General features: G+C 60.6%; 42 protein-coding genes and 6 pseudogenes (1 of these 48 running past the window's edge). 21 read left to right on the top strand and 27 right to left on the bottom strand.

From position 1 onward, the window contains the following. Positions 1-1,337: 1,337 nt before the first annotated feature. Together ABIB95_RS24390 and ABIB95_RS24385 are read right to left on the bottom strand one after the other, a co-directional pair. The gene (locus tag ABIB95_RS24390) at positions 1,338-2,501 is read right to left on the bottom strand and encodes a beta-propeller fold lactonase family protein (RefSeq protein WP_247310181.1); all 1,164 of its coding nucleotides are present in this window, start codon (positions 2,499-2,501) and stop codon (positions 1,338-1,340) included. Positions 2,502-2,796: 295 nt separating this feature from the next. After that, the gene (locus ABIB95_RS24385; RefSeq protein WP_247344725.1) at positions 2,797-2,979 is read right to left on the bottom strand and encodes a hypothetical protein; all 183 of its coding nucleotides are present in this window, start codon (positions 2,977-2,979) and stop codon (positions 2,797-2,799) included. Between the two features lie 477 nt (positions 2,980-3,456). Here ABIB95_RS24385 and ABIB95_RS24380 point away from each other — a divergent pair, with 477 nt between their 5' ends. Beyond that, positions 3,457-5,040: a tetratricopeptide repeat protein gene (locus ABIB95_RS24380; protein ID WP_247310186.1), complete on the top strand. Its 1,584-nt coding sequence runs from the start codon at positions 3,457-3,459 to the stop codon at positions 5,038-5,040. 31 nt (positions 5,041-5,071) lie between these two features. Next, the gene (locus tag ABIB95_RS24375; protein WP_247310188.1) at positions 5,072-5,452 is read left to right on the top strand and encodes a hypothetical protein; all 381 of its coding nucleotides are present in this window, start codon (positions 5,072-5,074) and stop codon (positions 5,450-5,452) included. A gap of 369 nt (positions 5,453-5,821) precedes the next feature. Here ABIB95_RS24375 and ABIB95_RS24370 read toward each other — a convergent pair whose 3' ends face one another. From ABIB95_RS24370 to ABIB95_RS24340, 7 genes and pseudogenes are all read right to left on the bottom strand, one after another. Then, the gene (locus ABIB95_RS24370) at positions 5,822-6,838 is read right to left on the bottom strand and encodes an integrase core domain-containing protein (protein WP_354116317.1); all 1,017 of its coding nucleotides are present in this window, start codon (positions 6,836-6,838) and stop codon (positions 5,822-5,824) included. A gap of 106 nt (positions 6,839-6,944) precedes the next feature. Next, a pseudogene (locus ABIB95_RS24365) lies at positions 6,945-7,889 on the bottom strand (transcriptional regulator GcvA). A gap of 428 nt (positions 7,890-8,317) precedes the next feature. Further along, positions 8,318-8,878, bottom strand: coding sequence for an efflux RND transporter permease subunit (locus ABIB95_RS24360; RefSeq protein ID WP_354242696.1), 561 nt, complete (start codon positions 8,876-8,878; stop codon positions 8,318-8,320). A gap of 297 nt (positions 8,879-9,175) precedes the next feature. Further along, positions 9,176-9,399: pseudogene (locus ABIB95_RS24355) on the bottom strand (MFS transporter); the annotation flags it as partial. A 13-nt stretch (positions 9,400-9,412) separates the two neighbouring features. Continuing rightward, on the bottom strand, positions 9,413-12,652 hold the full coding sequence (locus tag ABIB95_RS24350; RefSeq protein ID WP_354242693.1) for an efflux RND transporter permease subunit: 3,240 nt from the start codon (positions 12,650-12,652) through the stop codon (positions 9,413-9,415). Positions 12,653-12,655: 3 nt separating this feature from the next. Then, positions 12,656-13,876, bottom strand: coding sequence for an efflux RND transporter periplasmic adaptor subunit (locus ABIB95_RS24345; protein WP_354242690.1), 1,221 nt, complete (start codon positions 13,874-13,876; stop codon positions 12,656-12,658). A gap of 38 nt (positions 13,877-13,914) precedes the next feature. Continuing rightward, positions 13,915-14,193, bottom strand: coding sequence for a metal-sensing transcriptional repressor (locus tag ABIB95_RS24340; RefSeq protein WP_247310197.1), 279 nt, complete (start codon positions 14,191-14,193; stop codon positions 13,915-13,917). Positions 14,194-14,977: 784 nt separating this feature from the next. On the opposite strand from ABIB95_RS24340, the gene ABIB95_RS24335 reads away from it, so the two are divergent. Then, the gene (locus ABIB95_RS24335; RefSeq protein WP_354242687.1) at positions 14,978-16,387 is read left to right on the top strand and encodes a tyrosine-type recombinase/integrase; all 1,410 of its coding nucleotides are present in this window, start codon (positions 14,978-14,980) and stop codon (positions 16,385-16,387) included. A gap of 900 nt (positions 16,388-17,287) precedes the next feature. Here ABIB95_RS24335 and ABIB95_RS24330 read toward each other — a convergent pair. From ABIB95_RS24330 to ABIB95_RS24290, 9 genes are all read right to left on the bottom strand, one after another. Further along, positions 17,288-18,616, bottom strand: coding sequence for a TAXI family TRAP transporter solute-binding subunit (locus ABIB95_RS24330; protein ID WP_354242684.1), 1,329 nt, complete (start codon positions 18,614-18,616; stop codon positions 17,288-17,290). Positions 18,617-19,260: 644 nt separating this feature from the next. Further along, the gene (locus tag ABIB95_RS24325) at positions 19,261-20,091 is read right to left on the bottom strand and encodes a SphA family protein (RefSeq protein ID WP_502917864.1); all 831 of its coding nucleotides are present in this window, start codon (positions 20,089-20,091) and stop codon (positions 19,261-19,263) included. A gap of 488 nt (positions 20,092-20,579) precedes the next feature. Then, positions 20,580-21,002, bottom strand: coding sequence for a helix-turn-helix domain-containing protein (locus tag ABIB95_RS24320; protein WP_276576723.1), 423 nt, complete (start codon positions 21,000-21,002; stop codon positions 20,580-20,582). 35 nt (positions 21,003-21,037) lie between these two features. Next, positions 21,038-22,078, bottom strand: a complete 1,041-nt coding sequence (locus tag ABIB95_RS24315) for an HlyD family secretion protein (RefSeq protein ID WP_354242681.1) — start codon at positions 22,076-22,078, stop codon at positions 21,038-21,040. Then, complete coding sequence (locus ABIB95_RS24310; protein ID WP_354242678.1) at positions 22,045-22,170, bottom strand: hypothetical protein; 126 nt, start codon at positions 22,168-22,170, stop codon at positions 22,045-22,047. The genes ABIB95_RS24315 and ABIB95_RS24310 overlap by 34 nt, the downstream gene beginning before the upstream one ends. 108 nt (positions 22,171-22,278) lie before the next feature. Beyond that, a complete protein-coding gene (locus ABIB95_RS24305) occupies positions 22,279-23,739 on the bottom strand; it encodes a DUF1254 domain-containing protein (protein WP_247310207.1) in 1,461 nt (486 codons plus the stop codon). A gap of 42 nt (positions 23,740-23,781) precedes the next feature. Then, positions 23,782-23,961, bottom strand: coding sequence for a hypothetical protein (locus ABIB95_RS24300; protein ID WP_247310208.1), 180 nt, complete (start codon positions 23,959-23,961; stop codon positions 23,782-23,784). Between the two features lie 177 nt (positions 23,962-24,138). Continuing rightward, the gene (locus ABIB95_RS24295) at positions 24,139-24,801 is read right to left on the bottom strand and encodes a hypothetical protein (RefSeq protein WP_247310251.1); all 663 of its coding nucleotides are present in this window, start codon (positions 24,799-24,801) and stop codon (positions 24,139-24,141) included. A 100-nt stretch (positions 24,802-24,901) separates the two neighbouring features. Continuing rightward, a complete protein-coding gene (locus tag ABIB95_RS24290) occupies positions 24,902-25,252 on the bottom strand; it encodes a helix-turn-helix domain-containing protein (RefSeq protein ID WP_247310210.1) in 351 nt (116 codons plus the stop codon). Positions 25,253-25,590: 338 nt separating this feature from the next. Between ABIB95_RS24290 and ABIB95_RS24285 the strand changes: the two genes are divergently transcribed. The 5 genes and pseudogenes from ABIB95_RS24285 (at position 25,591) to ABIB95_RS24265 (ending at position 34,522) form a co-directional block, all read left to right on the top strand. Further along, positions 25,591-26,619: an AraC family transcriptional regulator gene (locus tag ABIB95_RS24285; RefSeq protein WP_354242674.1), complete on the top strand. Its 1,029-nt coding sequence runs from the start codon at positions 25,591-25,593 to the stop codon at positions 26,617-26,619. A gap of 881 nt (positions 26,620-27,500) precedes the next feature. After that, positions 27,501-28,930 (top strand): annotated as a pseudogene (locus ABIB95_RS24280) (DUF1254 domain-containing protein). 57 nt (positions 28,931-28,987) lie between these two features. After that, entirely contained in the window at positions 28,988-31,630 is a 2,643-nt protein-coding gene (locus tag ABIB95_RS24275; protein ID WP_354242671.1) for an arylsulfatase, read from the top strand. Positions 31,631-31,728: 98 nt separating this feature from the next. Beyond that, positions 31,729-32,007, top strand: coding sequence for a hypothetical protein (locus ABIB95_RS24270; protein WP_247310216.1), 279 nt, complete (start codon positions 31,729-31,731; stop codon positions 32,005-32,007). A gap of 106 nt (positions 32,008-32,113) precedes the next feature. Then, complete coding sequence (locus ABIB95_RS24265) at positions 32,114-34,522, top strand: cytochrome c3 family protein (RefSeq protein WP_502917863.1); 2,409 nt, start codon at positions 32,114-32,116, stop codon at positions 34,520-34,522. 418 nt (positions 34,523-34,940) lie between these two features. Here ABIB95_RS24265 and ABIB95_RS47400 read toward each other — a convergent pair. From ABIB95_RS47400 to ABIB95_RS24240, 4 genes and pseudogenes are all read right to left on the bottom strand, one after another. Beyond that, positions 34,941-37,411: pseudogene (locus tag ABIB95_RS47400) on the bottom strand (bifunctional diguanylate cyclase/phosphodiesterase). A 557-nt stretch (positions 37,412-37,968) separates the two neighbouring features. Then, positions 37,969-38,130: a hypothetical protein gene (locus ABIB95_RS24250; protein WP_502917862.1), complete on the bottom strand. Its 162-nt coding sequence runs from the start codon at positions 38,128-38,130 to the stop codon at positions 37,969-37,971. Positions 38,131-38,226: 96 nt separating this feature from the next. Then, positions 38,227-39,933 carry a PAS domain-containing hybrid sensor histidine kinase/response regulator gene (locus ABIB95_RS24245; protein WP_247310218.1) on the bottom strand — a complete coding sequence of 569 codons (1,707 nt, stop codon included), beginning with the start codon at positions 39,931-39,933 and terminating at the stop codon, positions 38,227-38,229. Further along, positions 39,926-40,717, bottom strand: a complete 792-nt coding sequence (locus ABIB95_RS24240; protein WP_354242662.1) for an alpha/beta fold hydrolase — start codon at positions 40,715-40,717, stop codon at positions 39,926-39,928. The genes ABIB95_RS24245 and ABIB95_RS24240 overlap by 8 nt, the downstream gene beginning before the upstream one ends. Before the next feature lie 240 nt (positions 40,718-40,957). Here ABIB95_RS24240 and ABIB95_RS24235 point away from each other — a divergent pair, with 240 nt between their 5' ends. The 4 genes from ABIB95_RS24235 to ABIB95_RS24220 all read left to right on the top strand — a co-directional run bounded on the left by ABIB95_RS24235 (position 40,958) and on the right by ABIB95_RS24220 (position 45,871). Then, positions 40,958-43,495 (top strand): PAS domain S-box protein, encoded by a 2,538-nt coding sequence (locus tag ABIB95_RS24235; RefSeq protein ID WP_247343385.1) that lies wholly within the window; start codon positions 40,958-40,960, stop codon positions 43,493-43,495. 40 nt (positions 43,496-43,535) lie between these two features. Further along, positions 43,536-43,928: a response regulator gene (locus tag ABIB95_RS24230; protein WP_247310225.1), complete on the top strand. Its 393-nt coding sequence runs from the start codon at positions 43,536-43,538 to the stop codon at positions 43,926-43,928. 1,038 nt (positions 43,929-44,966) lie between these two features. Next, the gene (locus tag ABIB95_RS24225) at positions 44,967-45,284 is read left to right on the top strand and encodes a hypothetical protein (protein ID WP_502917861.1); all 318 of its coding nucleotides are present in this window, start codon (positions 44,967-44,969) and stop codon (positions 45,282-45,284) included. 377 nt (positions 45,285-45,661) lie between these two features. Then, positions 45,662-45,871 (top strand): hypothetical protein, encoded by a 210-nt coding sequence (locus tag ABIB95_RS24220; protein WP_247310229.1) that lies wholly within the window; start codon positions 45,662-45,664, stop codon positions 45,869-45,871. An 85-nt stretch (positions 45,872-45,956) separates the two neighbouring features. Here the strand turns inward: ABIB95_RS24220 and ABIB95_RS24215 are convergent, their stop codons facing one another. Together ABIB95_RS24215 and ABIB95_RS24210 are read right to left on the bottom strand one after the other, a co-directional pair. Beyond that, a complete protein-coding gene (locus ABIB95_RS24215) occupies positions 45,957-46,136 on the bottom strand; it encodes a hypothetical protein (RefSeq protein ID WP_247310231.1) in 180 nt (59 codons plus the stop codon). Next, positions 46,133-46,357 (bottom strand): hypothetical protein, encoded by a 225-nt coding sequence (locus ABIB95_RS24210; protein WP_247310233.1) that lies wholly within the window; start codon positions 46,355-46,357, stop codon positions 46,133-46,135. Before ABIB95_RS24210 ends, ABIB95_RS24215 begins: the two co-directional genes overlap by 4 nt. 353 nt (positions 46,358-46,710) lie before the next feature. Here ABIB95_RS24210 and ABIB95_RS24205 point away from each other — a divergent pair. The 5 genes and pseudogenes from ABIB95_RS24205 to ABIB95_RS24185 form a co-directional block, all read left to right on the top strand. After that, a pseudogene (locus ABIB95_RS24205) lies at positions 46,711-47,129 on the top strand (Hsp20 family protein). A gap of 83 nt (positions 47,130-47,212) precedes the next feature. Then, the gene (locus tag ABIB95_RS24200) at positions 47,213-47,701 is read left to right on the top strand and encodes an Hsp20/alpha crystallin family protein (protein ID WP_247310235.1); all 489 of its coding nucleotides are present in this window, start codon (positions 47,213-47,215) and stop codon (positions 47,699-47,701) included. Between the two features lie 72 nt (positions 47,702-47,773). Next, positions 47,774-48,094, top strand: coding sequence for a hypothetical protein (locus tag ABIB95_RS24195; RefSeq protein WP_247310237.1), 321 nt, complete (start codon positions 47,774-47,776; stop codon positions 48,092-48,094). A gap of 204 nt (positions 48,095-48,298) precedes the next feature. Further along, positions 48,299-48,622 carry a hypothetical protein gene (locus ABIB95_RS24190; protein ID WP_247310239.1) on the top strand — a complete coding sequence of 108 codons (324 nt, stop codon included), beginning with the start codon at positions 48,299-48,301 and terminating at the stop codon, positions 48,620-48,622. Positions 48,623-48,826: 204 nt separating this feature from the next. After that, a pseudogene (locus ABIB95_RS24185) lies at positions 48,827-49,272 on the top strand (YciE/YciF ferroxidase family protein); the annotation flags it as partial. A 963-nt stretch (positions 49,273-50,235) separates the two neighbouring features. On the opposite strand, the gene ABIB95_RS24180 reads toward ABIB95_RS24185, so the two are convergent. Continuing rightward, positions 50,236-50,721, bottom strand: coding sequence for a MarR family winged helix-turn-helix transcriptional regulator (locus ABIB95_RS24180; RefSeq protein ID WP_247310241.1), 486 nt, complete (start codon positions 50,719-50,721; stop codon positions 50,236-50,238). Positions 50,722-50,832: 111 nt separating this feature from the next. Next, positions 50,833-51,360: a hypothetical protein gene (locus ABIB95_RS24175; protein ID WP_247310244.1), complete on the bottom strand. Its 528-nt coding sequence runs from the start codon at positions 51,358-51,360 to the stop codon at positions 50,833-50,835. Positions 51,361-51,698: 338 nt separating this feature from the next. Here ABIB95_RS24175 and ABIB95_RS24170 point away from each other — a divergent pair, with 338 nt between their 5' ends. The 4 genes from ABIB95_RS24170 (at position 51,699) to ABIB95_RS24155 (ending at position 56,556) form a co-directional block, all read left to right on the top strand. Next, positions 51,699-53,033 carry a substrate-binding protein gene (locus ABIB95_RS24170; RefSeq protein ID WP_247457807.1) on the top strand — a complete coding sequence of 445 codons (1,335 nt, stop codon included), beginning with the start codon at positions 51,699-51,701 and terminating at the stop codon, positions 53,031-53,033. Between the two features lie 99 nt (positions 53,034-53,132). Continuing rightward, on the top strand, positions 53,133-54,008 hold the full coding sequence (locus ABIB95_RS24165; RefSeq protein ID WP_071908498.1) for a branched-chain amino acid ABC transporter permease: 876 nt from the start codon (positions 53,133-53,135) through the stop codon (positions 54,006-54,008). Positions 54,009-54,019: 11 nt separating this feature from the next. After that, the gene (locus ABIB95_RS24160; RefSeq protein WP_354242654.1) at positions 54,020-55,861 is read left to right on the top strand and encodes a branched-chain amino acid ABC transporter ATP-binding protein/permease; all 1,842 of its coding nucleotides are present in this window, start codon (positions 54,020-54,022) and stop codon (positions 55,859-55,861) included. Beyond that, complete coding sequence (locus tag ABIB95_RS24155; protein WP_247314674.1) at positions 55,858-56,556, top strand: ABC transporter ATP-binding protein; 699 nt, start codon at positions 55,858-55,860, stop codon at positions 56,554-56,556. Before ABIB95_RS24160 ends, ABIB95_RS24155 begins: the two co-directional genes overlap by 4 nt. Positions 56,557-57,117: 561 nt before the next feature. Here ABIB95_RS24155 and nhaA read toward each other — a convergent pair. Continuing rightward, positions 57,118-57,671 carry the 3' end of a Na+/H+ antiporter NhaA gene (gene nhaA / locus ABIB95_RS24150; RefSeq protein ID WP_502917860.1) on the bottom strand. It continues 820 nt past the right edge of the window, so the window shows 554 of its 1,374 coding nt (coding positions 821-1,374); its start codon lies off the right edge, out of view; the stop codon is at positions 57,118-57,120.

The following is a 57,671-nucleotide window of genomic DNA, read 5'->3' as shown; positions in this document are numbered from 1 at the left end:
GCTCGCGGTGCGTTCGACAACATCGTCGACGCCAAACGCGTGATGTCGGTCCTGGGTAAGTTTCTCGCACGGTATGGACTCACCCTCCACCCCGATGAGACGCGCCTCGTCGACTTCCGCCCAAAGAGATCACAGAGCGCGCGCCACCCGGAGACGGATGGGACCACCTTCGACTTCCTTGGCCTGACCCATGTCTGGGGACGGTCTCGGAACGGTAAGGACACGGTTCGGCAAGTAAGGGCCAAAAGCCGGTTTGCCCGCGCAGTGGCCGCAGTTAGTGGCTGGTGTCGGAAAAACCGCCACTGGTCCCTTCGCGACCAGCATCGCCATCTGTCCTCTATGATGCGGGGCCACTTCGCCTACTACGGCATCGGCGGCAACAGTCGACGCTTGCGCTGGTTCGCCAATCAAGTGGTGCGTATCTGGCGCAAGTGGTTGTCACGGCGTGATCGTCAAGGCGTGGTCCGATGGGCCCGCTTCAACGAACTCCTGGCACGGCATCCATTGCCTTCAGTCAAGATCCTCCATGGCTACGCCCGCGAGCGAATCTCTCGAACCGGATGCGGGAAATCTGCACGTCCGGGTCTGTGAGGGATGGGGACGGCAACGTCCCCATCTACTCGGCACTCAAATCATACGCCGCCCTGCGGACAGTGCGCGAAGCCATCACGACGGAGCCGATGAACTGGGTACTCGATGCCGACGACGGCCAAAGCTGTCGTGGGAGCGACCCGTCAGAGGGGCCGGAAATTCCCCATGCAAAATCGGCATCCCTTTTTGCGGCGCGTTAAAAACCCCGCCATCCACCGAAATGAATGACGGGGCTTTCGAGCTTTCTCTTTTTCGGGGATTTCTCCTTTCCAAAGATACTTGCTCTGGCAGGATAACGGCTTCGAGCCTGATGAGTTCCGAATATTTTCTGATCCGCCAGATTTTTATTCGGTGTGGTCGGCTCAAGGTCCAATCCGGGGCTGCCAGGAAATATGCCGGCACATCGCGAAATGAGGCGTACGTCCTGACCTATCACCCCGTGCTCGGGGAACTTGAATGCCTACATAGCATAATTTTGTGCCGATGTCTGGCTAGGCCCATGTCCGTTCAGGGTCGTGTGTCACGAGCGCCGTCTGAGTACGACGGTGCGCAACTGTACGAGAGATGAAGGAGGGCCCTTCGAGGTCGGCAATCAGGTGTTGATCTCAAGCTGCCGCGAGCTGCTGTCGTCAAAATCACGCAAAAGCACGCTCGCGGCGCTCCTTTAAGAGTACATTGGAACCGGAAGGCGTGAGGGCGGAAGTCCCTTTCCGCGGACCAAGTCCGCGAAAAGGGGACGCAAGACGCTACCGCGCTGGCGCGCGCATGGACGCCGGCTGGCCTGGCAGCTTCAGCCTGGGTCCTACCTCGGTCAGCTTGCCGTCGGCGAGGTCAAACACCTGCAGGTCCTGGTCGATATAGTTGGCCACATACAGGTAGTCGCTGTTCGGACTGTAAGCGACACCCTCCGGCAGGCCGCCGAGCGGCGCACGCGCGGTCACCGTCAGCTTACCGTCGGTGCCGATCGACATCAAAACGAGTTCGCCGGCTCTGGTCTTGAACCAGTCGCTGTCCTTGGCCGAGCTGCCAAGCAGCAGCGGGGTGGCTGCGGTCTTCCCATTGGGCGCGATAGCGAAGCCTTCCGGTCCGGTACCGGGAGTCATCACGTCGACCACGTGGGGATGTGGACCAGTCGCTTCGATAATCACCGCGGCATCGGCGTTGTTCTTCTGTGCGCCGGTGTTCGATGCGATGACGTATTTGCCGTCTGGCGTGATGTCGATGTTGTAGGGATTGAATGCCGATGGAATGTCCATCGACTTGTCGTAGGTCACGCTTTGTCCATCGATCGCCAACACGCCGATTTTGTGCACGAGGTTCAGGCAGACAAAGGCGCGCTTGCCGTCGGGTGCGATGACAACGGCCGCAGCCTGCTGCTCCACCGGTACCTCGCCGACGGCCTTGACTGTTGAACCCTGTATCGAGACAACAGAGACACTCTTGCCGTCTCGGTTGGCGATCAACGCGAGGTCGCCTTTCTTGGAGATCGAGAGACCGGATGGCTGCCGCCCGACGGCAACCGTGTCGATCAACTTCGGCGGATCCGCAGTGAGGTCAATCACGTACAGTTTGTCATCCGGGACTGTTTTCCAGGAGCTCCCCTCCTGGACGTGAACCACGGAATTGGCGACCAGGCCCAGCTTGCCGTTTGGTGTGATCTGCAGGTTCGTGGGCGGGCCCAGCAGAGAGTTCGCCAGCGGCAGGCTTGCGCGAACCTTGGGTTTGGCGGGGTTGGAAATGTCCACAACCAGCACGGCATCGCTACCCGGGGCACCATTCGTCTGGCCTTCGGGACCATAGGTGATCTTGCTGTCAAGGCCGATCAGGATGTCGTTGGTTCCGGCCATCGCCGAGCTGCTGCCGACGAGGCCAAACAGGCACGTGGCGCAAAGAGCAGTGCTTAAATTCATGATGCGTTTTCTCCCGTCCCGCTTCATTTCTAGATGAGCCTGTTCCGCCACCGTACTTCGCAGCCTTCAGGGCTGGCAACCATTTACCGCGCTGACGGGCGTGGGGACGTTCGCCAGCGCCACGCGGGCGGACCATTGACCTTCGAGCAGCGCGCCGCGCAGCCGCGTGACGACCGCTTCGGGTCAAAATGCGAAGAACTCAACGTGAGCAGATTCAGTCCGCTATGCCCCATTGAACGGACCTCAATGAGGCGCGCCGCCAATTCGCTGATGGGCCAGGAGCGGTCATACGAGGTCATTGCATGCGTATTGGATGATCGCGTCTAGAACTCGCGCCTTCGGCATTATCGTCATCCTTGCGCAGAGCGAATTCACTCTCGTTGGCAGCCCTCTGTACGGCGTCGCCCTCAAACGCCATCGCCGTCCCTAGCTCGAGCGCGCCTTGCTTGAATCGTTTATCCGTCATCACGAGCTGCATTTTGTCATCGGCATTGTTCCTCGTCATGGCTCGGAGGCCCTTTGCCGCGATGTCATGCGAACCGTCCGCGCTAAACGCGCGCGAGCCGCCGGGATTCCCCGGCGGCTCGCGCGTTGCGTAGCGATGTGGTGCGACGCGCAGCGTCCCGTGGTGGAACGTTGCGATGCGCCGAGGCGCGTCGCGTTGCCTACCATGATGTCGATAAGTCCTACGCGTCTCATCGACTAAGCTAACATGGCTGATCGCGAGGCGACTTCAAGACAGCGCTGCTGCCGTAGTCGCCATCTCTTTCGATCGCGCCGAAAAGCCGCGACTACTGGAACGGGATGTAACAAGACCTGTAACGGTCAATGCCGAAGGGAAAATGCATAGCCTGTCTCAAGAAAGAAGGGGAAATGCATAGGCGGTCTCAAGAAATCGGGTCTAAGCTGCGCAACGCTCGGGGGAAATTCGATCCAGACCCGGAGCTATATCATCATGAAAACGCCATTCGCAATTGCTGCTGCGGCCGCGGCGGGACTTTCGTTCGTACAACCGGCGCTGGGACAATCGGAAGGCAATAAGCTTGGCACTGTGCATTTCGAAACATCATGCAAACCGGAGGCTCAGAAACTCTTCGACAACGCGATGCTGTACCAGCACTCGTTCTGGTATCGCGCGTCGCAACAGGTGTTTGGGGATGTGCTGAAGGCCGATCCGGAGTGCGGCATCGCCTACTGGGGCATCGCCCTAAGTTTGCTGTTGAATCCGCACGTCGCGACACCCGCAAAGAACCTCGCCGAAGGCGCTGCCGCGATCGCGAAGGGAAAGAGCGTCGGTGCCAAGTCTCAACGCGAGCTCGATTATCTAGACGGGCTCGCGGTCATGTACGCCGACTACGAGAAGGTCGATCATCGCACCCGCATACAAGCCTATGCGAAGGCCATGGAACAACTGGCCCAGCGCTATCCAAACGACGATGAGGCGCAGATCCACTATGCGCTCGCGCTGAATACTTCGGCGTCGCCGGCCGATAAGACCTACGCCAGCCAGCTCAAGGGCGCTGCCATCCTGGAGCCGATCGCAATACGCCAGCCGCAGCATCCCGGCGTGTCCCATTACCTCATCCACCTCTACGACTATCCGCCGCTTGCCGAGAAAGGCCTCGATGCCGCGCGGCGCTACGCCAAGATCGCTCCAGCAGCAGCGCATGCCCAGCACATGCCGTCGCACATTTTCACGCGAGTCGGCTATTGGACTGAATCGATCGCGTCGAACGTCGAAGCAGCGCGTGTCGCAAAGGAATCCAAGGATCTCCACGACCGGTTGCATGCAATGGACTACCTCGTTTATGCCGATCTGCAACTCGGACAGGACGAGAAAGCCAAGGCCGTGATCGACGAGATGATGACGATCACCGGCTTCACCGAGACGTTCTTGCCCGGGCCGTATGCACTGGCTGTTTCGCCGGCCCGCTACGCCGTGGAACGCGGCGACTGGAAGGCTGCCGCGGAGCTTCAGGTTCGCCCCAGCCCGCTGGCCCAAGTGCAGGCGATAACTTATTTTGCTCGTGCCCTCGGCGCAGCCCGCTCCGGCAATCCGGAAGCCGCCAAGGCCGACATCGCCAAGCTCGCTGAGCTGCGGGATAAGCTGCGAGACGCCAAGGACGCCTATTGGTCGGAGCAAGTCGATATTCAGCAGCAAGTCGCAGCCGCCTGGCTGCTCTATGCCGAAGGCAAGCGCGATGACGCACTAAGCGCCATGAGTGCAGCCGCCGATGCCGAGGACAAGACCGAGAAGCATCCGGTGACGCCAGGCGTGCCCAAGCCGGCCCGCGAACTCTATGGCGTCATGCTGCTTGAGAACGGCAATGCCAAGGAGGCGCTCACCGCCTTTGAAGCGACGCTAAAGAAGGAACCAAACCGGCTCGGCGCCTATGCGGGCGCAGCAATGGCCGCCGAAAAGTCCGACGATGCCACCAAGGCCCGGGAATATTACGGCAAGGTCGTCGCGATCGCCGATGGCGCCGACAAGACCCGGACCGAGGTTGCAGACGCGCGCGCGTTCCTGCAGAAGCACTGAGGCGCGCGCGGCGAGAGCACGGGAGCAAGTCGTGAGAGCATTCTTCCTGCCGATTGCGCTGGGTATCCTTGCGACCCCGGCCGGCGCCCAGTCGCTTCAGGTCATCGGGTATTCCGGGTATCTTGGCGAGTGGGAGTTGACCGCCACCGTGACGGAACAGATGTCCGGCCAAAAAAAGGAATACTTCGGGCCATTGATGATGAGGCATATTGGTCTGTGCACTCAGGATGGCCCCGAGGAGAAGACGGGTGAAATGCGTTTTCAGGTATCGGCCTCATCATCCCAATTGAATGCGACATTCTCGGTTGCCGGCGTCGAATGCACCTACAGCGGACGGTTGTCAGACTCTTATACAGGCACGATGGACTGCCCCGATCGACAGGCCGTTCCCCTCAAGCTGTGGTTGAAATAGCTTCCCGTCAGCCTCGCCAGCAGAGGTTTTTGCCTCGGCCTCCAAGTCCGTTGTGGGTCAAAAGCGTCGCTCTGGGACGCCGCCGTTCACTTCCGGTCTACTCCGATGATCGGACGTGCTCAGGCTCGCTTGCCACTTCGCTGATGGGCCAATAATGGACATACACGCTATCCGCAAAAAGACCGACTATGCTGTCTTGAAAAGGACGGGAGACGACGGCGAGACCAGCGTCAGTTTGCCTTCCTCTGGACAGGGGGGCGTCGACAAGTCAAATTGTTTGCATTGCTTGGCCCGTGCGCGCGTTTGCGAAGGCAGCTCACCAAAAGCGCGACGGTAGACGCGCGAGAAATCCCTGTGTGTACCGAAAACTTAAGCTCGGGCGTAGTGGTGATGAAGTCCGCCTAGGACGGCAAGTGACCTGACCACACCGGTTCGCTGAACCGGGCGAGAAACCGGCGCATCCTTATCCAAGGCCAAGTGCGTCCGCGTCTCATTATAGTAGCGAGCGTAAGATTTCAGAATCCGGCGCAGATGTGCCTCGCCCAGGACAATGATGTGGTCCACACATTCACGCCGGATCGACCCGATCAGCCGTTCGGCAAAGCCATTCTGCCAGGGTGAGGCCGGTGCAATAGGCTTGTCCCGGATGCCCATGGCACGCAGTCGGCGTGTGACGACCGCACCGTAGATGCGATCACGGTCCCGGATCATGTAACCGGGAGCCCCGTCCCAGGGAAATGCCTCCGTTATCTGATGCGCAACCCATTCTGCGGTCGGATTTGCTGTGACGTTGGTCCAGACGATATCTCTACGGTCGAGCCGGACGATGACGAACGCATAGAGCAGGTCGAAACCGATAGTTGGAACAACGAACAGATCCATGGCGGCAATGTCCGGCGCGTGGTTGCGCAAGAAGGTTCGCCATCCCTGGCTGGGTGGCCCCCGTCGTTTGACCATGTACTTGGCGACGCTCGACTGCGCGACTTCAAACCCGAGCTTGAGCAGTTCGCCGTGGATGCGCGGCGCGCCCCAAAGCGGATTTTCGACGCTCATCCGCCGGATCAAGGCGCGCAGTTCCGTGTCGATCTGCGGTCGCCCTCCCTGTGGGCGCGACTTCCAACGCCAGTAGCAGCGAAAGCCGGCCCTGTGCCAACGCACGAGCGTCTCGGGCCGGATGATTGTGAGAACCTTCAGGATTGATGGAAACCAGCGATACAGCTGGATCAAGAACCAGCGATCATGGTTCGTGAGCCGGACGCGACCACGAGGCCTGCGCCTCAAGACAATCAACTGATGTCGAAGCACCGCGTTCTCGGCTTCAAGCCGCAACTTCGACTTGAAGGGCGAGGCCAGGACGGCCAGAACGAAACAGAGCAGCCCAATCATTCCGCCAGCTTAGGCGATTCCATCAGGTCATCAACTCGGATTAGGTTTTCGGTACACACACCGATCGTCGAACCCGCGCTTGGGACAGTTCTAGGCGTGTCCCAGATCAGACGCCCTTCTCTTTCATAGGCCGCAACGACCAGCCGAGCTTCTTGAGCTGCCGCAGATCGCTTGAGGCTTCCGCAAGCAGCCAGTCACGGAAGGTCACGATCTTCGGCAGTGTTGCGGTGGCCTTGGGGCAAATGATCCAGTAGGTCTTCGAAAGGCGAAGCGATTCCGGAAACGGCCGCACCAGGCGACCGTTGATAAGGTCCCAGGCCGCCAGCATCGTACGCGCGAGCGCGACGCCTTGGCCGTTGATCGCGGCGTCGATCACCATGCTCGCGCGGTTCAAAACTGGGCCATGCATGACGTCGGCACCGTCGAGCCCCGCGGCCTAAAGCCAATTTGTCCAATCGGCCCGGCTATCCAGGTGCAGCAATGGAAAGTTGAGGATGTCGGCGGGCTTGTTGAGCCGGCGCCGTCCAGACATGAGTTTGGGGCTGCACACGGCAAAGAGCTGCTCACCGCTCAAGCGGACGGTGTCGAGTCCCGGCCAGTTACCGTCGCCGTGACGCACGGCGAGATCGACCTCCTCCCGCGCGAAGTCGACATGATGCAGCGTCGCGGAAACCCGCAAGTCAATGCCCGAATGTGCTTCGGCAAAGTGGCCGAGCCGATGCACCACCCACTTTGCGGCGAAATCCGGCGACGTGCTGACGGTCAAGACGCCGGCGTTCTGACGCTGCAGGAGCCCCTCAGTGCCGATCGCGATGCGGTCCAGCGCGTCGCGCACGACGGTGAGGTAGTCCTTGCCCGCTTCCGTGATGATGAGGCGCTGACGTTCTCGATTGAACAGCTTGACGGCGAGTTCAGCTTCGAGCGCCTTCACCTGGTGGCTCACCGCTCCCTGCGTGACGCAAAGCTCTTCGGCCGCCCGCGTAAAGCTCTCATGCCGCGCCGCGCCCTCGAAGGCTTTCAGGGCATTCAATGGCGGCAGGCACGGGCGCATCGTACGACTTCATGAGAAAAACTAGGGCAGGCAAGAGAAACGATGCTTTGCGGCCCCCCCGCTGACACTATTGGAAAGCTCCAACGTAGCATTTCATGAGATTTGGAGCTTGTCGATGTCGACCTTCACTAATCCCTTCTCGTTTCCATTCATTCCGGCGGACGACCCTCCGACCCGACTTCATCAATCCGATTCCGGACCGGGCCCGGCTATTGGATGGCGCGGATGGTCAGCTTGGGCGGCCCGGCGCAGGCTGCGCGGGGCGCTTCGCGAGCTTGCCGACGACAAACACCTACTCGCAGACATCGGCCTGACCCGCGAGCAGGCCCTGGAGGAAGCAGCCAAACCGTTCTGGCGGTAAGCGATTTCACCAAGGGAGAAACAGATGGCAGACCCGATCGTCTACGGCTTCCCGCGAAGTACCTTTGTCAACATTGTTCGCCTGATCCTGACCCACAAGGACGTGGCGCACAGCTTTCACGACCTTGAACCGGTGATGGCGGGCGTACCTTGAAGAGCGCCGCATCCTGAAGTTCGGCGACTGTTTTCGTCTTGCTGGTGAAGACGAGATCGCCATCAGGAACACTTCCAGCATCGAACCGCATCACGAAAGGCGGCACGGTTCCGGCGGGCATGAAAGCACGGGCGCGGTCGACGTAGCCCACCGTCTCCGCCGTGGCCTGCGCCATGTCGGTGCCGGGATGAAATTCGAGCTTGATCAGCCCTACGCCTTGGATCGATCTGCTTTCGACATGCTCGATGCCGGTGATGTAGAGGAAGTGGTACTCATAGTAGTTGACGATGAACCCTTCCATCTGTGCCGGATCCATCCCCCCGTATGGCTGAGCCACATACAGGACGGGCACGCCGAGATCGGGAAAAATGTCGCGAGACATGCGATCAAGCGCCAGAACACCGATCAAGGCGACGGCTACGATCATCGTCAAAAGCGAAATCGGGCGTCGCAACGCCAATGACACCAAGTTCATCGTGCCGCCTCAGCCGGATCTGCCGCGTCCGAGCGACCCAACGCGCCGGGACGGCAGCTGCTACTGGGACATTTTGAAGAAATGCAGCTCATGTTTTGGTCCAAACGCCCAGCGCACGAGGTCACACGACTTCGAGCAGTGAGCAGAGCTTGGACGGAGAGCCGTCTTGGAACGCCGGGGGTCTGCAGGCCCCGACTTGAAGATCAAACATTGCAATTCAGCGTGATCTTCTCAACTAAATTTACTTTTACGGTTCTCGAAATCCAATTGACGAGAAATTGTAGGCGTACGTCAGGGCCGGCGCGGCACGTAGCCGACCTGGCTTCCCGCGACCGATGCAATGCCGACATAGGCGACCATCTTGATCGCAAGCGCCGTGCCCAGCACGCGCCCGCCTTGTCGCCGGCGATCTTGAACGCCAGCAAGCCGAGCGCGACGGTCATCAGGCGGGTGCCGACCAGCGCGATGACCTGGGCGGCGAACAGGTGGCGATAGGTGCGGTTGGCGAGAACTGGCAGCATGCCAGATTCAAATCTATTCCGCGGCGCGTTTCGAAACGAAGTATTGTTCGCTTTCCGGCTGCGACCGCCGCGGCGCGAAATAGGCGTAGAGCGCCGGCAGAACGAGCAGCGTCAGCACCGTCGCCGTAAGCAGCCCTCCGATGACGACGGTGGCGAGCGGTCGCTGAACTTCCGCGCCGGTGCCGGTCGCCAGCGCCATCGGTACAAATCCAAGCGAGGCGACCAGCGCTGTCATGACCACCGGCCTGAAGCGGGTCAGCGCCCCCTCTTTGATTGCATCATGCGTGTCCAGGCCATCGTCGATCAGCTTGCGGATCTGGCTCAGCATCACGAGCCCGTTCAGCACGGCCACGCCGGACAGCGCAATGAAGCCGACAGCGGCCGAGATCGAGAATGGCATGCCGCGCAACCAGAGCGTGATAATGCCGCCGGTCAAAGCCAGAGGGACGGCACTGAAGACGAGCAGCGCATCCCGCGCCGATCCCAGTGCCCCGAGCAGGAGCAGGAAGATCAGGGCAAAACAGCCCGGCACGACGAATAGCAGCCGCTGGCGGGCGACGGAGAAATTCTCGAACTGGCCGCCCCAGGTCAGATAGCTGCCGGGAGCGAGCTTCACCTGCTCGGCGACCTTGGCCTGCGCCTCGGCAACAACGGACCCGATATCCCGCCCGCGCACCTCGGCAGTCGCGACCACCCGCCGCTTGCCGTTCTCCCGGCTGATCTGATTGGCGCCATCCGTCTGCTCGAACGCGGCAAGCGTGCGCAGCGGAATGGACGCGGCAGGCGCGTCGGGATTGGCATGCGGCAGCGGCACCGGCAGGTTCTCAAGCGCGGAGACGTCGGAGCGCAAAACATCGTTCAGGCGGACCACGATCTGGAAGCGGCGGTCTCCCTCGAACACGAGGCCGGCGACGCGCCCACCTATCGCCGTTTCGATCAGGTCTTGAATGGTGACGAGGTTGAGCCCGCGGCGCGCGATCTCTGTCTTGTCAATTTTGATTTCGAGGAACGGCAGGCCGGTCGTCTCCTCGACCTTCACGTTTTGCGCACCCTCGATGCGGCGCAGTACGTTAGCGATGTCCTCCGCCGTGCGTTGCATCTCGGCAAAATCCTCACCAAAGACCTTGACCGCCAGATCCTCTCGCACGCCGGCGATCAGCTCGTTGAAGCGCATCTCGATCGGTTGCGAGAAGCCGAGCTTGTTGCCGGGTAGTTTGCTCGCCTCGACTTCGATCTCCTTGATGAGATCGTCCTTGGACATCGACGGGTCCGGCCACTCGCTCTGCGGCTTGACGATGATGTAGGTGTCGGAGGAGCTTGGCGGCATCGGGTCCGCGGCAAGGTCGGGCGTGCCGGTTCGCGAAAACACGAAGGCGACCTGCGGAAACTTGCTAACGGATTGCTCGATCAGGAGCTGCATCGCCTGCGCCTGCGCCAGCGAGGTGCTGGGAATGCGCTTGACCTCCATCACAATGTTCTTTTCATCCAGCGTCGGCGTGAATTCCTGCCCGAGCCTTGTGAACAGCGCTGCTGCGCCGATGATCAGGAGCACAGCGATGCCCATCACCGGCAGTGGTGAGGCAGTGGCGCGGGAGAGCAGCGGCGCATAGACGGACTTCAGGCTGCGGATGATGGCATTTTCCTGTTCGCGTACCGGCTTTGACATTGCGATCGCAACCGTCGCCGGCACGAAGGTCAGCGACAGGACGAACGCGGCGGCGAGCGCTATCATGACGGTGAGCGCCATCGGCTCGAACGTCTTGCCTTCGACGCCGGTGAACGTGAGCAGCGGAACGTAAACCAGGATGATGATGAGCTGGCCGTAAACCGTCGGCCGGATCATTTCGGTGGCCGATGCGGTTACGGTTTCGAGGCGCTCATGCAGCGACAGGCTTCGTCCGAGTTCGCGCTGCCGTTCCGCCAGATGGCGCAGGCTGTTCTCTGTGATGATCACGGCGCCGTCGACGATCAGCCCGAAATCGAGCGCGCCGAGGCTCATGAGATTGGCGCTGAGCCGCCCCTGCAGCATGCCGGTCGCGGTCAAGAGCATTGCGAGGGGAATGACGCAAGCCGTGATCAGCGCCGCGCGGAAATTGCCGAGCATCAAGAACAGCACCGCGATCACGAGCAGCGCGCCTTCGGCCAGATTGGTCGCAACCGTCGTGATCGTCGCGTCGACGAGCTGCGTGCGGTTCAGCACCGTTCGCGCCTGGATGCCCGGCGGCAGCGCCCGGCTGATTTCCTTGATCTTGCGGTCGGCAGCGGCGGCCACCGTGCGGCTGTTGCCGCCGACCAGCATCAGCGCAGTGCCGAGCACCACCTCGCGGCCGTCGACGCTGGCGCTGCCCGTGCGGAGTTCCTTCCCGATCGCGACGTCGGCGATATCTGACAGGCGAACCGGCACGCCGCCCCGCGTCGTCACGACGATCTTGCCGATATCGTCGATATCCTCCACCCGCCCACTGGCGCGGACCACAACGCCTTCGCCATTCTGCTCGATGAAATTGGCGCCGCGGCTGACATTGTTGGCTTCGATGGCGGCGATCACCTGGGCGAACGACAGGCCATAGGCTGCAAGCCGGCCTGGATCGGGCTGCACCTGGAACTGCTTTACGTACCCACCGATCGCGTCCGCCCCTGCGACGCCAGGAACAGTCCGCATCTGCGGACGGATAATCCAGTCCTGCACCGTCCTGAGATAAACCGTCCGCCGAAAATCATCCGTCAGCCGTTCGCCCTCGGGCGTGAGATAGCTGCCGTCGGTCTGCCAACCCGGCTTGCCGTCCTGCACAGGTGCGGTTGCGCCGGCTTTTTCATATTCAACCGCCCACCAATAGATCTCGCCAAGGCCCGTGGAGATCGGTCCCATCTTCACATCCACATGGGGCGGCAGGTTGGCCTTAGCCTCGTTGATACGTTCGGCAACCTGCTGGCGGGCGAAATAGATGTCGGTGCGATCCGCGAATACCGCGGTGATCTGCGCAAAGCCATTGCGCGAGAAGGATCGCGTGGAGTCGAGCCCGGGTGTCCCGGCAAGAGCCGTCTCCAGGGCCACGGTGACCTGCTTCTCGATCTCGACCGGTGTCAGGGCCGGCGCGATCGCATTGATCTGGACCTGAACGTTGGTCACGTCGGGAACGGCGTCGATCGGCAACCGGGTCAGCGACCAGAAACCGGAGGCGGCGGCCGCGAGCGTCACCAGCACAACGAGCCAGCGCCGCCGAACGGAGAAATCGACGATCCACGCGATCATCGCCTAATCCTCGTCGCGAGGTTTTGCGAGCTCGGCCTTGAGCGAGAACGTGTTCGAAACGGCAATGGTTTCGCCGGCGGCAACACCGGAGACGATTTCGATCGCCTGGCCATCCTGCTCGCCGGGCACCACGTTGCGTTTCTCGAATCCCTCCTTGTTGCGCACGAACACCGCCTTTGCGCCATCCACATTCTGGATTGCGCTGGACGGGACGACGGCATTGACCGATCGTTCGCTGAGCGCGATCGCAGCCGTGACGAACGATCCCGGACGCCAATGCCCGCCAGTGTTGTCGAGCGCAGCCACGACGCGGGCGGTTCTGGTCTCCTTGTCGAGCAAAGGACTGACGAACACGATCCTTCCCATCGCAATTTCGGACAGTCCCCGCGCGGAGACGCGCACCGATTGGCCTTCCCTGACCAGCGGCAGGTCGCTCGAGGAGACCGACAGTTCGACCCACACGCGGCTGAGATCGACGATGACGAACAGCTCCGTTTCGAGATTGTCGCGGCCAACCGCGGTTCCGAGTTCGACCTTGCGCTCGGCGAGCCGTCCTGAGATCGGCGCGCGGACGTTTTGGCTGCGCAACAGCGCGTCCGGCGACTGCGGCAGACCAGCGATTTCGTTTGCTTCGACGCCCAGCGCCAGCAATTTTTGACGGGCGATGTTGAGGCGCATTTCGGTTTGCGCCGCGGCGTTGCGCGATTTGATGTATTGCAGCTCCGGAACGGCGCGCCCTTCCCACAGCGACTTGTCGCGCGCGGCAAGATCCTGTTGCAATTCGTTGGCCAAGCGGGCCGCAAGATATTCGCTCTTGGCGTCGGCAACCTCGCGGCTTTCAAGAACGGCCAGAACCTCACCCTTCTCGACATCGTCGCCAATTTTCTTGCGCAGCTCCGCAACGGTGCCCGACAGTTTCACCGAGACATGCGCCACCCGGTCTGCATCCGGAATGATCGTGCCGGGTACGGTCAGGCGCTTTGCGATCGGTCCTGGCCCCACGGTTGCCTGCTCGATACGCGCGAGCTTGATCCGTTCGTCGTCCATTGCAATGACGAACGACTTTGGCTCGCTCTGTCCGGGCTTGCTGTTGCCTTGCGCCAACGTCTTGCTCGGCAGAATGCCGACAGCGCGCTGCAGCATGGTCGACACACCCGGAGTCAGCGCCACGGCCGCGCCGCCTGTCAGAAAGGCGATGGCTACAATGAGGGAGCGACTTGCCATCAAGGTTCTCTGATAGGAGGCGAGCCCAGCCGCGCGCACTAAAGATATTTCGAGATGGCCTTGAACTCGGCCATCACACTCTTGGTCGACTTCGCAGATCCGTTCGCTGCGGCGTCCAGACAATGGTCGACGTGGTCGTGGATCAGTGTCCGCTTGGCCTCGCCGATAGCCTTTTCGACAGCATGAAGCTGCTGGGCGAGATCGAGGCAGGATCGCCCCTCGCCGAACATCTCGATCACCCGGTGCAGATGTCCTTCAGCGCGCCGCAACCGCTTGACGATTTCGGGGTGGGTTTCATGAACATGGTCGTTTGCCATAAGCCTTACCCTATCCCCCGGGAGGGGATGTTACAAGTCGACGTTGGCGTTGTTGCAGGAACAAACGTGAGCGGGAGTTTCGGTTATCTCGCTGCCTTTTGTGCGAGCCGACCAACCGGATGATCCAGCAAGTCGGTGACCGTTTCCGATGGCGGACACGACCGGATACCTTTCGGCGTGATCACGGCAGAGAGTGGATGCGGAAATGGCAACGCGGGGAAGATCGTAGCGTGGGAAATCGTGCGGCGCCGTAGCGGGGAGCGAATCGAACCCCTGCCCCCCGAACAATCCGGTTTGGGTTCTGCAGCAAGCGATACCCTGCGGCGACGGGCAAAACAGATGTCCGTTTTGCTCGCCCTAATATCCTATTCTACGACGAGCACGTAATCGACCTGTACCATCGGATCTGCGCGCTGTATCGAATAGGGTGAAGATACGGAAACAAAGGAAAAGCCGCCCAGCAATGGCGTGCGACGTTCGACCACAAAAATCGTTGCACGAGACCCGTTTTGTTCTCGGCAACCCTGGTCGTAATTTATTGAAGAAGAAGACCTTTTGTTTGGTGGGCGCACCAGGGCTCGAACCTGGGACCCGCTGATTAAGAGTTCAAGACGATCGCTTCGCTGCTGTTTCTAAACGTGCGCCGCACTACGACGATTTCTTGTATCCCCTTTTGTTCGTAGGCCTTTCTCGCGTAACTTCGCAGTCCTTCGCACTCAAACCTTCAAACACCTCAATTCATCATCACCGTTTGAAAACCGTTTTAGTGCCTCAGGACACTCACATGGCCGACATTCGCATCCTCCTGACCGACAAGACGATTGCCCAATTGCCTACTCCAAAAGATGGCTGGTATTTGGCGCGCGACACTGAACTCAAGGGCTTCTTTGTCGTCGTCGGAAAGCGAAAACGGACATTTACGGTCCAGGGCGATCTCCGGCAAAATGGAAAGCGCGCCTCATCCGTCAGGGTGTCTATCGGGGATACTTCGGAGATGTCGACCCGAACTGCGCGCGCCACAGCGAAGGAATACCTGGCCCAGATCAGTAAGGGGAAGCACCCAAGAGCGGCGAAAGAAGAGGTTCAGCCAGCCGCAGCCAGTGAAGCGGTCCCGAATAGTATGCCTGCGGTCGAGATAACGCTTCGGGAAGCCTGGCAGCGATATCTGGAAGCCCACCTCATTAGGAAAGGTCGCAGTGAAAAGACGATAAGTAGCTATCGCGACCACGTCGAACGGGTCTTCATGGAATGGCTAGATACTCCATTGCGGGAGCTCGGAATGGATCCGGCGCGGGTGGCGAAGAAGCACGACGAGACCACCAAGACGAGTGGCCCGTACATGGCAAATGGCAGCATGCGAACCCTGCGCGCAATCTACAACCATGCCCGCAAGACCAATAGGTCGCTGCCTCCCGACAATCCCGCAGACGCTGTCGACTGGAACCAGGAGGAGCGCCGCGACACCGGAATGGGAAACAGCGATTTGAAGGGATGGTTCGCGGAGTTGGCTGTCCTCGACAATCCAGTCCGCCGGGAATTCCATTTGTTCACACTTCTTTCCGGGTCGAGACCAAGCGCGTTGCAGGAGGCTAAGCCGGCTCACATCGATTTTCGGCGACGAACGCTGCACATTTCGAAGCCGAAAGGCGGCAGGAAACGTGCTTTCGATATTCCGCTGTCGCGGGAGATGATCCGGTGCCTCGTTCGTGCAATTCGCTTTGGCATGAAGATGTATCCGACCCGAGCCAAAGAATGGGTGTTCCCCGCCGAAAGCGAGTCAGGGCACATAGCAGAAACAAAGGAGGATCGAGACACACTTTCGAAGTGGGGGAACGATCTACGTCAAACATTCCGAACCATCGCGACGGCTGCGGGTGTTTCCGAGTTCGACGCAAAGCTCTTGATGAACCATTCGATCCCCGGCGTTAATGCTGGCTACGTCACTCGACACAAGCTTCTTGAAGATCACCTGCGCAGCCAACAACAGACGATCAGTCGCGCAGTGTTCACCGCTCTGGGAGCTTCGCTTACCAATAATCGCGCCCTGCGGAATTGGCTGGGACGCGCAGCAAGTCGACGAGCAACCCAGTTTTCGAGACATCAACCGGTCTCGATCGAGAAGAATTTTGGCGGGCAGCCTAGCCTGAGCAGGGTTTGTACTCCCGCACGCGATCTTTTGGCAGGATTACCATAGTCAAGCATCAGAATATTGGCGTGACCTGCGGCCCGCCGTCTGCGCTCTCGCCAAACGCTGTTTGTTGCCACGCCGGCTATCGGCTTAAACACCGCGAAACCCGCTATTTCGGGCGCTCAGTCTTCTTTGTGGAGGGCAGCCTAACTCGGAAGTCGCCTCTCGATAGTCCGCCAAAAGCCGCCGCTTCTTCGCGATCCGTCGCCTCGGAAGGAGTTCGAAAAGTGAGATCGCAAATGCCATGCCACCAAAGACGACCGACTCACCACATCGGCGATAAACCAGAAGCGATGCGCACCGTTCACAGCGTCACGCGCAACGCAAGCGCTGGCGGAGTGCCGATACGGCCTCCGAGAGCGCACGCGACGGCGCGCCGGCGCAAATGCACAAGAAGCTGTTTCGTCAGCTGCTCCTGATGCATCGTCGAAAGTTAGGTCGGTAAGACAAAAAGCCCAGCGGCTTACCCTGCCGGGCGTTTCTCGCCGCGGAGGGATGGAAACGTGGGGCCGATGGGAAAACGCGCGTAGCTGCATCAGCCGTTGTCGCGCTACTCGCTGTTTTGCTGCCGGTTCGAACGACCGGATACAAAGGCCCGTCTGCCAGCGGCGATCTGCCTTGGCCGATGCCTGTGGAAATTCTGCTGATTTTTCTGTGATAGATCCGGCCCGGGACGTTGTCGAACACAATGTCGACCGTTGCGCCTTCCTTGACGGTCTGAAGGCCGTTTTGCGAGAACATGCAAACCACAATCTCGCTCTCGACAATGAATGACATCGGTTCGACGCAGTCAACCGGCCTACGGGATGGAATAGCTGGCTGACGTTCTCGATCTCGCCGATGGCACCTTCCAGCACCGTCGCGCCAACACGGCATCGCGTTGTGAAGTAAGCCCTGGGAGCCGCTCTAATCTTCGGCGGTCGGCGCCGAGCGAATCCGCGTTCGGCGGTGGCTCATCAGATACTGTAGCCGGTGAGCAGCGAGACCAAGCGCGGCCATCTCCGCGCTCTCGGCGTCTGCACGCGCGTTCCTCGTAATCTCGCTCTTGAGGATACCGTCAATCCGCTTTTCGATGTCCTCCAGCTCGGATTCGCTCCTGGCATTCTTGATCTCGTTGCCCATCTCGTAGAGCGGCTCGAGCATGCTTTGGGGGCCTGTCCCGGATCGAGCGAAACGCCACGCGGCAACGATGATCGAGATCAGCGATCCCAGCAGCAGCGATGCGTAGTAGAGCTTGTCGTCGTACTTGTCGAGAAAGCTCTGCTGGTCTCCGTTGTAATAGGTCGCCGCGCCCGGATGGATCGGAATAAGGGCATCCGCGTCGGTGCTCGGCGCTGCGGCCTGGGCGAGTATCGGATATTGCGACAACAGATCCCTCCTAACGTCGACCAGCGATTGCGTCAAGTCGGTGATGGCGTCGGCATCGACGGACTTGTTGGCGACAAGAAAGAATGACGTGCGCAGCGACGTCAAATCGTCCGAAGGGATCGGCGGCGCGCCTCGCAAAGTGCCCTTTGGAATGTCGTAGCTTTCATAATATTGCGCGACGTTTGCCACCGCGCCGGCGAACTCGATTTCGATCAGCTTGGATGAACTCCTCTTTACTCCGGGCTTCTGGAAGAACTCCCGGATCTTCGACAGATATTTCTCGGTCAGCGGAGCAACGGCGAGAAGCGCCTGGACCCTCCCGGAAGAAAGCGCGGCAGATCCGTCGGCAATGGCAACATCCTGGAATCTCACCTTGGCGCGGTCGAACTGATAGACCTGTTTGAGGGCTCCAACGACAGGATGGTTGATCGGCCCGCCAATCACGCCAATCGTGGTGTCCCGCAGGTCGCCTAGGCCATCGGCGTTGACTGCCGAGGGCGCCACAATCAGGACCACGCCGTGGGTCAGCAGTAGAACGCTTCTGGCATCGGCGAGCCCGCCTGTATCACCGCGGACGACGGCAAGGTCGGCCTTGCCCGCAGCCAACAACTCGGCCGCCTTCGCCGAGCTGCCGCTATCGCTGATTTTCAACCGGACATGCGACTTCGAAGCCGTCAGGCGCGCCGAAATCGCCGAAATCAGGGCCAGCGTCTCGCCGTCGGCCGAACCGGCGGCAACAGTGAGGAACACCGGCTTCGCGAAGTACCGATAGGCGAGCCAGCCGACGCAGATCACTGCGACCGTAACGAGCCCAACTATCAAACTCCTGAGCCACTGCGGCCACTGTGCGATGGCGAGGCCGGTCATGACGTCACCGCGCGAGCGCCAGCGTAAGGCCGGAGACGCCCAGCGAGACGATCAGGCCCGCCTGGTCGCTCGACGAAACCAGCTTCCCGAAACGACTCACGGTCATGACGATCGCTTTCTGCGGGAATTGTCCTCCTCGCCACCAGGAGATGCCCGATCGGGGCGGATGCGATCGGGCATCTATACCCATCGGAGTGACTGTCTGCATATGCAAATTCGGACGCGCCTCGAGATGAAGCTTCCCTGGATGCCGCGGGAAACCTTGTTCTGCCAACGAGACATCGGATCGTGGCGCCGACGCCGAGAACGGCGACGAAATGGGCACAAATCTTCGCAAATTTGACGGAGCCGCGCTCGCCGCTGGCGGCAACCAATATTCAATCATTCTTTAAAGCTCCAGACGCCGTTGGCCTGCCTGTTTTTGCATAGGCCCCCTATGAAGCGCGCGTATTTCCAGTTTCCGGCATTCGCGCGCGGGGCCTTTGGTCCCGCTTTGAATACACCGGGATCCCGTTCCGGCCATTTACCCGCACTGATTTCCGAAAATGTACCGGAGACTGTCCCAATGAATCTCACCCGTCGCGCGATTTACCCTATTTCCCAGCTTCGCCCACGGGTCATGACTCCCAAACTCCGCGAACGGGCTATTTTGCGATCGTTCGTCGGCCCGGCGGCGGCGCTGCGGTATGCGGTCCGGCCGGCGAAATCACAAACGTCAGCCATGCGTTCCAGCCCTCCGGCCGGTGTTCGGCACCGAATTCCTTGTAGGCCTTCAAGTTCAAATAGCCCTGCCACTCTCCCATCGGAATAACGTAGCCGAGCTGCGGGCCGATGCCGAACACGCGCGCCTCGAAGCAACCGACGCGATCTCCCGCCCCGCTGTCGCAGGAAAGCTGCTTGTAGGCATAACCCACCAAGCCAAGTTGGAACTGTTTGGTGAGGAACTGCGAGGCGCCCCAATCCAGATGCATGTCGACGCCGTTCTGATACTGGGTCGCCGTGTTCTCGAAATTGTAGGTGAAGCCGAGCACAGCCGAAAACTCGTGGCCGGTCATTGGATTGAAATAGGTGTAACCGCCGCCGCCGTCGATCGCGCTGTGGCCGATGCCGAGATTGGCCAGTCGTTGCGAGTTGTAGGCCCCGACCGGGATGTCACCGGTGACGTAGGTCATGAAGTTGTGCACCCCCTGATTCCAGCGCATACTGAACTGCGGGATCAGGTCGCCGAGTCCAGTGACGCTGTCGGTGCGACTGCCTCCGGTCGTGAAGCCGATCGGCCCGAGTGCACCGGTCAGCGTGGCGTCCACCCCAACCTTGTTGCGGCCGAACGGCACCACGAGGGCGACGGCAGCCTGGCCACCGAGCACCGGCGTTGCAAAAACGTATTGTGGAATCAGAATACCGAGATCAGCGTCCGCCTGCAGATTGGCGTTTACGTTGCCCGTGAAAGGCACATTGATGCGGCCGACCGGCACTTGGCGCGCGAAGGCAACTCGCCGCCGGCGCTCACGGACGTATGGTAGTACATGCTGGCAACCGTGAAGCCCGGAACCTGGGGTGTTGCCGCGAGGCTGCCGAAGAAACCGGGTATCCAGAAACTGACGCCGCCTTCATCCGCGCTCGCGGGCTGCGAGAGCAATGCGATACCCCCCGCCAGTAGGACGGCCGCGAGCCGCGACGCGGAGCGCTCCGCGCGTCGGTCCAGCCGAACTTCTGCCGATCCAGCGCGCATCATGCTCGATCCCCCTTGAACGCAATCGCACCCGGAATCCCTGACGGCACCGTTGATGGCGATTGCAATGCCCATGCCTACGCCATTCTAGGCTACGCCTTCGGAGCTCCTCTATCCGCTTTTAGACAAAGCGCAAATCAGCCTGCCGTATCTCCCCGGATGTGATCGAAATACCACTCTTCAACACGATCAGCGGTAGTCCTGCGATTCGGCGGCGCGGATCGGTGCAGCTCAACCCGTGCAAATCGTGCGCTCGCCGGCCGGAGGACCGCTGTTTGCGGCCTCGGCTTCTGCAGCTGGAATCCCCCCGACCGCACGGCGCAACGTGTCAGAGGGGCTTTCGCCGAAGGCACCGCGATAATCAGCAGCGAACCGGCCCAATTGAACGAAGCCGAGGCGCATCGCCACGTCCGTGACGGTTTCTGTTCGTGCCTTCACCAACATGAGTGCATCACGCGCCTCGGTCAGGCGCAGCATCCGCAGACGATATGACGGCGTTGTGCCATGAACAGTTCGGATGGCGCGCACGAGCGTCCGTTGGGTCACTCCCATCGCTGCGGAAACATCAGACACGTGGTTGAGCTTGCCAAGATTGGTGCGGATCAGCTCGTCGAACCGGACCACAATACCCTGATAGCGCTCTCGTCCCTGCATGTTTCAACTCGCAAATCGACGCACCGTCGGCGCCCTTACAAGTAAGCCGTGTACGAGCTGATCCAGACGAGAATCGACATGATCAAGCCAATGACGCCGGCGTTTTCTGCAAATACCGTCGCGGTGCCGGGCATGCCGAGCCTGAGCTGGCTTCGGTCGAGGTCCTTGGGGATGGAATTGACCGCCGGATAGGTTTTGGCGCCATGGATAGTGCTGACGCGCGCCAGCATCCCCGAGACGGCAATCTGGCCTTCGCCCACGCCGTGCGGGATCACTGTAATCGTCGCTTCATGTATCCGGCCGGGTTCGTTGTCGAACACGAGCTTGACCCGCGCGCCGGGCTTGATGGTCGGGAATCCGTTGGGCGAGAACAGGCCGACGATGACGATATCGTCGCTTAGGATGAAGGACATCGCTGCGCGCCCCTGCACGGCGCGGTCGCCGGCGGTCAGGGACAAGAGCGTAACGACGCCGTCACCGACCGCACGGATCGTCGTCTGGTCGAGCTCCCATCCGGCATTGTCGAGCTGGGCCTGGATTTGCGCGACGGTCGTATTGACCCCGCCGACCTCCGACTGCATGGCGAGCTGCGCATTCAGTTGCGCCGCCTTCGCAGCCTGCAGTTGGAATTCCACCGTCTCGTATTGGACCTGGGTGTCTTGCAGGCGGAACAGGCTCTGCGCATCCTCGCTGGTGAGCTTGCGGTAGTCGTTAAGCCGCTGCTTGTGAAAGGCGAGCTGCTTGGCCAGCCCCTCGGCATTCGCGGTCGCCTGCTCGTAGTTGGCGGTCAGCTGCTTGACCTGCTGGCGTGCCTGGGCAAGTGACGCCTCCAGCTGGTTGACCTTGTACTGGAAGGGCGCCGGATCGATACGGAACAGGACGGTGCCTGCCTTGACCCGCTCGTTCGGCTTGACCGGGATCTCGATCACCTGGCCGGACACGTTGGGCGTGACTTCCGTGACGCGGGAGCCGACGACAAAGCTGCCCGACGGCGTCAAATAGTTGAACAACGCCACGAACACCGCGAGGATGAACGCGCCGATCAGCACCTCGCGGTGCCGGAGCCCCAACCCCATCGGACCAGCTTGAGTTTGGAAAAGATGAGCCACACCAGGACGATGTAGAGCGTCAGGATGATCAGCATGACCGGCCCCTGGGCAAATTCCATTCGCCTCGTCGCAACCCTACGGATTGACTAACCAATGGTGCCAGTCCCGCCACAAACCAGCGGCGGGGGCCGAACGCCGGTGCCGAAGCACCGGCGTGCCGTCAACATTCACTGAGCCGATAGGCCTGCCGCTGTCGTCGACTTCAACACCGGCGGCGGGTTCCATTTGCCGGTCAGTGCATCTGATTTCGGACTGTACAGGCGCATGGTAAGATTGAAGCCGCCCTTCGGAGCGGGGAGCCAGTTGGCTTCCTTGTCCTTTCCCGGACTCTCATTCTGGAAGTAGATGTCGAGCGAGCCGTCGGCGTTGTACTTGAACGGCATCCAGCTCGAGACGGCAAAGCGGTTCAGCACGTTGCCGACCTGGAATCCTTCCGGGTCGTACAGTGTAATCGACCAGAAGGCATTGACAGGTGGGGCGGCGCCCTTTTCGAAGGTGATGGTGTACTTGTTGGCGCCGTCCAGCGGCTTGCCGGTCTCGTCACCGAGATTGAGCGGATAGATGGCATCTTCCGGCAGGTTTGCACCAAGGCCCAATTGGGCGACATTGGCCCGCTTCAGATAGTAGTTGCCGTAAACACCCATGGTGTCGGTGTTCATCGACCAGCCGCTGGCCACCCGCGCCAACGTCGGCACTTTCCAGGCCATCAGTCTCTGGCCGTCCTGCGGCGCGGTCTCCAGCGCGCGCTGCAACACTGGATCGAGCTTGCCGATATCAAAGCTCTTGCCCGGCTCGATGCCGATTTTCTTCATCTGTGCGATGATTGGCTCGTCGGTAACGTGCGGTGGATTCAGCTTGAGCAACTCGGCGGCATAGGCGAAGTACACGCCCGCCGACATGGTATCGACCTGAACCTTTGGCGGCGTCTTCATGTCGACATTCGGATCCGGTTTGAATTCGACCGGGTTGGACGTTTTGCCGTAATCGGACAGCAACGTGACCTTGTAGCCGGCCTGGATCTTGTGAACGGCGTCGTAGTCCGGCGGGCCGTCGGTCTTGGTGCGGCCGATGACCCACACGTAAGGCGTTGGCGCTTCGATACGTTGTGTGTCTTTCGGAAGCTTGAATTCCTCAGCAAACTTGTCGCGCAGATCCGGCCGCCAGCCCGGCGGCGTAATCAGGAACGTCCCGGCCTTGGTGCCCGTCGTCCGCCAGCCCGGCGACGCGAAGACGTCGGTCCACATGTCGAGCATCGGAAGCAGGTAGTAGCGCCCATTGGTATCCGGCACCGAGATGACCACCGGCTCCTTGGACATGTCCAGCCAGGAGATGGAATAAAGGGTGTCGAAGTTGGAGCGGACAACACCTTTGAAATCGGCTGGCGGGTATTCCGGCACGTTGACGAACGTGTTCATCGGGCCTTTGCCAAACTCCTTGCCCGGCGCTACGTTGGTGAATTGCTTGCGGGATACGTCCATCGACATGATTGAGTAGAAATAGATATAGGCGTCTACCGCGATGGCGTGCGCCTCCTGTTCGGTGATCGCCGTGCTTTGGGCCAATGCCGGCGACACACTCGCCGCACCTACCAGGAGAGAGAGCATCAGTGTCGCAATTCCACGAAACATGTCGAAGTCTCCTCTTGTAATTGATTTTGCCGCGTCTCGTTCTCATAAGCTGATCTTGATGACCTTCGGAATCGTCCAGCTCCGTCGATGATCGAAGGCGTCGCTGGCAAGCCAAGAATCCTCCAGGCCCTGGCGCACGCCAAGGAAGGAATCCTGGACAAAGGCTGCTCGGCCGGAACAGGCCGCCATCGTTGCCGCCAGCGTGAAAGAAAAAAGACGCATTCGTAAATCCTCGTGACTGAACTTCTTCCGTGGCTTGCTGTGCGGGACAGCCCGTCCTGTCGCTCACGGGACCCATCGCAGTTGAAGCGCCGGCTCAACCCGTGCAGACAATTACCTGCCGCCGGCTCTTCTCCGTTATCTGATCATGGATGGCGCCGCCGTGCGCTTGCCGCTTCGTCAATAGCAGGGCGGATAGGGATAATAGCCGCACGCCGGTCGGTAGTAGGGGCCATAGGCTGCAGCTGCGCCAAGGGCCGCCGCACCTGCTACAGCGGCTCCTCGATAGTAGGCGCCACGCCATGCGGTTCGGCGCGCCACGCCCGCAAATGAAAGCGGCGTAAAGGGCCTGCCGATGATGTCGATGAAAACCGAAGCCGGTCCGTCAGCCCCTGCGAGGTCGCCCTCCAGGATGTCGACGTCGAAGGTCAGCTTGTCGCCGTCGAGCTTGGGCGATTTGAGCACGACTACGGCGTCCGCCACCGACGATCCATCTTTCTTGAATCCTGACACGGTGGCGTTGGGAGGATCTTTCGCGAAGTTGTCGCTGCCGTTGCCCCAGTCCTCGACGATCCGGGACGTGAGATCGTGGCCGGCTGCACGAACCGGACGATCGGCAAACACGATCGCATTCGGCGAGATTCCCGTCAGCACTAGCTTTCCGTCCTTCAGGCTCGCGCCGCGCGAATTGAGCACGAAGAGGGAGGGCACGACTTCCGGCTTGGCCTGCCCGATGGATTTCTCGAGCGGGACATGCGGTGGCGCCGATTGCGCAAGCAGCGTCTGAGGAGAGGCAACAAATCCGGCGGCACAGACGACAATCAGAGCGGCGCGAATAGTCATGATTGTTATCTCCCTTGAAGGCGGGCATTGGCTTAACATTTCGCGCCAATTCGGATCGCGAGTCTTGCCATTTTGCGCCAAACGTCGATTTGGTTCGCAATCAATCGCGCACGGGCTGCTGCAGATCGGCGTTGCCAAGCCGTTGTCGTCGGTAGACGACCGGCTGAACCTTCATCAAGCGAACGAAGGTGCGGCTGAAGCTGCTCGCGTTTGTGTATCCCAGGAATTTCGCGATGTCCGACAAGCGCTTGTTTGGATCGGCAAGCAGGCGGCACGCAATGTTCAGGCGAATCTGGCCAAGCATTTTGCTGTGGCTAGTACCCATACGGCCGAGATGGCGCTGCAACGTGCGCGAGCTGACTTTGAGCGTACGAGCGGTACTATCAATGGTTGCGTCACCGTGTCGCAGCGATGCGACGATGGCCGCGCGGACCGCCTGGGAAGAAGGCAAACGAACTGCTCGCATCCCTGCGCAAAAGGCGCGAAGCCTTTGCTCCCTTAGGTAAAAAAGGACGCTTCAGGTTACAGGCGTTCCGGCGCTTCGTCTGGCCATCGGACGCCAATTACATCGAGGAAAATCAGTCCATCCTGGGATACCAAGGGATTGCTCCCAAAGGACAGTGCGGGAAAGACCTCACTGCCTGCTAGTGTGAGGGGCCCCCTTTCAACGGCGAGATGGTGCAATCGTAATTTTGGTGACGCATCGGATCGCGATAATCCGATTGCAGCGTGGTATTGTCTGAAATTTTGGGGAGCCCGGCGACGCGGTAATGTCTCCGGTGGAGTGCCATGAAATCAATCGTGCTGGCGCGCTGCGCCCTGCTCGTGCCTTTCGTCGACGTCCTAGATGATATCGGTGCGCCGGCCGAACGAATGCTGGCAAGGTTTGGCTTGCCTGCCCATCCGGAACAAAGGTCCAATGACTATTTCCCGCTTCTTCCGGCCGTTCAGTTCGCAGCAACAGTGCAGGCATCGCAAGGGCTGACGGATTTTGGATTTCGCGCCGTGCAGCGGCTGCAGCTCTGCCATCTGAGCGAGCAGTTTCAGGTCGCGGCTCGTCATGCGCCGACACTACTGGCGGTACTGGAAGAGCTGTGCCGCTTTGTTCAGCTCGAGGACAACTTCGTTCGCATCTGGTTGGAGCGTCACGCTGACGATGTGGGGGTTTGCAGTGCCATCGCCGGGACGAGCGGAATGCCGCATCTCGAGCACTCGCAATGGGTCCAGAACGTGATGCCGATCTACGTCGTCCGCCACTTCGCGGGGCCGGACTGGGCGCCGGCGACGATCGCGTTCGAAGCGATCTATACGCCGGATGTCGAGACGCAGGCCTGCTGGCCCCGCACCCGCTTCCGGTCAGGCCAGAAATCGTCATGGATCGACGTGCCCGTGTCACTCTTGAGCTTGCGCAACCCGAACGCCGTAAAGGGCTCCGGAACAGCGCCCGTATTTCAGCCGATCGGCACCGACGTGGTATCCGCGATCAAATTGATGCTTCCGTCCTACCTCGGCGAGCGCATGCCGGATATCGCCGAACTGGCGGAGATGGCGCGGACTAGCGTCAGAAGCCTGCAGCGCGAACTGGCGGAAGCTGGGCTGACCTATTTGCGGTTGCTCGACCATGTCCGATTCGAGCGGGCCGCTGAGTTGATGCGCAAGACAGACGCCAAGATTATCGATGTGGCGCTTGCCACCGGCTACACGGACCCCGCCCACTTTACCCGTGCTTTCCGCCGCATGGCCGGGATAACACCGCGAGAGTTTCGCGACAGGCCCGAGATGAGCCGTTCCAATGACATGGCGAATAACGAGAGGTGAGAAGAATAACGAGAGGTGAGAATAAGTGCTGATCGCGATACCTGCACGCCTCTTACAGCGGAGGCGCGGCACATAGGAGTATGACGTTGCTAATAACATGATACTCGGCCTGCTAGAGTTGGTAGGCCTAATGCGGATCATGTGCGGTCGTCCGCCAAGCCTCGAGCCTAACTTTCTCTATCGCAATGCTTCATCGCGCGCCTCTTCACGTTCGCTGATGGCCCGTCGAGACCTTTGCTGCGGTTGCGCAAGGGCGGCCGGAATCAGAGCGAAGCGGACATCGACGAAGATTTATGAGTCCGCGCCTAGAGGCGGCAAGATAATGACCACGGCTGGCCCTGGTTTTTTACTTATGCTAATCTGTTTTCCGTGGAGGTAGCCGAAGCGTCACCCTTCGAAGTCGACCCTAGACTGCAAGCTTACAACCTCTAATTCCGCGTCCATTTTTCAGTTCTGCAGACGTCATGCGGCGTTAAGTGCGGTGACATTGCACGTTTCCGTGCCACCCGCTCGCATCGAAGCGAGAGGGCTAAAGACGTCGATCGAACCTCTGTAAGGAGTCGATATAATGCGTACTACAAAATTGAATCAGATTTTCGGATCACTGGCCCTGACCACGGCGCGATGTACGCCGGCGCGTTCGGTGCGGCGGCGTATGGTGCGGCCACCCTACTGCTGTCCGGCTTGCGGGTATTATCCCTATCCGCCTTGTTATTGAGAGACCGGCAAAATGAAGCTTAGAGGATCAGCTCCGCGGGCGAGCTGAATACGTGGCGCTGAACTGGCCGAAGACCGAGATGCCTTCTATCCTGCCGGCAGGTGAAGGCACCTGGAAGCCGCCGGCAATCGTGGCCGCGCAGATGTAAGGAGAGACCGTTCCCATGAACTTCACCCGTCGCAACGTAATGATTGGCGGCATCAGCCTGCTCGCCGGCGCTCCATGAGCACGATGAGTCGGGCCGAGCTCGGTGAGCTCCTCGGCATCGGTGAGGGACTTGAGGACTTCGCGCTCGCTACCGACGCCTACATCTTCGGCTATCCGCTGGTGACGATGGAGATGACCCGCAGGGTCATCACCAACGTCGCGGCGCCCGTGGGGACAAAGGCGCCCACGGGCCAGATCATCAAGCTGCGCAAATATCCCGACGCGTTTTTCAGGGACGTGACTGCGCCAAATGCTGACACACTTTACACCACCGCGTTCCTCGATGTCGGCAAGGAGCCGTGGGTGGTCAGCATCCCCGACATGAAAGGCCGTTACGCGCTGTTTCCGATGCTGGACGGCTGGACCACGGTGTTCCAGGTGCCGGGCAAGCGGACCACCGGCACGGCCGCACAGACCTATGCGATCACGGGCCCGACCTGGAAAGGGACGCTGCCGGCCGGCGTCAAGGAGTACAAGTCGCCCACCAGCATCGTGTGGCTGCTCGGACGCATCTATTGTACCGGCACACCGGAAGACTACGCCGAAGTGCACAAGCTGCAGGACGAGTTCAAGCTGGTGCCGCTGAGTTCGTATGGCAAGCCCTACACGCCGCCGCCGGGCACGGTCGATCCGTCCCTCGACATGAAGATGGCGGTGCGCGAGCAGGTCAACCGCATGGATGCCGTGGCCTATTTCACGATGCTCTGCAAGCTGATGAAGGACAACCCGCCGACGGCCGCCGATGCGCCGCAGCTCGCCAAGTTCGCCAGGATCGGCATCGTGCCGGGGCAGGATTTCGATGCCAGCAAGCTCAAGGCGGATTTCGTCAAGCGCGTTCCAGAAATCGGTTTTGACCAGATCATGCTCCAGTTCAAGATCAACAAGGACATGAAGGACGAGAACGGCTGGGGCTTCACCACCAAGACCGGCGTCTACGGCACCGACTACCTGATGCGGGCACTTGTCACGGCCATCGGACTGGGCGCCAACCGGCCGCAGGATGCCGTGTATCCGACGTCGCTGAAGGACGCCGAGGGCCGGAAATATAACGGCGCCAACAAATACGTGATGCGATTCCCCAAAGGGCAACTGCCGCCGGCACTTGGGTTCTGGTCGGTGACGATGTACGACGCCGACTATTTCTTCGTGAGCAATCCAATCAACCGCTACTCGATCAGCGCGCGCCAGAATCTGAAATCGAATCCGGACGGCTCGACCGATCTCTACATCCAGAAGGACTCGCCCGGGAAAGACAAGGAATCCAACTGGCTTCCCGCACCATCGGGCGATTTCGTCCTGATGATGCGGTTGTACTGGCCGAGTGAGAAGAACCCCTCGATCAACGGATCGTGGAAGATTCCCCCGGTGAGGAAAGCCGAAGCCTGAAGCTAGGTTGCGTCGATGGATGCGTCTGAGGCCTTTGCAGAAATGGGAGGTATTGCAATGAACTCCACTCGATCTTTGGCTGCTGCGCTAACGTTCTCATTTTTTCTTTCGGCGCCCGCATTCGCACAACAAGGCGCCTCTCCGCCGGGTTCGCCTGGTGCCACGAGAGCGATAGACGGAAAGCAGCTTCCGCCGCCTGATCTGAAGTTCGGCGGCGTGATCAATGACGATGCCCTGCAGTCGAAGCCCTGGTGGTCCCCGCGCATCGTCCCGCCAAAGGGGGCACCCAATGTGCTGTTGATCATCACTGACGATTCCGGCTTTGGCGTGCCGAGCACCTTTGGCGGTGTGATTCCGACACCGAGCATGGATCGGATCGCCAACGAGGGCCTGCGCTACAATCGCATGTTCTCCACCGCTCTTTGCTCGCCGACGCGCGCCGCGCTTATCACCGGACGCAATCACCATTCGGCCGGATTCGGCGTCATATCGGAGCAATCCACCGGGTTTCCCGGCTACAACAGCATCATCGATCAGGACAAGGCCACGATCGGCCGCATCCTCAAGGACAATGGCTATGCCACGTCGTGGTTCGGCAAGGACCACAACGTGCCGGCGTTTGCGGCGAGCCAGGCGGGGCCGTTCGACCAGTGGCCGGTCGGTATGGGCTTCGAATATTTCTACGGCTTCGTCGGCGGCGACGCTAACCAGTGGCAGCCGAACCTATTCCGCAATACCACCCAGATCTATCCCTTCCAGGGCAAGCCGCCTGGCACATGGAATCTGGTTACGGCGATGGCCGACGACGCCATCGATTACATGACACGCATGCACCAGATCCAGCCGGACAAGCCGATCTTCATCAAATACGCGCCCGGTGCCACCCATGCACCGCATCACCCGACCAAAGAGTGGGTCGACAAGATTGGCGCGATGCACCTGTTCGACGATGGCTACGAGAAGCTGCGCGAGCGCATTCTGGAGAACCAGAAGCGTCTCGCCGTGATCCCGAATGACACCAAGCTGGCGTCTTGGCCAGCTGACATACTGAAACCATGGGACCAGCTCAGCGCCGACGAAAAGAAGCTCTTCATTCGGCAGGTTGACGTATTCGCCGCCTATGCGGCCTACAACGATCACGAGATCGGCCGCGTGATTCAGGCCTTTCAGGACCTGGGAAAACTCGAAAACACGCTCGTCATCTACATCAACGGTGACAACGGGACCAGCGCCGAGGGCGGACCGCAGGGCACGCCGAACGAGGTCGCGTTCTTCAATGGGCTCAACAAGTTGCCGGCCGAAGTACAGCTCAAGTGGTACGACGTCTGGGGAACGGAGCAGACCTACAACCATATGTCGGCCGGCTGGTCCTGGGCCTTCGACACTCCGTTCGACTGGTTCAAGCAGAACGCCTCGAGGCTCGGCGGCATCAACCAGAACATGGTGGTGTCGTGGCCGGCGCGCATCAAGGACAAGGGCGGCTTGCGCGAACAGTTCGTGCACGTGATCGACGTCGTGCCGACCATTCTCGAGGCGGCCGGCATCAACGCGCCCGAAGTCGTCGACGGCATCAAGCAAGCGCCTATCGAAGGTACCAGCTTCATGTACACCTTCGATGCGACGAACGCCAAGGTGGCGTCGCGCCATTCGACCCAGTATTTCGAAATGATGGGCCAATGGGCGCTCTACAAGGACGGCTGGATGCTCAGCACCAAGGTCAATCGCGCGCCGTGGGAGGCCTTCGGCCCAGCCAACCCGGATCCGCTGAACAACCAGCTGTTCCAGCTCTACAACCTGAATACGGATTTCAGCCAAACCGACGACATTGCCGCCAAGAACGCGGACAAGATCAAGGAGATGAAGGCTCAGTTCCTTGCGGAGGCGAAGAAATACCAGGTATTCCCGATGGATGCGTCGGTGGCGGCGCGCATCGTTGCGCCGCGGCCAAACATCACCGCGGGGCGTACGGAGTTTACTTACACGCGACCGATGGTCGGTCTGCCGCAGGGTGACTCGCCCCTTCTGCTCAACACCTCGTATGTCGTCACGGCTGACATCGAGGTGCCGCAGGACGGTTCGGAGGGGATGATCCTGACCTCCGGCGGACGTTTCGGCGGTTACGGCTTCTACCTGCTCAATGGCAAGCCGGTCTGGTTGTGGAACCTGGTCGACCTCCAGCGCATCAAGTGGGAGGGGGCGGACGCGCTTGCGCCGGGCAAGCACATCGTCGAGTTCGAGTTCAAATACGATGGCTTGGGCCCGGGCACGCTGGCGTTCAACAATTTCTCCGGCGTCGGCCGCCCAGGCACGGGCACACTGAAGGTGGACGGTCAGGCGGTCGACACCAAGACGATGGAAAAAACGCTACCCATGATCCTTCAATGGGACGAGAGTTTCGACATCGGTTCCGACACGCTGACGGGCGTAAACGACGCTGACTACAAACCGCCGTTCACGCTGACCGCGAAACTGAACAAGCTGACTCTCAGGCTGGATCGGCCAAAATTGTCTCCGGAGGACATCAAGAAATTCGAGGGCGCCATGAAGGCCGCGGCGGACGGCCCGGTCTCGGAGGACCTTACCGTCGTCCAAAAGTTGGAAGCGCGGTTCGACAAGCGAGAGGACTGCCGCAAGCAAGCTGATGCGCAAAAGCTCGGTCCGATCGAACGGATTCAGTTCGTGCGAAAGTGTCTGGAGTGATGCACGGCGTAACGACTCGGAAAGGACTTTTTAGAGCCCCTTCCAACCAATCGGCTTCCGCCGACCAGATCCACGTGATGCCGCGATTGGAGGGTTTCATGAATGACTATCATGCGATGCGCGTCTCAACCGTCGTGTTGGCCGGCGCCTTGGCTCTCGGCGGAGTTTCCGCGCAAGCTGCCGGCGAGACAGTGCAAAGCATGCTCGCCGCGCAAATTCGCCTGCAAGGCTTTGTCTGCGAGAAGCCGCTTGGCGCGACGCGAGACGCGAAGCACTCCAAGCCCGATCACGCCGTCTGGGTACTCAAATGCAGTAACGCGAACTACCGAGTGAGTCGTGCGCCCGATATGGCTGCAAAGGTTCAACCGCTTCAGTAAGAGGCTTACTAATGTTCTGCGGCGGCTGCGTCCATCTGGCCCTCGAGACGAGAATCGCGCTTCACGACAGGGATCTGCGCGAGTAAGCCAACCAAGGCGTGCACGCTTGGATCGGTGGGCAGACGTGACAAAGGGATCTAGAAAGAACCGCAAGCGCGAGAAGGCGCATGCGCCCGCGCGACCGGCGGTGCCGGCCCTTTCCGCACGACAGCAGCTGGCCCCTGCTCTGCTGGGCATCGGCGGCGTCCTTCTCGTGCTGATCGCCGGAGCGCTGGCCTGGTTCGCAACATCGAACTTCTCAAACCAGCCGCTGCAGCCCTCCCCACTGTCGCTTGTCGGCAGCCAAACGTGCAGCGGCTGCCACGCGGCGGAGGCCAAGCTCTGGCAGACCTCGCAACACCGGCACGCAATGGACCATGCGACAGATCAGTCCGTGCGCGCCGACTTCGACGACGCGACTTTCGAATATGCCGGCACGCGCTCGCGCTTCTTCCGAAAGGAAAAGAAATTCCTGGTCGAGACAGACGGCCCTGACGGCAAGCTTACAACTTTCGAGGTCAAATACGCGTTCGGTGTCGACCCGTTGCAGCAGTATCTGATCGAATTTCCCGACGGCCGCGTCCAGGCCTTGTCCATCGCCTGGGACACGGGGCCAAAGGATCAAGGCGGCCAGCGCTGGATTCACCTCTATCCCGACGGTGCCATTACCCATGAAGATCCCCTGCATTGGACAAAACTGAACCAAAACTGGAATTTCATGTGCGCCGAGTGCCACTCAACCGGTGTGCACAAGAATTACGATGCCGCCAGGGACCGGTTCGCCACGACCTTCACCGAGATCAGCGTCGGCTGCGAGGCCTGCCACGGCGCGGGCTCGCAACATGTCGAATGGGCCAAGCGGAAGCCCGCGGAGCGTGACCGGGACAACGGCCTCCTCGTCCGGTTCGACGAGCGCACCGGCATTACTTGGTCAACAGAGGCCGGCACGCTGAAGCCCGTGCGCAGCGCCTTGGCACCGTCGTTGCGTAAGGAGGTCGAAACCTGCGGACGCTGTCACGCGCGTCGGGGGCAACTTTCGGAAGACTGGACGCCTGGACGGCCGCTCTCGCAAACGCATCGGGTATCGCTGCTCGACCGGCAGCGCTTCCACCCCGACGGTCAGATGCGCGACGACGAGGAGACTTACAACTACGCGCCCTTCAAGCAGAGCAAGATGTTCGCTAAGGGCGTGACCTGCAGCGACTGCCACGACCCCCATAGTGCGGCGCTGAAGGCACCCGGCGACGGCGTTTGCGCGCAGTGCCACGCGCCGGCAAAGTACGAATCCGCCGCTCACCGGCGCCACGCCGACGTCTCGCCGCCGCTGGCCTGCGCTGCATGCCACATGCCCGAGCGTCGCTACATGGTCGTCGACCGCCGCCACGACCATGGCTTCCGCATCCCCCGCCCCGACCTCTCGGTACTAACCGGCGCGCCAAATGCGTGCAACGACTGCCACCGCGACAAGCCCGCGGCCTGGGCGGCCCGGCAGATCGAGACCTGGTTCGGGCCGGAGCGGCACGGCTATCAGACCTATGCGCGCGCGTTTCACGCCGCCTGGAGCGAGGCAGCCGATGCGCAGGCGCTGCTTGCCGCGATGGCCGGATCAGGCGAAGTGCCCGGCATCGTCCGCGCCAGCGCGCTGGCCGAACTGCCCGCGCCTGACCTCAGCCTGATCCGCCGCGGACTGTCCGATCCGGATCCTCTAGTGAGGCTGGGCGCGCTCGATGGGCTGGAAGGGGTGCGGGCCGACCAGCTCTGGACAGTCGCCTCTGCGCAACTCGCCGATCCCGTTCGCGGCGTGCGCATCCGTGCTGCCGAGCTTCTTGCCTCCGTGCCCCCGTCTCAACAGCCTACCGCCGATCGCGACAAGTTCGCGCAGGCGGCGGCCGAGTTCGTGGCCGCGCAGAAATTGAATGCGGATCGGCCGGAAGCGCGCACCGCGCTCGGCAGCTTTTTCGCGCGCCGGGCCAACGCCGCCGAGGCAGAGACCGAATATTGGGCGGCACTTAGACTCGGCCCCTCGTTCGTTCCGGCCGCTATCAATCTGTCCGACCTGTACCGCCAGCTTGGACGCGACAGCGACGGGGAGCGGATCCTGCGCGAATCTCTCTCCAGATCACCGCAGGATGCTTCGCTCCGCCACGCGCTCGGTTTGACGCTCGTGCGCGAGAAGCGCACTGAAGCTGCGCTCGACGCGCTGCGTCAGGCCGCGGTGCTGGACCCCGGCCAGGCCCGCTACGCCTATGTCTATGCCGTCGGGCTGAATTCCAGCGGTCGTCGCGACGATGCTATTGCAGTGCTGCAAGAGGGCCTGCGCGCTCATCCCAACAATCTGGAGATGCTGGCAGCAGCGATGAACTTTAGTCGCGAGAAGGGCGACAATGCAGCGGCCCTGGAATATGCAGAGCGATTGGCGCGGCTAATGCCGGATGATTCCCGTTTGGGTGACCGGATCAGGGAACTGAAGCGATAGATATTCAGGTCGTACGCAGCGCGCGGCAAATCCGGAATCGGCCCGAAGCGGCCGATCCGAGATGTCTGCCATCGGGTTGCCATCGGAGGAAAAAGCGGCCTCAAAGGTTGCGCAGGAATTCAAACAGCACGCCAAGAAGAACGGCATCGCCGCCGGTCGGTTCGCGGTGTCGTGAGTACTGAACTCTTCCTCAGCGCCGCGACAGCAGGTCCTCGCGCTGAAGAGAAATGGGACAAATACATCCGCGCGAGCTCACCACGGCCCTCCGGCGGTGGACGAAGCGCTGATCGATCGGCTCGTCGCGAGCGGCATCCGTCGACGCCGGGTCTCAATGATCCGGCGCATCCGATCAAGCAACGGCGGGCACGGACGGGTGGTGAAGAGACATAGCAGCGAGCGTTGGCCCACGCTTTTGTCCTCATCGACCAACGACTTTCAGCGCAACGCAATCGCCGGTATGGGGTAGCGGAAATTCGAGATCGCGTTGGCTTTCCACTGCATGCGTGAGGTAGCGAAAGCCGGCTATATCAGCCGGTTTCCCGACCAGATATCCCTGAATTTGATCGCATCGCTCCGTGCCCAGGAAGCGCAGCTCCTCACGAGTCTCAACGCCTTCCGCCAAGACCGGCAATTTGAGCCCGCGACCGATGCCAAGCACCGCCCGAACGATTGTCGCGACCTGTTCGTTGGTGTCGACCACCTTGATGAAGGAGGCGTCGATCTTGATCTTGTCGAACGGAAATGCCCGCAGGTTTGACAGCGACGAGTAACCGGTCCCGAAATCGTCCATTGCGATCCGGACGCCGAGCGCCTTGAGCTGACGCAACGTCGTCAGCGCCCGATTAAGATCACGGACCAGCGCGGTTTCCGTGATCTCCAGTTCAAGCCGCGCGGGGTTCAGACCGGTTTCAACAAGGATTCTGTGAACGAGCTGCGTAAACTGCGGATTATGCAATTGCATCGCCGAGACGTTGACGGCGACTCCGATCGGGTTGGTCCAGCCACTGGCTTCCGCGCATGCCTCTCTCAGCACCCATTCGCCGATCTGCTGGATCGTACCACTTTCCTCCGCGACGGGAATGAACACGGCCGGCGAGACCTGCCCGCGTTGCGGGTGACGCCATCGCAAAAGGGCCTCGAAGCCTGTGATCTCACGCGTATCGAGCCGGGCTTGCGGCTGATAGGCCAGTTCAAATTCTTGGCGGGCGATGGCGGTGCGAAGATCGTGTTCAAGCATGCGGCGATCGCGCACCTCAACGCCCATCGCGGCTTCCAAGAAGCGATAGACACCGCGGCCGTCGGTCTTTGCGCGATAGAGCGCGGTATCCGCGTGGGTGAGAAGGCCCCGTCCGTCCCGGGCGTCGTTCGGGAAAATCGCTACGCCGATGCTGGTGGAAACGAAGGAGGCCGTGGTCGATGATTCGTTTTCGATCCGCAATGCTTCAATGATATTCTCGGCGATGCGCCCCGCTACAGATGGACTGGAAAGGTTTGTCGCGATAATCGCAAATTCATCACCGCCAAGCCGCGCCATCATCTGGTTCCGATCGAGAACTGAGGTAACGCATTTTGCGATCCTTTTCAGCAAGGCATCGCCGGCGGCATGCCCGAACAGGTCGTTCACTTCCTTGAAGCGATCGAGGTCGAGGCAGAACACTGCAAACGACTGGGCGGAAGCCTGATGCGGCTCGATTTCCTTATCGAGCCGGGCGTTGAAGCTGTTTCGGTTCGGCAAGCCGGTCAAGGCGTCGTGGTGTGCCAGAAAATGAATATGCTCTTCGGCCTTCCTCCGGTCGCGCAAATCGCGGACGGCGATGGCGTGGTGAGGCTGACCGGCGAAATCGATCGAGCGAAGGATGAATTCGGCGGGAATGAATTGACCGTTGACATCGCGCAACTCCGCCTCGATCCGCTCCCTTGGCCTCGCGACCAGCTTGCGCCTGACGGACTCCTCGGGGAGGCAGATCGCAAGCGATTCTCCAATCACATCGTCCGAGGGACATAGCCCGTCAGTTCCGTCAGGCTCGAATTGATCGAAACAATCTTGTCGCCGTAACAGACCAGCAATCCCTCGGCCGACGCATCGGCAAGGCCGCGCATGCGATCGACTTCCAGTTCGGCGCGATGACGTTCGCGGATATCGAGCGCAAGACCTGCGCAGGCAAGGAACAGGATGGTCAGCGACGCAAGCGCGACGCCGAGTGCAAGCCAGCGGGCCGGAAGCGCCATCTGCGACACCACGACTGTTGGGTCGGGGATGATCGAAACAGCGCCCATGGCAGTGAAGTGGTGACTGCAGATAGCCAGTGTCAGCAGCACCGCCCCGATAGCCTTCCATTTCATCGAGCCGTCGCGTAGCCCGGCTGGCAGCGCGGTTGCTCCGATCGCCGCTCCCAGCACGATGGAAGCAACAACGAGAACGGGATCCCACTGGATCCGTCCGGCGATCTCGAAAGCCGCCATTCCGGTGTAGTGCATCGCCGCGATGCCGCCGCCGACGGCCGCTCCCCCGATCCAGCGCCCAGCGGGCACCCTGTTTACGGACGTAATCCAAAGGCCCACGCCAGTGAGCAAGATGGCCGCGACGAGCGATAGCAGGGTGAGGATGATGTTGTATCCGCTCGGCATGCCTGGTGAGTATGCAAGCATGGCGATGAAGTGTGTCGCCCAGATGCCGAAGCCGCTTGCGGTGGCGGCCACGCACAACCAGACATCGCGCATATAGCCCGTTGTCTTGCGGACGTGATTGAGGAAGTTGATCGCCGCGAAAGACGCGAGCGCACATACGAGGGCCGCCAGCACCACTAGTCGCAAGTCGTGTTCGTAGGCGATGCAATTGTAATGGTAAACATGCGGGTAACGTCCCCGTAAATATCTTGCACAGTACAATTTTGCCGGGACCCTACAGCTGCCGCCGTTGCGCAATTCTGAAAAGGACTGACACAGTTGACACTGTGGTTATTTTTCGATGACCTGGCCCGCCCTTTTTTCATCGATTGAAGAGGTTACCCGGCAACCCGATCGTCGAAAGGCTTATGACAGCTTATGCTGAAAGCTGTTCGCTTGGGCTGATGAAGTGTCTGCCGTCTCCGTGGCTTCCTAGCGAGGATGGGGTACTATTCGCGCATGCGATCCGATGCGCGCTGAGCGCGAGGTTTGGCTGTTCCGGTTGTCCCTGCGAAATCCAGATGCAGTTTGCCTCAGACGTGCAGCCGCGACCACGCTGCACAGAGATTGTTCGAGTTTTTTAAGGACCTGCACCAGCCTGGAGATCGAGACCCCGCAACGGACGCCAGGGTCGCATCACCGAGCATTTGACCGGATGGACTTCATCGTTCTCGACGAGCAGGCTACATGCCGTTCGCTCAATCCGGCGGCCAGCTGCTGTTCTAACTCGTCAGCCGGCTCTACGACGGCGTTCGGCATGACGTTGACGTGATAACTTGCTATTGCTCGATGACACCGACCGCGGCGGCGTCTCGAAAATGGTCTGCGGAGCTGACGCGCGCTGCGAGGTCGGCAGCATAGGACTCGAAGATAAGAGGGCCGAGGTAAGTGTCGTAGACCTCGGGAACGGATCCGGCGAATATCTTGGCGGTAATGGACATCACGCTACTCCTCTGAATATACGCATGAAAAATGAAACTGCCGTCACTAGGACTATTCAGCAAATTGCCACAGAGGAAGTGATGATGGAGCCATGACTAAAGTCCGTCGAGGATGGCGCGGACGCGCGCGGCGAGCTCGGCGAAGGTAAAAGGCTTTCCGATCAAATGGACGCCGGGCTCAAGACGGCCGTTGTGGATGACGGCGTTACGGCTGTAGCCGGTGGTGAACAGGACTGGAAGACCCGGGCGGCGGCGCTGCGCCTCCCGGGCCAATTCTCGACCGTCTAACCCATCGGGAAGAACAACATCTGTAAAAATGAGAGCGACGTCCACGTCGGCCTGCAAAATCTGCAATGCTTGGCGGCCGTTACTTGCTTCGAGAACCCGGTAGCCGAGCTCCTGCAACACGCTAACGCAATAAGCACGCAAATCCTCGTGGTCTTCGACAACCAGGATCGTTTCGGATCCGCCATCAGTCCTGCGGTCGACACCAGTCACGGGGTCGGCGTCTACGTCCTGATCCGTTGCGCGCGGCAGGTAGAGCTTGACCGTCGTCCCCTGGCCAAGTTCCGAGTAAATTCGAACATGGCCGCCTGATTGCCGGATAAAGCCGTAAACCTGGCTCAATCCAAGACCCGTCCCCTTGCCGACTTCCTTCGTGGTAAAGAAGGGCTCGAACACACGAGCCATGGTCTCGGAAGACATTCCCGAACCGGTATCCGAGACCGCGACGAGCACGTATTGTCCAGGCTTTACAGGCTCGATTAATGCCTCCACATAGGCTTCATCGAGAAAGGCATTGGCGGTTTCGATCGTTAGCCGTCCGCCGGACGGCATGGCGTCCCGCGCATTGACCGCCAGGTTGATAAGTGCGTTCTCAAGCTCTCCAGGATCGGCGAATGCCTGCCATAATCCGCCGGCCGATACGGTTTCGAAGGCAATCATTTCTCCCAGAGTTCTTTTCAGGAGATCAGCAACGCCCGAAATAAGCCGGTTAGGCTCTATTTTTTGCGGGGCCAGGGTCTGTTGGCGCGAGAATGCGAGCAGACGAGACGTCAGCGTCGCGGCGCGCTGGGCGCCGTGATGCGCCATGTCGCGCGCCCTACGCATCCGCGCGAGGTCCATCTCTTCAAGAGATCGATCGAGCTGCCGCCCTATCGTGTCGAGACCGCCCACGATAACCGTGAGAAGATTGTTGAAATCATGCGCCACCCCACCTGTGAGCTGCCCCACCGCCTCCATCTTCTGGCTTTGCCGCAGGGTCTCTTCCGTCTTCATGCGCAAAGCGACTTCTTCCGCAACACGTTCTTCTAGCCGGGCATTGAGGTCTTGGAGGGCGTCGCTGGCGGCCGTCGCCTTGCGCTGGGCGTCGAGCAGCTCCTGTTCATAGCGCCGGCGGTCGACGGCATTGAAGACAGTGATCCGGATAAATCGGAGGCCTCCGCATTCGTCGCGTCTTTCCGCGGCATTCACAAGGACCGGCAGGCGCGCGTTCGACCGTGTGACGATCTCAAGCGCCACCTCATCGAAATGGCCCTGCATTCGCAGCAATGGGGCGAAATGCGTTTCGTAGTAAATGCGACCGGCAACATTCAGCAGGTCGTGAAAGGGGCGACCTTTTAGCTCGTCGCAACCGTAGCCAACCCAAGATGCGAATGTGGCGTTTGCCCGAACAATGCGTCCGTTAGGCTCCAGGGAAAGATAACCGCAAGGAGCGTGCTCGAAGAGATCTTCAAGATCTTCGGCATGGGAGTCGCTGTTCGACCCGGCCGGTTCAGACGATATTATGGGATTCCTAGACAAATTCGCGGATCGCTTTGATCACCGCGTCCGGCGCGCTGAGGTTCGGACAGTGCCCTGTTGCGTCCAGAATGACCAACTGGCTGTTCGGCAGGTTACGGTGGACATACTCGCCTACGTCAATCGGAGCGATGACATCCTCCTTGCACTGCAAAACGAGCGACCGTGCTTTCAGGCCAGCCAGATCCGCCCGGTTGTCGGACATGAACGTCGTTCGGGCGAAGTGCTTGGCGATCTCTGGATCGGTTCGGCAAAAGCTGTTGGTCAGCTCCTCGCCAAGTTCTGGCCGTTCGGGGTTACCCATGATCGCCGGAGCCATGGCGGCCGACCAGCCCATATGGTTGCTGTCCAGAAAATCCAGCAGTTCCTCGATCTGATCCGACCTAAAACCTCCTTTATAGTTGTCGTCGTCGATGTACCGCGGCGATGGCCCGACCAACACCAAGCCTTCAAAGAGCTCTGGAGCCTTCTTTGCCGCCAGGATGCCGATCATGGCACTGACCGAATGCCCGACAAAAATTCCATTCTCTACGTCCAGCGCGCGCCCGAGCTCGACGACATCGTCTGCATAACCCTCGAGGCTGCCGTACTTGGCGGCCGAGAAGGCACTGAGGTCTGACCCACCCGCACCGACATGATCGAAAAGAATCGTGCGAAAGTCCTCTTCAAAGGCAGGGGCGACAAAGCGCCACATGTTTTGGTCGCAGCCAAACCCATGCGCGAAAACCATCGAGCGGGAACCTTGGCCTGCTGTTTTCACGTTATTGCGGACGACGAGTACCGACATTGAGCATCCTTTGTATGGTCCGGCGGCCTTGGTCGCTCCCGCTAGCATCTTAGGGCTATCGACCCAAGCTGGAGATGCAGGAACTTTCAAAACGAAGGTTGAGGAACGTTTGGTTTCCACGAGCGTTCCATGGAGTTGACTTGGCTTGCCCGCGATCAACCATGTAATTTCGGCAGCAATCTCTGCATGTTAAGTTTGCCCGTCTGACGCAGGGAAGAACCTGTTGAGCCAGGACATCGTATGTCGAACGTCGAGGAATTTCCAATCTCAGCTGCCCGAGGACTTTCCGAGTACGACGCCCTGGTCGCAGCCGCGCCGACCGCGCTCGATGTAATTCCCGGTGGGGTCTATGTTTGCGATCATGATGGCTGGCTTGTTCGCTTCAATAGCGAAGCCGCAGAACTCTGGGGGCGGAGGCCCGCCGTTGAAGAGCCAAAGGATCGCTTCTGCGGATCCCATCGCCTGTTGCGCCTGGACGGTACCCCCCTTTCGCACGACGAATGCCCTATGGCGGAGGCGGTGAGGACCGGCACCGCGACCCGGAATGCTGAAGTCGTAATCGAAAGGCCAAACGGCTCTCGCGTCGTCGTCCTGGTCAATATTCGCCCTTTGAAAGATCACCGCGGCAGGATCCAGGGAGCCATCAACTGCTTTCAGGACATTTCCGCCAAAAAGGCTATGGAAGATGAACTCCGCAACAAGAGTGCGGACCTGGAGGATTTCTTCGAGAACAGCGCGATCGGCCTTCACATCGTGAGCGGGGAAGGCATCATCCAGCGCGCCAACAAGGCAGAACTGTCCATGCTTGGCTATAGCGCTGACGAATATGTCGGACGGCACATCGCGGAGTTTCATGCGGATGCGCCAGTCATCGGAGATATTCTCCACCGGCTTTCGTGCGGTGAGGAGCTTGATCGTTATCCGGCTCGCCTCCGGGCCAAGGACGGTTCGACCAAGCATGTGCTTATAACCTCGAACAGCCGTTTCGACGACGGGAGATTCGTCAACACACGCTGTTTCACCACCGATGTGACGGGCGTTTACGAAGCCGAGCGCGCGCGACGCGAGAGCGAAGAGCGTCTGGCGGCGACCTACGAAGCTGCAACCATCGGCATTGCCGAAGCGGACAAAGAGGGCCGGCTGCTTCGCGTGAACGATGCCATTTGCAAAATGTTGGGACGCTCTCGCGAACAACTCTTGAGTATGACGTTCTTCGACTACACGCACGACGACGATCGGGATGAAGATGCCCGGCTTTACGCACGGCAAATTCGCGGAGACCTCGACAACTATTCGGTTCGGAAACGCGCGACGAACCCTGATGGCACGCTGGTCTATCTCGACGTGTACGGTTCCTGTGTGAGGGATGCCGGCGGCGAGTTCTGCTATGGAGTCCGGGTAATCCAGGACGTGACCGACACCAAGCGAATGGAGGATCGGATCCATCAGAGCGAGCGCCACCTGCGAGAGTTGCTCGAAGCGCTTCCGGCCGCCGTTTATACGACGGACGCCGAAGGAAAGATCACCTTCTTCAACAAGGCTGCGGTCGAAATGGCGGGACGGACGCCGCAGCAGGATGACGAGTGGTGTGTCACCTGGCGCCTCTACAATCCGGATGGAACGCCGCTGCCCCATGATCAGTGTCCGATGGCCGTAGCCCTTAGGGAGAACCGGCCGGTCCGGGGCGTGGAAGCGGTCGCAGAACGGCCGGATGGCACGCGCATCCCCTTTATCCCCTACCCGACGCCACTGCATGACTCCGAAGGCAAGCTCATCGGCGCGATCAATATGCTGGTCGATATTTCCGAACGAAAAAAGGCCGAAGAGTATGCCGGTCGTCTCGCCGCAATCGTCGAATTCTCGGATGACGCGATCATCAGCAAGGACACGCATGGGATCATTCAGACCTGGAACAAGGGCGCAGAACGTCTTTTTGGGTATGCAGCACGAGAGATCATAGGCAGGCCTATCAACATTCTCATTCCACCGGATCGCCAGGATGAAGAGCCTGAAATTCTCGACCGCATTCGGCGAGGTGATCATGTTGCTCCCTATGAGACCGTGCGCATGCGCAAGGACGGGAGTTTTATAGACGTCTCATTGACCGTCTCACCCCTTAAGGACGCGCGTGGCAAAGTCATCGGCGCATCCAAGATCGCGCGGGATATCACCGAGAAACGTCGCCATGAAGAGCGTCGGAAGTTGTTAGTCAACGAGCTGAACCACAGAGTGAAGAATACGCTTGCGACGGTTCAATCGCTCGCTGCACAAACATTTCGCGGCGAAACTCACACTCCGGTGTTTCGTCAGTTCGAAGGCCGGCTCGTCGCCCTGTCCCGCGCCCACGACGCGCTCACGCGGGAGGATTGGGAGGGCATCTATCTTCAGGATTTGATTGTCGAGGCGATCGCTCCAATTTGCATCCACCCCGAGAGGCGCTTCCAGATTTTGGGGCCATCTTTGCGTCTGCGGCCAAAGCTCGCCCTTTCGCTATCCATGGCGTTCCATGAGCTTTGCACCAATGCCGCAAAGTACGGTGCTCTTGCAAACGAGACGGGACGCATCGAGATTCGTTGGGAAGTCCAACAGACAGGTTCCGAACGCTATCTGCATCTGTGTTGGGAGGAGATGGGTGGCCCCAAGGTAGAAACACCGCGTCGAAATGGCTTTGGCAGCCGCCTTCTCGAGCTCGCACTCCGTCGGGAATTTGATGCCGAGGTAAGGCTCTCATTCGCTCCCGGTGGGGTCGTATGCGAAAGCAAGATACCGCTAACATGAATATTGCGGCCACATACTCTTATCATGACGGAGCGAATTAATGGGTTCAACAGGCAAGCTTCGAGTTCTTATTATCGAAGATGAGGCGTTGGTTGCCTTTTTCATCGAAGACATGTTGACGGACATGGGACACGAAGTGGGCGCGGTCGTCTCGCGGATGCAGGAAGCCCTTGACCTTGCGAAGACAGGAACATTCGACTTGGCGATTGTCGACGTCAATTTAGACGGCGAGCCGAGTTATCCGATCGCGGAAACCCTCAGAAAACGTGGCATTCCCTTTATTTTCGCGACTGGCTATGGCTCGAAAGGTCTAGATCCGACCTTCGCTGACGCTCCAGTTGTCGCCAAGCCGTTCACGATGGCAGATCTTCAGAGGTTGCTCCCGATGCTCCCGAAGGCTCGACCGCTTGCCCCGGCAAGCGGCTCATCATAGCCTTGGAAAACATCTATCCGCTGCTCGCTGGGGTTGGCAGGGCGGCATCCGCATCGACCAGCAGCACGGCTTCATCGCGCATTTCGGGGAGACGTCTGACCTACGCCGCGGGCAAGTTCGGGTCGCCTAAGGCGGTATGGGGTTAGGTTGATCGATTTGGGATTCCCAAATAAGTGCGTTTCTGATTCACCATGCTGGCTGGAAGTAGGCCCGCATCGTTGGGCAAGCCTTGCTCTCTGGATCTTCGCAAGCGTGTCGTGGCCGCGATCGAGGACGGGATGTCCCGCAATCAGGCCGCGATGTCGTTCTGGGGGCACAGCTGGCTATGGCACTCGGCTGCCCTTCACCAATTGGCCACGAATGCGGTCAAACATGGCTCCCCCGTCCCCCCGGGGGCGGAAACTTGAGTCATTTAGAAACGGAACGCTGGCGGGCTGGCGTTCGAGTGGATCGAAAAGGACGTTTATCTTTCGACGCAGCCGGCAAGGATGGGCTTCGGTACGCAGCTTCTCAAACGCCTTTTCCCGCACCAGCTGGGCGCCCGACATGAATTTCGATCGCGATGGGCTCAGAGCCTAGATCGAATCCCATTCGCTTGAGCGCCGTCGATCTCTTTCGAGCGCGTCGGGATCGAGTCCTCGGCCAGCCCCCTCTGCCGCGACAGCGCTCCGGCTATCATCGGCCGATCACTCCGCAAGTGCCGATGCGCAAACTGATCGGGGCAGGATGGTTGCCTTGTCTTGGGCGAGGGTTGTTCCATAGTGTGTCCACGAAGCCAACTCAGGGCACAAGCGTTAAAACAGGTCAGCGCCGAAATTGACAGTGCGCTCTACAGGCCCAGCACCAGCATATACACGAAGGCCGAGGAAAGGGCGCCCAGTCCAAGGATGGCGATTATGAAAACAAGGTCTGGCGCTGTCACGCTGCCCCCCATTGATTTCGCAAATCACCTGAATCTTACGCTTTACTTCGGCGGCTGCAAGCCGAGGCGATCTCAGCCATTCGCTCATGTGTGAGCCGGTCTCGGCTTGGCGGGCCTTGCGCATCATTTTTCGCGGGCCGCTCCATGATGCTGATGATGAAAGAATGGCGGCCCGCGATCCGGACACTGCGCGGCTGAGCGATCTCGGTGCTGCAGAAGGCCGGGCGATCCGCGAGTGCGAGGAGCACGGCTGGATGCAGGACCGCGCCAATCTACATGCCCGCGAGCGCGCTTTTGAAATGGCGCGCCGGGATGCGCCGGCCGGGGTCTCTCTGGAGGAAGCGATCGCCGAGCTCCGCTGCGTTCTGGGCTCGATCGGCGGCAGATCGGCGGCACCTGCCCGGAATGTCCTACTCCTGCTGCTAAGCGAGTGAACAGAGGTCCCGGCGCAGCCGGGGAACTTTTCTCCGGCTCGCCGGTTCCGCATTTTTGGATCCTTTAGCTGCCGCCAGGATGGCGGGTGGCGCGGCCACGGAAGAGACCTTTGTGCGCCGCCGATGTCAGAGGAGAGCGCCATGCAAAAGAGGCGTCGTTTCAAGCAATCGACCTCGTTGCAAGACCGGCTCGCATCGTTCGCGAAACAGGCGAGTGAAACAGCCTCGAAACTTCCGCCAGGGCCGGAGCGAGAAAACCTGCTGAGGAAAGCGCGTCAGGCCGAAACGGCCTCGCGAGTGGGGGAATGGGCCGCCGACCGCGGTCAACATGCACCCCATCCCGAGATTGCATCCCTCACGGAGAGGCGGGGTCAGCCATGACGCAGCTTGACGACCGGACGTTGGCCAACCTCGACTTCGTGCTGGAGGAGGTCTGCCGCCCGTTACCTCACGGCGGCGACCACGAACTGAGGAAAGCGATAGCTGAGAAACTCCTCGCCAGCGCGCTGAAAGGAAACAGGGCCATCGGCGGGCTCACCGAGATCGCGCGGGCAGCCCTCGCAGAGATGACGAAGAAGTCGGCCTAGCGCCCCGCTTCGAGGCACCTTCTCGACGTCGCTCGCCGGGGCGTGCCAGAGATCGAACGCCGTCGCCCGATGGCGAACATTCCGATCATGCCGCGAACCGATCCGGAAAGCCGCCCTGGAGCTCGTCCAGCAGCCGCTGCTCGCGCTCGATCCGGCTCCGATACAGCTGGCGCTCGCTCTCGGTCTTGGCACTCGCCAACAGCAGGCGATAGTGTCCGATGACCTTTTCGCTGCCGCAGACGAGGAGTTCATGGATGTCGCTCATCGCTCGGCTCCCATCATAGCTGGATCCGGCTGGCCGTTCGGAAGTGTGAAAGTGACGGGGAAGGTTTCGGCGGCCAGAGCATCGAGCGCGATCTGCTCCTCGGCGAGGCGTCTTTCGATGAACTGACGTTCCAGCTCCGACAGCTTCGTCCGAAGCAGCCGTCGATAGCGGTGGATGTTGTTGCGGTGCGCACGGATGCGGGCCAGATCTTCGTCGAGCATCGTCGTTTCTCCTGACGGTCGTCACGGTCCTTTTCGGGGTTGAGAAAGCCGGGAAAGAGATTGCCGGTGCAAAAAATATTCAGACGCGATTGGCTGTCAAGATGTCTCGCGCCGCATGTCCGAGCCTTCGAAAAGGCGGCGCAGGAGGTGGCAAGCGGCGACGGGATCGCCGCATTTTTTTTGCGGCCGACCCCTTGAAACGGCTTCTCGTTCTTCTAATTGATTTTTCGCCGCGAGAGCGGTGTGCCGGGCGCCTTTACGGGTCCGGCGCGGGCGCCGGGCCGGGCACCAGACCCGCTCTGACTCCAGCCTTGCGCTCCTTGTATCCATCTTGCTCTTTGGAGGACTTGGTTATGAGGACCACCGTTGACTTCGCGCCCCTGTGGCGCTCCACCATCGGCTTCGACCACCTGGCCGACCTCGTCGACAACATCGAGCGCACCAGCGAGGATCACTCCGGATCTCGGTCGCCGTCGCCGGCTTCGGAGCCGACGACATCGCCGTGACGGCTGAGCAGAATGCGCTCACGATTGAGGGCAGGAAGCCCGAGGAGGCGGCCGGCGAATACCTGTACCGGGGCTTCGCCGCGCGTCCTTTCCGGCGCGTGTTCAACCTCGCCGACTACGTTCAGGTGAAGGAGGCCTCCTTCCGCGACGGACTGCTGATCATCGATCTCGTCCGCGAGGTGCCGGAAGCCATGAAGCCGCGCCGGGTCCAGATCGGAAGCGGCGCCTCTGCCGCCTCGCAGATCGAGCAGAAGAAGGCGGCCTGAAGCCTGATCGAGGTTCGACAGCGGAACGCGGCGCGCGCAAGCGTGGCCGCGCTCCCTGGCCCATGCAACGAAGGAGAAAAACCATGGCAGTTCGTGATCTCATTCCCTGGCCCAGAAACCAGGAGCTCGCGCTGGCGCGCGGCAGCCACGATCCGTTCATGACGCTGCATCGCGAAATGAACCGGCTGTTCGACGATGTCTTACGCGGCTTCGGCGGCACAAGCCTGTCGCCGCTCATGGAAGGGCAATTCGGCTGGCCCAAGATCGAGCTCAGCGAGACCGACAAGGCGCTGACGATCTCGGCCGAGCTTCCCGGCATGACGGAGAACGACGTCCAGATCGAAATCGCCAACGGGGTGCTGACCATCCGCGGCGAGAAGAAGAGCGAGAAGAACGAAGGTAGATACTTCACCGAGCGCTACTATGGCTCGTTCCAGCGGCAGATCGCGCTCGAGGACGTCGCGGAGGACAAGGCCCAGGCGTCGTTCAAGAACGGCGTCCTGACGGTCTCGCTTCCGAAATCGGAAAACCCGCGAGCGGGTGTCAAGCGTATCGCGATCAACTCGCAGTAAAGACCATCACGGGCGGCGGTCGTCGCCGCCCGAAACCCGTCCCGACGAAAGGAGCGTAAAGGGAGGCAATCGATGACCAACGCCAACACGAACACCGGCAATCTCAATCCATTCTTCCATCCGGCGGCGCACTATGCGTCTCCGGAGGACGTCCTGAACGACGACGAACTCTCCGGACCGGAGAAGCGGATCATCCTGTCGTCATGGGCGTCCGACATGTTCGCGGTCGAATCCTGTCCCGAGCTACGCGAAATTCCCGGCATGGGCCACGCGATCCGGCTCGCGGACATCCTCGCCGCGCTGAGGCGGCTCGACGGCGACGACGATCCGCCGCCCCCCGGGGGCGTGCCGATGCGGCTGCGGCGGCCCAGGGCCGCCGCGCAGCGGAGGTGATTGCGATGTTCCCGCAAGGAGTTCTCGGGATGGTTCTGCTCGGCCATGCCTCTGCAGCATTGGCCGTACAGTTACTTGTCCCATTCCTGGGACGAAGTCAGAAGTGAACGGCGGACGGTCGTCCGAAGATACCATCGCGCGAGTGATCAAGCCCCTTGACCCAGATCAATGGTCGCCACTCAAAGAGCTCGCATCGTGCACGTCATGGACGTACAGACCCTCAGAGCCGCGCTGTGCGAGATCTTCGAGCAGGCCGCCATCTGGCGTAGCATGCAGGCGCGCGATTTGGAAAGTTCCGACGCCGGAAGACTGTTCCGACGGCTGGCCACGACAGTCGATAGTATCGAAGACGATGCACTGATCGTGTATTGGGAGCTATGGGAAGAAGAGGCCGACCGGCAAGCTCACGCCGAGCTGGTGAGAGAGGTCGGTTGCGGCTTCCGCCCCACCTCGGCTTCCGAGTTCGTCGCTCGCTTTATTGCCGATCGGTCGGGAGGCCTGCCGTTCCAAGCCGACATGCGCTGTTAGATTAAGGGACCGATGGGTTACCGATGCACGCCCTTTTGCCGGCGGGGTGCTTGCATCAGAGACGCCTGGCCGCCCTCGTGAAAGGAATTCGGAAGGGCTTAAAGATTTCTGCGGTCCAAGTCTCATTATGTCCCGAGGTCTTGAGGACTGCCGGTGCGAGCTTGTCGAGGACGATCCCATTGTCAGAGAGCGTCCGAATGGAACGACAAGGCGACTAACCGCGAGTCGTTGCGGGGCTCAAGAGCCATCTCGAAGAGACCAACAAGCAGGTCGAGCGGCTTCAGAAGGTATTCGAGAAGCTTGGCAAGGAGCCCAGCGGGACACAGTGTCCGGCCATTGACGGCATCATCAAGGAAGCCGACGAGACGGCGGGCGAAATCGAGGACAAGACAGTGCTAGATCCGGCTGTCGGCGCAAATGCGCGAGCCGTCGAGCACTACGAAATTTGCCGCTACAGGACGATTATCGCCTGGGCCGAAGAGCTCGCCACGACGATCGTTCGCTTCCTCACGACCAACCTCAACGAAGAGAAGGCGGCGAACACCAAAAGTACCGCAGTCCAAGCCCAAATCCAAGTGGCAGCCGGCTCGAGCGGTGCACGGGCCTGGTTGCGCGGCAGCATGACCAATCTATGGTTGCTTGCCCCGTAAATCGGATTGCGTAGGATTCGGGTGATTTGCAAATCAGGGGGAGCCGGGTGGCAGCGCCAGACCTCGTCTTCATAATAGCTATTGTTGGCCTGGGAATTCTCTCGACGGCCCTCGCGCATATGTTGATATTGGGCCTATAGCCGGTCCGCAAATTTCTCGATCGGCAAAGAGGAAGGTCGCCTTGGTTAGCAGGCGTTTACAGCTGGCATCGAATGATGTGCCGGCGACTTTCCAGAGCGCCTCCAGAACGAGCGCTGGCTGCTCGCACTTTTCTCACGTTCTCGCCAGTGGCTCTACGCGGACTTGAACGATCGAACGTACTGTTTCGGCCGAAGCGGCTCGTCACTCAGTAATCACGCGTTTCTTTGTTGCTGTGTTTCGTTAGTTAGCCGCTTTCGGATCCCAGTCAAAGTGTCGGCGTCGCGGCGCAGCGATGTTGATTAGGCACCCGCAAGATTATAATGCTTTGGCCTGAACCTACGTAGTACTCCGATGCTATGGTCTCTCGAGTATCTTATGCCTAATCGGGCCGCGAACCTCCCGGGGACTGGCGCTTACAAGTGCGATGCTGGACCTTCGTTGACGCCCACCAATTACACAATTTGGCCACTTCCCTGGACAGGTCAGGTCCGGCCGGGAGTTTTCGTGAGTGGATCAGACTAAGCGCCAATTGCCCTCTGAGGCCGGTTAATCGCAGTATTGGGCCACCGGCATCGAAGGCCCCGCCTTCAACCCCGCCTGTCGGTTGTGATCGCCGTCGCCCTTGAGGCGACGGCGATCTGACCTTCGTCAAGCTCGCAAGCTATTTTACTCGGAAGGCCCCATCTCATGAGCGTGCTCGGCATGCTGTCGATTGCTCTTATGATCGCAGTCTGGTGGATCATCTCAAAATAGACTCGCCCCCGACTACCCGGCGGAAGAATGGGCCCGCACTCCATTCGCACCTTAGACGGACCGAGATGATTATTGGGCTTTGCTGGAACGCTGGAATGACTTTAGCAGACGGCTCAGCGCTGGACTCGCCGCCCGACGGAGTTCTTCGAGATTCTCGCGCGAGAGCGCTTGCAGCTTCTGTTCTCCCGTCTCCGTCAGCTTCAGATGAACGCGCCTGGCGTCCTCGGGGTCGGCAAGGCGAACGACAAGCCCGAGCTTTGTTAGGCGGTTGATGAGCTCCACCGCTGAGTGATGTCGTATGAGCAGGAACCGCGCAATATCGCCGACGGTCGCGGGCCCCGGACGGGCAAAGCCCTTGATACCGAGTAGTCCCTGATGCTGCGTCGGTGTCAGTCCTTGCTTCGCTGCGGCCGCTTCGCTGAATGCCAGAAAGCTTCGGATCTGAAAGCGGAATTGTGCCAGCGCCGCGTAATCCGCCACACGCATAGCGCGACCACTGGCACGTCGAGCCGGCGTCGCCCGCTTGGATCGCTGCATTTTTTTCGACTGAACCATCCGGGCCGCCCCGACCTTCCTGCACTGCGACGTGCGGCAGATTAGCCAAAAGTACCAAGCGGCCGCTGACAACCCAACGGGGCAAGACCTCGGATGCACAGAATTCGGTATCTATTCGAAGCTGGATAGCAGGATCTTCACCAGGATGACCTGAAATGCGATCGGGATGCGAACGCTCTTGCGTCGGATCGAGCGCTGCAATGCGCCAGCGATCTCCGCACCGCTCAGGCTACCTGCCGATGCGTTGGCAATCAACTCCGCCCACATCTGCGACAGCGAGCCGCCGGGCGCGATCACCGGCTTGATGGTCACGCCACAGCCCTGCGCCCAGTCGACAATCTCCCGCATCGTGTGCGGACCGCAATTGCGCGCGGTCGCGAGGCGCTCGGCCGTCAGCGCGCGCAGCAGGTCGCGCGATGGCAACCAACTCCCCTTCGGGGGCTGCTCGCCGATGAGCTCGACCGCGAGCTCCTTCAATACATTCTGGGCCCTTACGCTCAGCCTCTTCATCGGCGCTGGCACGCGCTTGGCCTGAGCCGAGCCTATAGGCGGCCCCCGCTCGCCGGCGGGCCGGTTGGCTGGCTCGGACATGCGGGTGGCTTCGCCAAATTGCGGCATCGTGCGCTGGTCGTTACCCATCGCGAGCGACGCAGCCCCAGGCCGCTCCGCTTCCTTCGGCCAAGATTGTCGGTTCCGGGAACCCGCCATCGTCGTCTTTTGCTCTATTTCTGTCGCTGAAGCCGCCAGACTCATAGTCACAAAGACTAATGTATATCGATATCCGATATGTTTTCACGACATAATTTTCGTCGTTCGACCAAAGGCGAATTTGACAGAAGGCATTCACAAGCAATGCTTGCGTCCAAGAGCTACACGCGGATGTGACATGCCCGGCGCGGGCAGGCCTGTGAGGTCTGCCGTCGCCGGACAAGTCGTGTTTTGCCTGCAAACAAGAACGATGTTCGGAGGAAACGACCATGACTGACGATCTCATCCGCCGCGGCCTTTCGCGTCGTGGCCTGCTCCAGACCACGGCGGGACTCATCGGCGGCTCGATGCTGCCGGCGATGCCGGCCTTTGCCGAGGACAAGCCGGCAATCGGCTCCTATCCCACGGGCGTATCGGGTTCCACCGCCTTCATCGGCATCTCGGTGCCGCGCACCGGAACCTATGCCGTGCAGGGCGAGGACGAGCTCAAGGGCTATCAGCTCGCGATCGAGCACATCAATGAAGGCCACGAGCTAATCAAGAAGATCTCGCCGAAAACCAGCAAGGGCGTGCTCGGCAAGGAGCTGAAGTTCGGCGTCGCCGACTCGGCCGCCAAGCCGAACGAAGCGGTGCAGGCGCAGCAGCGCTTCATCAGCGAGAACAAGGCGATCATGATCACCGGCGGCACGTCGAGCGCCGTTGCGGTCGCGCTGAACAAGCTCGCCCAGCGCGAGCACGTGCTGTTCGTGTGCGGCATCTCCGGCTCGAACGACACCACCGGCAAGGACTGCGTGCGCTACGGCGTCCGTCAGAACTTCTTCGGCCAGACCGCGGCAGCCGCGATCGGCCCGGTGATGGTGCGGGAGTTCGGCAAGAACAAGAAGGCCGCCTACCTGACGCCCGATTACACCTACGGCCACACCGTCACCAAGTCGATGCAGGATTTCCTCGCGACCGCGGGCTGGACCACCGTGACCAACCAGGTCGCCCCGCTCGGCGCGCCCGACTATTCCTCCTACCTGCTCAATGTCGCGAACTCCGGCGCCGACGTGTTGATCAACGTCAATTGGGGTCACGACGCGGTGCTGTCGACCCAACAGGCAAAACAGTTCGGCGTGCTCGACAAGATGAAGCTGGTCGTCCCCTACCAGGTGCCTTTCATCGCACGCGAGACCGGCGGCCTGATGCAGGGCGTCTATGCCGCGACCGACTATTGGTGGACGATCGAAGACAAGTTCCCGCTGGCCAAGATGTTCAACGAGGCCTTCGAGAAGAAGTACGGCTACAAGCCGGAATGGGGCGCCGAGAACGCCTATGTCAGCTTCGCGCACTGGGCGCACATGTGCGAGCAGGCCGGCAGTTTCAATCCGCCCGACGTGATCAAGGCCTATGAGAAGGGCGAGACGATCCCCTCGCTGGTCGGTGACGTGCATTATCGCCCCGAGGATCACCAGTGCATTCGCCCGGTGATCATCGTCAAGGGCAAGCAGCAGAAAGACATGAAGAACAAGGAAGACTGGTACGACGTCGTCGAGATCGTCCCGGGTGAAGGCCTGATGCAGAAGCCGGACGCGTTCGGCTGCCATCTCGGCGACTATAGCTGATCCCGTGCTAACCCCCTGTGACGCCGTAGGTCACACTCTGGACCTGCGGCGTCACCTTTTTGACGACGCACCGCCGCGCGTCACGATAGCGATCCCCGCATGATTAGTTGGCCCAATCTCGTTTCGCAGCTTTTCAACGGGCTCGCGCTCGGCGCCCTGCTTGCGCTGATCAGCTCCGGCCTGACCATCATCTACGGGACGCTCGGCGTGCTCAACCTCGCGCATGGCGCGATGTTCATGATCGGCGGCTATGCCGGCTTCGTCGCCTACCAGTACACGGAGTCCTTCATCATCGCCGTCATCGCGGGCTCGTTGTTCGTGATGCTGCTCGGCGTCGTGATGGAACGCGTCATCATCCGCCATTTCTATCATCGGCCGCACGAGGATCAGCTGCTCGTGACCTTCGGGCTCGGCATCTGTTTCGTCGAGCTCGTGCGCCTGATCTTCTCGAGCCAGTCGCAGCTGGTGCCGCCGCCGGCCCTGTTCCAGGGCATCACCAATCTCGGCTTCATGTTCTATCCGACCTACCGCCTCGCCGTCGTCGGCATCGTCGCGGTCGCCCTCGGCGCACTGTTCATCGTCCTCTACCGGACCCGGCTCGGCATGATCGTGCGCGCCGGCATCGAGGATTCGGTGATGGTCGATTCGCTCGGCATCAACGTCTACCGCGTCTTCATGGTCGTGTTCGGCATCGGCGCAATGGCCGCCGGATTTGCCGGCATCGTCAACGCGCCGGTGGTGTCGCTGACACCTGGCATCGGCGACGACATCCTGGTCCAGACCTTCGTGGTGGTGGTGATCGGCGGCGTCGGCTCGTTTCCGGGCGCGATCCTCGGCGGCCTGATCGCCGGCGAGATCATCAGCGTCACCTCCATGTTCAACCCCGGCTACGCCTATGTGATGCTGTTTGCGGCGATGACGCTCGTGCTCGTGGTGCGACCGCATGGCCTGCTCGGCGTCCAGGGCCGCGAGTAAGCGATCTCCTGATGCTCAAGCAACGCCCGTTCCTGATCGAGACCCTGACCGCGATCGGTTTGATCGCAGCCCCGTTCGTGCTGCCTCATCTCGGCTTCGCCCCGAACACCGTGAACCGGATCCTGGTCTGGGGCCTGTTCGGTCTCGGCTTCGACATCCTGTTCGGATTCACCGGCCTGCTGTCGTTCGGCCAGTCCGCCTTCTACGGCACCGGCGGCTTTGTCGCGGCCTACCTCCTGACCCGCGCGGGCTTCGGCAACGTGCTGGGCGCGCTGATCATCGGCATGATCGCAGCAGCCGCGACCGGCTATCTGATCGGCCTGATCGCGCTGCGGCGCACCGGCATCTATTTCGCCATGATCACGGTGGCGATCGCGGAGGTGTTCTTCTTCGTCGAGTTCAATCCGCTCTCGGATTTCACCGGCGGCGAGAACGGCCTGCCGGGCGTACCGACGCCGAGCTTCAATCTCGGCTTCACCACCATCCACTTCACCAATGGCTGGTCGCTCTATCAGTTCATCGCGCTGTGCTACTTCATCGGCGTCATCATCGCGCTCAGGATCGTCCGCTCGCCTGTCGGCGCGATTCTGAGCGCGATCCGGGACAATCCGCTGCGCGCCACCGCCGTCGGCCACAACATCCACGGCTACAAGCTGACCGCCTTCGTGATCGCTGCGGCCTATGCGGGCTTCGCCGGCGGCCTGCTCGGCGTATTGCAGGCCTTCATGCCGCCCGACGCTTTCACTTTCGACACTTCAGGCCAGCTCGTGATGCAGACCGCCATTGGCGGTCGCGGCACGCTGTTCGGACCGCTGGTCGGCGCAACAGTTTGGCTCTTCCTTCAGGATTTCCTCCAGTCCGCGCTGGGCCTCGGAGCGGCCTGGAAGCTCGTGCTGGGCGTGTTCGTGGTGCTGGTCTGCTTCCTGCGCGGCGGCATTGTGGGCGGCCTTGTCGATCTCTACGGCCTCGTGTCCGGCAAGCGAGCGCGGAAGGCTGCGGAGACGGAGGAGGAGGCCGAGATCGAGACGCCGCAGCAAGCTCCTCCTGCGCCGATGCAGGCCAGGGAGGTCGCGCATCCCGCCTATTCCGGGCCGATCCTGAAAGCCACCGGCCTGACCAAGCGCTATGGCGGTCTCGTCGCCAACAGCGACATCGATTTCAGCGTCAATCAGGGCGAGCTGCGCGGCATCATCGGCCCCAACGGCGCCGGCAAATCGACCTTCTTCAAGATGCTGACCTGCGAGATCGCGCCGACCTCCGGCCGGATCGTGTTCGAGGGCCGCGATATCACGGGATTGAAGGTCACCGAAGTTTGCCAGCTCGGGCTTACCAAGAGCTACCAGGTCAACCAGCTTTTCACGGGCCTGACGGTGCGGCAGAACCTGACGATCGCAGCACTCGCCGAGCTGCGCGGCAAGTTCCGGCTCGACCTGTTCCGCAAGCTCTCGGGCGTCAAGGGCCTGACGGAGCAGGTGGCGCACACGCTTGCCCTGGTCGATTTGACCCGCCGCGCCGACACGCCGGTATCCGAGCTCGCCTATGGCGAAAAGCGCCGGCTGGAGATCGGGCTTGCACTCGCCACCTCGCCGCGCCTGCTGCTGCTCGACGAGCCGCTCGCGGGCATGAGCCCGCGCGAGCGGGTCGAGACCGTCAAGCTGCTCAAATCGATCGCGCGCGGGCGCACCATGATCATCATCGACCACGACATGGATTCGCTGTTCGAGCTGGTCGAGCGCGTGACGGTGCTCCAGGAGGGCAAGGTGCTGCTGGACGGCACACCGGAGGAAATCAAGACCAACGCCGCGGTGCAGGAAGCCTATCTCGGCGGCGTGCACGGAGAGATCGCCGCATGAGCCTGATCGAGGTCGACGGCCTGAACAGCTATTACGGGGACTCGCACATCCTGTTCGACGTCGCGATGCATGTCGAACGTCACGAGGTGGTAGCGCTGCTCGGCCGCAACGGCGCCGGCAAGAGCACCACGCTGAAGAGCCTGATGGGCGTGGTGACGCCGCGCAGCGGTAGCGTGAAGTTCGACGGCATCGACATCGCCGGCCGCAGGAGCCACAAAATCGCGCAGGCGGGCATGCAGCTCGTGCACGAGGAGCGGCGCATCTTCGGCAGCCTGTCGGTGGAGGAGAACATCGTTCTCGCGGGGATCACCGCGCCGCAACGCTGGCCGCTCGGCCGCATCTACGAGATGTTCCCGCGACTGAAGGAACGGCGCGGCAATCGCGGCACCGAGCTCTCCGGCGGCGAGCAACAGATGCTCGCGATTGCACGGGCGCTGGTGCGCGATCCCAAGATCGTGCTGCTGGACGAGCCGTTCGAGGGGCTGGCGCCCGTCATTGTCCACGATCTCGTCAAGGCCTGCCGCGAGCTCGCGGCCGCCGGCCAGACCATCGTGCTGGTCGAGCAGAATCTGGCGGCGACGCTAGCGCTGGCGACGCGGATCTACATCATCAACAACGGCCACATTGTCCACGAAGGGCCGGCGCAAGAGCTCAAGGCCCAGCCGGAGCTGCTGCAGCGCTATCTCGGCGTCTAGCTCCTCTGCCTCGTCGCGTCCCGCCACCGGCCACATGCAGGTCTGCTTACGTGTTCCGGGCCCGGGCCGGTCGGCACGCGATGGTGGTCAACAGCCGACATCCCTAAACATACCAAAAGGAGCCAAAGATCCACTCTCACCCGAAAATAAAATAGAGAAGGTAGAGCGAGTAGCCGAGCGCAAGGAGGCCTACGACTACTGAAAGCAAGAATATGAGTTCATCATGTTTCATTGATGATCTACTGGCGGATCAAACCTTTGACGAGATAGCGAAGCCTATAGAGCCAATGCCTGACGAACAGCGGTAGCAGGCAGTCAGATCTCCCCGCTTTGAGTCGAAACAAGCCGAATAGCGGCAGGACCTTCTATGTTGGCGCTAACATATTGCTGCGCGGCCGAAATGAGAGCTTCCACGGCGGAATTATTGTATGAGGAATGCTTCGGATTTAGGTGCAAGCCAGTTTCTATGATCATCACTTGGGTAACCCCAGAGGGCAGAATCTCGACGGCAAACGATACAAACGATACGCGGGGAGCTTTGAAAGACATTTGAGCCCGCTTTCACTGACGTCGAACGTAGGTGGCGCCCCAGCCAAGGCCGAGTGTGGCGGCGACAAGCGAACCGAAGAGGACGCCCAGTTTAGCCGCCCTCGATACTCCTTCATCGGAGAAGGCGAGCATCGAGATGAAGATCGACATGGTAAAACCGATGCCAGCCAGCAGGCCGACCAGACAGACGCCACCCCACGAAACTCCAGGAGCAAGGCGACACCAGCCCATTCGTACCGCGACCCAAGCCGCACCGACGACGCCAAGCGGTTTCCCAGCGACCAAGGCAAGCGTAGTGCCCATCATCACCAGGTGGCCCCCTGCGGAGAGATCAGTGCCGGTTAAGCTGACGCCGGCATTCGCTAGCGCGAAGATCGGCATGACGCCATAAGCCACCCACGGATGCATTGCCATCTGCACCCGTGACACCGGCGGCAATAACTCGCGGTGAGCTACACGAAGGTCTCGCAGCGGTTGCTCCAACAGATGCGGATCCCTCGCTTTCACCGCATCGCTGCTTCGTAGCTGTTTCAGCACTCGCGACACAACTTCCAGCGGCGGCTCCC

The sequence above is a fragment of the Bradyrhizobium sp. LA2.1 genome (assembly GCF_040547725.1).
GTDB classification, from domain to species: domain Bacteria; phylum Pseudomonadota; class Alphaproteobacteria; order Rhizobiales; family Xanthobacteraceae; genus Bradyrhizobium; species Bradyrhizobium barranii.
The sequence above is the reverse complement of the archived record's forward strand: the minus strand, read 5'-3'. Positions and strand labels throughout refer to the sequence as shown.

Excerpts from the sequence above, each read along its gene's own strand:
- ABIB95_RS24305 (WP_247310207.1), bottom strand. The coding sequence starts at position 23,739 with ATGTTTCGTGGAATTGCGACACTGATGCTCTCTCTCCTGGTAGGTGCG.
- ABIB95_RS24310 (WP_354242678.1), bottom strand. The coding sequence starts at position 22,170 with ATGGAATTTGCCCAGGGGCCGGTCATGCTGATCATCCTGACGCTCTAC.
- ABIB95_RS24195 (WP_247310237.1), top strand. The coding sequence starts at position 47,774 with ATGACCAACGCCAACACGAACACCGGCAATCTCAATCCATTCTTCCAT.
- ABIB95_RS24240 (WP_354242662.1), bottom strand. The coding sequence starts at position 40,717 with ATGTCGGTACTCGTCGTCCGCAATAACGTGAAAACAGCAGGCCAAGGT.
- ABIB95_RS24335 (WP_354242687.1), top strand. The coding sequence starts at position 14,978 with ATGGCCGACATTCGCATCCTCCTGACCGACAAGACGATTGCCCAATTG.
- ABIB95_RS24350 (WP_354242693.1), bottom strand. The coding sequence starts at position 12,652 with ATGATCGCGTGGATCGTCGATTTCTCCGTTCGGCGGCGCTGGCTCGTT.
- ABIB95_RS24360 (WP_354242696.1), bottom strand. The coding sequence starts at position 8,878 with ATGAACTTGGTGTCATTGGCGTTGCGACGCCCGATTTCGCTTTTGACG.
- ABIB95_RS24275 (WP_354242671.1), top strand. The coding sequence starts at position 28,988 with ATGAACTCCACTCGATCTTTGGCTGCTGCGCTAACGTTCTCATTTTTT.
- ABIB95_RS24385 (WP_247344725.1), bottom strand. The coding sequence starts at position 2,979 with ATGCAGCTCGTGATGACGGATAAACGATTCAAGCAAGGCGCGCTCGAG.
- ABIB95_RS24285 (WP_354242674.1), top strand. The coding sequence starts at position 25,591 with ATGAAATCAATCGTGCTGGCGCGCTGCGCCCTGCTCGTGCCTTTCGTC.
- ABIB95_RS24215 (WP_247310231.1), bottom strand. The coding sequence starts at position 46,136 with ATGAGCGACATCCATGAACTCCTCGTCTGCGGCAGCGAAAAGGTCATC.
- ABIB95_RS24230 (WP_247310225.1), top strand. The coding sequence starts at position 43,536 with ATGGGTTCAACAGGCAAGCTTCGAGTTCTTATTATCGAAGATGAGGCG.
- ABIB95_RS24345 (WP_354242690.1), bottom strand. The coding sequence starts at position 13,876 with ATGGCAAGTCGCTCCCTCATTGTAGCCATCGCCTTTCTGACAGGCGGC.
- ABIB95_RS24180 (WP_247310241.1), bottom strand. The coding sequence starts at position 50,721 with ATGGTTCAGTCGAAAAAAATGCAGCGATCCAAGCGGGCGACGCCGGCT.
- ABIB95_RS24300 (WP_247310208.1), bottom strand. The coding sequence starts at position 23,961 with ATGCGTCTTTTTTCTTTCACGCTGGCGGCAACGATGGCGGCCTGTTCC.
- ABIB95_RS24270 (WP_247310216.1), top strand. The coding sequence starts at position 31,729 with ATGAATGACTATCATGCGATGCGCGTCTCAACCGTCGTGTTGGCCGGC.
- ABIB95_RS24165 (WP_071908498.1), top strand. The coding sequence starts at position 53,133 with ATGATTAGTTGGCCCAATCTCGTTTCGCAGCTTTTCAACGGGCTCGCG.
- ABIB95_RS24210 (WP_247310233.1), bottom strand. The coding sequence starts at position 46,357 with ATGCTCGACGAAGATCTGGCCCGCATCCGTGCGCACCGCAACAACATC.
- ABIB95_RS24315 (WP_354242681.1), bottom strand. The coding sequence starts at position 22,078 with ATGGGGTTGGGGCTCCGGCACCGCGAGGTGCTGATCGGCGCGTTCATC.
- ABIB95_RS24200 (WP_247310235.1), top strand. The coding sequence starts at position 47,213 with ATGGCAGTTCGTGATCTCATTCCCTGGCCCAGAAACCAGGAGCTCGCG.
- ABIB95_RS24295 (WP_247310251.1), bottom strand. The coding sequence starts at position 24,801 with ATGACTATTCGCGCCGCTCTGATTGTCGTCTGTGCCGCCGGATTTGTT.
- ABIB95_RS24390 (WP_247310181.1), bottom strand. The coding sequence starts at position 2,501 with ATGAATTTAAGCACTGCTCTTTGCGCCACGTGCCTGTTTGGCCTCGTC.
- ABIB95_RS24235 (WP_247343385.1), top strand. The coding sequence starts at position 40,958 with ATGTCGAACGTCGAGGAATTTCCAATCTCAGCTGCCCGAGGACTTTCC.
- ABIB95_RS24340 (WP_247310197.1), bottom strand. The coding sequence starts at position 14,193 with ATGGCAAACGACCATGTTCATGAAACCCACCCCGAAATCGTCAAGCGG.
- ABIB95_RS24175 (WP_247310244.1), bottom strand. The coding sequence starts at position 51,360 with ATGGGTAACGACCAGCGCACGATGCCGCAATTTGGCGAAGCCACCCGC.
- ABIB95_RS24155 (WP_247314674.1), top strand. The coding sequence starts at position 55,858 with ATGAGCCTGATCGAGGTCGACGGCCTGAACAGCTATTACGGGGACTCG.
- ABIB95_RS24250 (WP_502917862.1), bottom strand. The coding sequence starts at position 38,130 with ATGTCCATTACCGCCAAGATATTCGCCGGATCCGTTCCCGAGGTCTAC.
- ABIB95_RS24190 (WP_247310239.1), top strand. The coding sequence starts at position 48,299 with ATGGACGTACAGACCCTCAGAGCCGCGCTGTGCGAGATCTTCGAGCAG.
- ABIB95_RS24320 (WP_276576723.1), bottom strand. The coding sequence starts at position 21,002 with ATGCAGGGACGAGAGCGCTATCAGGGTATTGTGGTCCGGTTCGACGAG.
- ABIB95_RS24160 (WP_354242654.1), top strand. The coding sequence starts at position 54,020 with ATGCTCAAGCAACGCCCGTTCCTGATCGAGACCCTGACCGCGATCGGT.
- ABIB95_RS24220 (WP_247310229.1), top strand. The coding sequence starts at position 45,662 with ATGACGCAGCTTGACGACCGGACGTTGGCCAACCTCGACTTCGTGCTG.
- ABIB95_RS24370 (WP_354116317.1), bottom strand. The coding sequence starts at position 6,838 with ATGATTGGGCTGCTCTGTTTCGTTCTGGCCGTCCTGGCCTCGCCCTTC.
- ABIB95_RS24330 (WP_354242684.1), bottom strand. The coding sequence starts at position 18,616 with ATGACCGGCCTCGCCATCGCACAGTGGCCGCAGTGGCTCAGGAGTTTG.
- ABIB95_RS24170 (WP_247457807.1), top strand. The coding sequence starts at position 51,699 with ATGACTGACGATCTCATCCGCCGCGGCCTTTCGCGTCGTGGCCTGCTC.
- ABIB95_RS24380 (WP_247310186.1), top strand. The coding sequence starts at position 3,457 with ATGAAAACGCCATTCGCAATTGCTGCTGCGGCCGCGGCGGGACTTTCG.